The 56,458-nt window shown below is 62.8% G+C and carries 51 protein-coding genes, 2 tRNA genes and 1 other RNA gene (1 of these 54 cut by a window edge); 16 read left to right on the top strand and 38 right to left on the bottom strand.

Annotated elements, in window-relative coordinates; translation table 11 throughout:
• Positions 1-101 precede the first annotated feature (101 nt).
• The 3 genes from E8F06_RS02880 to E8F06_RS02890 form a co-directional block, all read right to left on the bottom strand.
• Positions 102-177: transfer RNA gene (locus tag E8F06_RS02880), tRNA-Ala, on the bottom strand.
• A 146-nt stretch (positions 178-323) separates the two neighbouring features.
• A complete protein-coding gene (gltX, locus tag E8F06_RS02885; RefSeq protein WP_280364010.1) occupies positions 324-1,805 on the bottom strand; it encodes a glutamate--tRNA ligase in 1,482 nt (493 codons plus the stop codon).
• A gap of 26 nt (positions 1,806-1,831) precedes the next feature.
• Positions 1,832-2,752, bottom strand: a complete 921-nt coding sequence (locus E8F06_RS02890) for a LysR family transcriptional regulator (RefSeq protein ID WP_190828647.1) — start codon at positions 2,750-2,752, stop codon at positions 1,832-1,834.
• A 108-nt stretch (positions 2,753-2,860) separates the two neighbouring features.
• Between E8F06_RS02890 and E8F06_RS02895 the strand changes: the two genes are divergently transcribed.
• From E8F06_RS02895 to E8F06_RS02905, 3 genes are read left to right on the top strand one after another with little or no spacing between them, the layout of a single operon-like run.
• Entirely contained in the window at positions 2,861-3,907 is a 1,047-nt protein-coding gene (locus E8F06_RS02895; protein ID WP_280364014.1) for an HlyD family secretion protein, read from the top strand.
• Between the two features lie 49 nt (positions 3,908-3,956).
• On the top strand, positions 3,957-5,456 hold the full coding sequence (locus tag E8F06_RS02900) for an MDR family MFS transporter (protein ID WP_280364176.1): 1,500 nt from the start codon (positions 3,957-3,959) through the stop codon (positions 5,454-5,456).
• 41 nt (positions 5,457-5,497) lie between these two features.
• On the top strand, positions 5,498-6,397 hold the full coding sequence (locus E8F06_RS02905) for an EamA family transporter (protein WP_280364017.1): 900 nt from the start codon (positions 5,498-5,500) through the stop codon (positions 6,395-6,397).
• A 36-nt stretch (positions 6,398-6,433) separates the two neighbouring features.
• Here E8F06_RS02905 and uvrB read toward each other — a convergent pair whose 3' ends face one another.
• A complete protein-coding gene (gene uvrB, locus E8F06_RS02910) occupies positions 6,434-8,449 on the bottom strand; it encodes an excinuclease ABC subunit UvrB (RefSeq protein ID WP_280364019.1) in 2,016 nt (671 codons plus the stop codon).
• Between the two features lie 183 nt (positions 8,450-8,632).
• Here uvrB and E8F06_RS02915 point away from each other — a divergent pair, with 183 nt between their 5' ends.
• Together E8F06_RS02915 and E8F06_RS02920 are read left to right on the top strand one after the other, a co-directional pair.
• Positions 8,633-9,829 carry an amino acid aminotransferase gene (locus E8F06_RS02915; RefSeq protein WP_280364021.1) on the top strand — a complete coding sequence of 399 codons (1,197 nt, stop codon included), beginning with the start codon at positions 8,633-8,635 and terminating at the stop codon, positions 9,827-9,829.
• A 70-nt stretch (positions 9,830-9,899) separates the two neighbouring features.
• Positions 9,900-9,975: transfer RNA gene (locus E8F06_RS02920), tRNA-Asn, on the top strand.
• A 305-nt stretch (positions 9,976-10,280) separates the two neighbouring features.
• Here E8F06_RS02920 and E8F06_RS02925 read toward each other — a convergent pair.
• The 9 genes from E8F06_RS02925 to E8F06_RS02965 all read right to left on the bottom strand — a co-directional run bounded on the left by E8F06_RS02925 (position 10,281) and on the right by E8F06_RS02965 (position 18,505).
• Positions 10,281-10,607 (bottom strand): helix-hairpin-helix domain-containing protein, encoded by a 327-nt coding sequence (locus E8F06_RS02925; protein ID WP_280364022.1) that lies wholly within the window; start codon positions 10,605-10,607, stop codon positions 10,281-10,283.
• Between the two features lie 92 nt (positions 10,608-10,699).
• On the bottom strand, positions 10,700-10,873 hold the full coding sequence (locus E8F06_RS02930) for a hypothetical protein (protein WP_280364024.1): 174 nt from the start codon (positions 10,871-10,873) through the stop codon (positions 10,700-10,702).
• Positions 10,874-11,691: 818 nt separating this feature from the next.
• On the bottom strand, positions 11,692-11,970 hold the full coding sequence (gene ihfB / locus E8F06_RS02935) for an integration host factor subunit beta (protein ID WP_077525274.1): 279 nt from the start codon (positions 11,968-11,970) through the stop codon (positions 11,692-11,694).
• A 149-nt stretch (positions 11,971-12,119) separates the two neighbouring features.
• Complete coding sequence (gene rpsA / locus E8F06_RS02940; RefSeq protein WP_151132766.1) at positions 12,120-13,799, bottom strand: 30S ribosomal protein S1; 1,680 nt, start codon at positions 13,797-13,799, stop codon at positions 12,120-12,122.
• Positions 13,800-14,078: 279 nt separating this feature from the next.
• Complete coding sequence (argE, locus tag E8F06_RS02945; protein ID WP_280364027.1) at positions 14,079-15,251, bottom strand: acetylornithine deacetylase; 1,173 nt, start codon at positions 15,249-15,251, stop codon at positions 14,079-14,081.
• Positions 15,244-15,921, bottom strand: a complete 678-nt coding sequence (locus E8F06_RS02950; protein WP_280364029.1) for a DUF1028 domain-containing protein — start codon at positions 15,919-15,921, stop codon at positions 15,244-15,246. The genes argE and E8F06_RS02950 overlap by 8 nt, the downstream gene beginning before the upstream one ends.
• Positions 15,922-15,932: 11 nt before the next feature.
• The gene (locus E8F06_RS02955) at positions 15,933-16,364 is read right to left on the bottom strand and encodes a RidA family protein (RefSeq protein WP_280364031.1); all 432 of its coding nucleotides are present in this window, start codon (positions 16,362-16,364) and stop codon (positions 15,933-15,935) included.
• Between the two features lie 69 nt (positions 16,365-16,433).
• Entirely contained in the window at positions 16,434-17,753 is a 1,320-nt protein-coding gene (locus E8F06_RS02960) for an NAD(P)/FAD-dependent oxidoreductase (protein WP_280364033.1), read from the bottom strand.
• A 257-nt stretch (positions 17,754-18,010) separates the two neighbouring features.
• Positions 18,011-18,505: a DMT family transporter gene (locus E8F06_RS02965; protein WP_280364035.1), complete on the bottom strand. Its 495-nt coding sequence runs from the start codon at positions 18,503-18,505 to the stop codon at positions 18,011-18,013.
• A 79-nt stretch (positions 18,506-18,584) separates the two neighbouring features.
• Between E8F06_RS02965 and E8F06_RS02970 the strand changes: the two genes are divergently transcribed.
• The 3 genes from E8F06_RS02970 to E8F06_RS02980 all read left to right on the top strand — a co-directional run bounded on the left by E8F06_RS02970 (position 18,585) and on the right by E8F06_RS02980 (position 23,458).
• Entirely contained in the window at positions 18,585-19,487 is a 903-nt protein-coding gene (locus E8F06_RS02970; protein ID WP_280364037.1) for a LysR family transcriptional regulator, read from the top strand.
• An 87-nt stretch (positions 19,488-19,574) separates the two neighbouring features.
• Positions 19,575-21,206: a VRR-NUC domain-containing protein gene (locus E8F06_RS02975; RefSeq protein WP_280364039.1), complete on the top strand. Its 1,632-nt coding sequence runs from the start codon at positions 19,575-19,577 to the stop codon at positions 21,204-21,206.
• A 2-nt stretch (positions 21,207-21,208) separates the two neighbouring features.
• Entirely contained in the window at positions 21,209-23,458 is a 2,250-nt protein-coding gene (locus E8F06_RS02980) for an ATP-dependent DNA helicase (protein ID WP_280364042.1), read from the top strand.
• Between the two features lie 115 nt (positions 23,459-23,573).
• On the opposite strand, the gene E8F06_RS02985 is transcribed toward E8F06_RS02980, so the two are convergent.
• On the bottom strand, positions 23,574-24,266 hold the full coding sequence (locus E8F06_RS02985) for an endonuclease I family protein (protein ID WP_280364178.1): 693 nt from the start codon (positions 24,264-24,266) through the stop codon (positions 23,574-23,576).
• Between the two features lie 127 nt (positions 24,267-24,393).
• On the opposite strand from E8F06_RS02985, the gene E8F06_RS02990 reads away from it, so the two are divergent.
• On the top strand, positions 24,394-24,534 hold the full coding sequence (locus tag E8F06_RS02990; RefSeq protein ID WP_280364043.1) for a hypothetical protein: 141 nt from the start codon (positions 24,394-24,396) through the stop codon (positions 24,532-24,534).
• 20 nt (positions 24,535-24,554) lie between these two features.
• Positions 24,555-24,866, top strand: coding sequence for a transcriptional regulator (locus E8F06_RS02995; protein ID WP_151135230.1), 312 nt, complete (start codon positions 24,555-24,557; stop codon positions 24,864-24,866).
• Here E8F06_RS02995 and E8F06_RS03000 read toward each other — a convergent pair.
• Positions 24,863-25,744 (bottom strand): DMT family transporter, encoded by an 882-nt coding sequence (locus E8F06_RS03000; protein WP_280364046.1) that lies wholly within the window; start codon positions 25,742-25,744, stop codon positions 24,863-24,865. The genes E8F06_RS02995 and E8F06_RS03000 overlap by 4 nt on opposite strands.
• A 537-nt stretch (positions 25,745-26,281) precedes the next feature.
• On the opposite strand from E8F06_RS03000, the gene E8F06_RS03005 reads away from it, so the two are divergent.
• The 3 genes from E8F06_RS03005 to putA all read left to right on the top strand — a co-directional run bounded on the left by E8F06_RS03005 (position 26,282) and on the right by putA (position 32,372).
• Positions 26,282-27,412 (top strand): thiolase family protein, encoded by a 1,131-nt coding sequence (locus tag E8F06_RS03005; RefSeq protein ID WP_280364048.1) that lies wholly within the window; start codon positions 26,282-26,284, stop codon positions 27,410-27,412.
• 103 nt (positions 27,413-27,515) lie between these two features.
• A complete protein-coding gene (locus E8F06_RS03010; RefSeq protein WP_280364050.1) occupies positions 27,516-28,085 on the top strand; it encodes a TetR/AcrR family transcriptional regulator in 570 nt (189 codons plus the stop codon).
• Between the two features lie 309 nt (positions 28,086-28,394).
• Positions 28,395-32,372 (top strand): trifunctional transcriptional regulator/proline dehydrogenase/L-glutamate gamma-semialdehyde dehydrogenase, encoded by a 3,978-nt coding sequence (gene putA / locus E8F06_RS03015; RefSeq protein WP_280364052.1) that lies wholly within the window; start codon positions 28,395-28,397, stop codon positions 32,370-32,372.
• A 237-nt stretch (positions 32,373-32,609) separates the two neighbouring features.
• Here putA and E8F06_RS03020 read toward each other — a convergent pair whose 3' ends face one another.
• From E8F06_RS03020 to dnaX, 6 genes are all read right to left on the bottom strand, one after another.
• A complete protein-coding gene (locus E8F06_RS03020; RefSeq protein ID WP_280364055.1) occupies positions 32,610-33,440 on the bottom strand; it encodes a formyl transferase in 831 nt (276 codons plus the stop codon).
• Positions 33,441-33,546: 106 nt separating this feature from the next.
• Positions 33,547-34,080, bottom strand: a complete 534-nt coding sequence (locus E8F06_RS03025) for a PaaI family thioesterase (protein ID WP_280364057.1) — start codon at positions 34,078-34,080, stop codon at positions 33,547-33,549.
• A 98-nt stretch (positions 34,081-34,178) separates the two neighbouring features.
• Positions 34,179-35,327 (bottom strand): acyl-CoA dehydrogenase family protein, encoded by a 1,149-nt coding sequence (locus tag E8F06_RS03030; RefSeq protein ID WP_280364059.1) that lies wholly within the window; start codon positions 35,325-35,327, stop codon positions 34,179-34,181.
• Positions 35,328-35,433: 106 nt separating this feature from the next.
• Complete coding sequence (gene recR, locus E8F06_RS03035; protein WP_280364060.1) at positions 35,434-36,033, bottom strand: recombination mediator RecR; 600 nt, start codon at positions 36,031-36,033, stop codon at positions 35,434-35,436.
• Between the two features lie 184 nt (positions 36,034-36,217).
• The gene (locus E8F06_RS03040) at positions 36,218-36,544 is read right to left on the bottom strand and encodes a YbaB/EbfC family nucleoid-associated protein (RefSeq protein ID WP_009619439.1); all 327 of its coding nucleotides are present in this window, start codon (positions 36,542-36,544) and stop codon (positions 36,218-36,220) included.
• Between the two features lie 11 nt (positions 36,545-36,555).
• The gene (gene dnaX, locus E8F06_RS03045; RefSeq protein ID WP_280364062.1) at positions 36,556-38,682 is read right to left on the bottom strand and encodes a DNA polymerase III subunit gamma/tau; all 2,127 of its coding nucleotides are present in this window, start codon (positions 38,680-38,682) and stop codon (positions 36,556-36,558) included.
• A 143-nt stretch (positions 38,683-38,825) separates the two neighbouring features.
• Here dnaX and E8F06_RS03050 point away from each other — a divergent pair, with 143 nt between their 5' ends.
• Positions 38,826-39,554 (top strand): transporter substrate-binding domain-containing protein, encoded by a 729-nt coding sequence (locus E8F06_RS03050; protein WP_280364064.1) that lies wholly within the window; start codon positions 38,826-38,828, stop codon positions 39,552-39,554.
• Positions 39,555-39,584: 30 nt separating this feature from the next.
• On the opposite strand, the gene E8F06_RS03055 is transcribed toward E8F06_RS03050, so the two are convergent.
• The 3 genes from E8F06_RS03055 to E8F06_RS03065 all read right to left on the bottom strand — a co-directional run bounded on the left by E8F06_RS03055 (position 39,585) and on the right by E8F06_RS03065 (position 42,023).
• A complete protein-coding gene (locus tag E8F06_RS03055) occupies positions 39,585-39,821 on the bottom strand; it encodes a hypothetical protein (RefSeq protein WP_280364067.1) in 237 nt (78 codons plus the stop codon).
• 366 nt (positions 39,822-40,187) lie between these two features.
• An RNA gene (gene ffs, locus E8F06_RS03060) (signal recognition particle sRNA small type) lies at positions 40,188-40,284 on the bottom strand.
• A 104-nt stretch (positions 40,285-40,388) separates the two neighbouring features.
• Positions 40,389-42,023: a methyl-accepting chemotaxis protein gene (locus E8F06_RS03065; protein ID WP_280364069.1), complete on the bottom strand. Its 1,635-nt coding sequence runs from the start codon at positions 42,021-42,023 to the stop codon at positions 40,389-40,391.
• 282 nt (positions 42,024-42,305) lie between these two features.
• On the opposite strand from E8F06_RS03065, the gene E8F06_RS03070 reads away from it, so the two are divergent.
• Positions 42,306-42,647, top strand: coding sequence for an HU family DNA-binding protein (locus E8F06_RS03070; RefSeq protein WP_280364180.1), 342 nt, complete (start codon positions 42,306-42,308; stop codon positions 42,645-42,647).
• A 46-nt stretch (positions 42,648-42,693) separates the two neighbouring features.
• On the opposite strand, the gene E8F06_RS03075 is transcribed toward E8F06_RS03070, so the two are convergent.
• The 14 genes from E8F06_RS03075 to E8F06_RS03140 are packed head-to-tail and all read right to left on the bottom strand — an operon-like array spanning position 42,694 to position 55,497.
• Positions 42,694-43,740 (bottom strand): tetratricopeptide repeat protein, encoded by a 1,047-nt coding sequence (locus tag E8F06_RS03075; RefSeq protein WP_280364070.1) that lies wholly within the window; start codon positions 43,738-43,740, stop codon positions 42,694-42,696.
• A gap of 1 nt (position 43,741) precedes the next feature.
• Positions 43,742-44,710 (bottom strand): type II secretion system F family protein, encoded by a 969-nt coding sequence (locus E8F06_RS03080; protein WP_280364072.1) that lies wholly within the window; start codon positions 44,708-44,710, stop codon positions 43,742-43,744.
• 28 nt (positions 44,711-44,738) lie between these two features.
• On the bottom strand, positions 44,739-45,725 hold the full coding sequence (locus E8F06_RS03085; protein ID WP_280364075.1) for a type II secretion system F family protein: 987 nt from the start codon (positions 45,723-45,725) through the stop codon (positions 44,739-44,741).
• Positions 45,726-45,729: 4 nt separating this feature from the next.
• The gene (locus E8F06_RS03090; protein ID WP_280364078.1) at positions 45,730-47,160 is read right to left on the bottom strand and encodes a CpaF family protein; all 1,431 of its coding nucleotides are present in this window, start codon (positions 47,158-47,160) and stop codon (positions 45,730-45,732) included.
• Between the two features lie 3 nt (positions 47,161-47,163).
• Complete coding sequence (locus E8F06_RS03095; protein ID WP_280364080.1) at positions 47,164-48,381, bottom strand: AAA family ATPase; 1,218 nt, start codon at positions 48,379-48,381, stop codon at positions 47,164-47,166.
• Complete coding sequence (locus tag E8F06_RS03100) at positions 48,375-48,878, bottom strand: pilus assembly protein (protein ID WP_280364082.1); 504 nt, start codon at positions 48,876-48,878, stop codon at positions 48,375-48,377. The genes E8F06_RS03095 and E8F06_RS03100 overlap by 7 nt, the downstream gene beginning before the upstream one ends.
• Positions 48,878-49,354 (bottom strand): TadE/TadG family type IV pilus assembly protein, encoded by a 477-nt coding sequence (locus E8F06_RS03105; protein ID WP_280364084.1) that lies wholly within the window; start codon positions 49,352-49,354, stop codon positions 48,878-48,880. Before E8F06_RS03105 ends, E8F06_RS03100 begins: the two co-directional genes overlap by 1 nt.
• Positions 49,355-49,362: 8 nt before the next feature.
• Complete coding sequence (locus E8F06_RS03110; RefSeq protein WP_280364087.1) at positions 49,363-50,709, bottom strand: Tad domain-containing protein; 1,347 nt, start codon at positions 50,707-50,709, stop codon at positions 49,363-49,365.
• Between the two features lie 44 nt (positions 50,710-50,753).
• The gene (locus E8F06_RS03115) at positions 50,754-51,029 is read right to left on the bottom strand and encodes a hypothetical protein (RefSeq protein WP_280364089.1); all 276 of its coding nucleotides are present in this window, start codon (positions 51,027-51,029) and stop codon (positions 50,754-50,756) included.
• Between the two features lie 15 nt (positions 51,030-51,044).
• Positions 51,045-52,547, bottom strand: a complete 1,503-nt coding sequence (locus E8F06_RS03120; RefSeq protein ID WP_280364091.1) for a type II and III secretion system protein family protein — start codon at positions 52,545-52,547, stop codon at positions 51,045-51,047.
• A gap of 51 nt (positions 52,548-52,598) precedes the next feature.
• Positions 52,599-53,408 carry a Flp pilus assembly protein CpaB gene (cpaB, locus tag E8F06_RS03125; RefSeq protein WP_280364092.1) on the bottom strand — a complete coding sequence of 270 codons (810 nt, stop codon included), beginning with the start codon at positions 53,406-53,408 and terminating at the stop codon, positions 52,599-52,601.
• A 12-nt stretch (positions 53,409-53,420) separates the two neighbouring features.
• Positions 53,421-54,743 (bottom strand): AAA family ATPase, encoded by a 1,323-nt coding sequence (locus tag E8F06_RS03130; RefSeq protein ID WP_280364094.1) that lies wholly within the window; start codon positions 54,741-54,743, stop codon positions 53,421-53,423.
• Between the two features lie 15 nt (positions 54,744-54,758).
• Positions 54,759-55,277 (bottom strand): prepilin peptidase, encoded by a 519-nt coding sequence (locus E8F06_RS03135; RefSeq protein ID WP_280364097.1) that lies wholly within the window; start codon positions 55,275-55,277, stop codon positions 54,759-54,761.
• 25 nt (positions 55,278-55,302) lie between these two features.
• Positions 55,303-55,497 (bottom strand): Flp family type IVb pilin, encoded by a 195-nt coding sequence (locus E8F06_RS03140; RefSeq protein WP_280364099.1) that lies wholly within the window; start codon positions 55,495-55,497, stop codon positions 55,303-55,305.
• A gap of 372 nt (positions 55,498-55,869) precedes the next feature.
• On the opposite strand from E8F06_RS03140, the gene E8F06_RS03145 reads away from it, so the two are divergent.
• Positions 55,870-56,458, top strand: partial view of an AraC family transcriptional regulator gene (locus E8F06_RS03145; RefSeq protein WP_280364101.1) — the 5' portion only. 269 nt of this gene lie beyond the right edge of the window; only the first 589 of its 858 coding nucleotides appear in the window; the start codon lies at positions 55,870-55,872; its stop codon lies off the right edge, out of view.

The raw sequence follows: 56,458 nt of genomic DNA on the forward strand, positions 1-56,458 counted from the left end.
GGACTCGAACCCCTGTTACCGCCGTGAAAGGGCGGTGTCCTAGGCCACTAGACGAAGGGGACGAAACCTTCATGCCTTTTCGCGACCCACTCTTGAAGGAGTGGTGGAGCTAGACGGGATCGAACCGTCGACCTCTTGCATGCCATGCAAGCGCTCTCCCAGCTGAGCTATAGCCCCGTCGCGAGGACGGGGCGCATATTAGGGGCGCCCCCTCCCGCTGTCAACAACATTTTTTCTACGAACCGAACTTTTTTATCTGGAAGAACAAACACTTACCCGACCTCGGTTGGTGCGGGCCCTTCCCCGCACCGACCGAAGGGCCATCAGGCGATGGCCGCCAGCAGTTTCTCCCACTCCTTGGTTTCCTTCTTCGACACGCCACCGAGCAGCTCGATGGCCTGGCGCAGCCGGAAGCGGCTGAGGTCGGCACCAAGGATTTCCATCGCATCCAGCACGGAGACCGAGCTGGCCTGACCGGTGATGGCCGGGAACATCAGCGGCATGACATCGCGCAGCTTGAGTTCCAGGCTCTCGGCCACCGCCTGAATGCAGCCGGTGATGCGGTCCTTCTCCCACTGACGCAGGGACTCCAGCTTCCACAGCACGAGCTGCATGACCTGGCGAACCTGGTCCGGATTCAGCTTCTTGTGCTCGAACAGCTTGGCATCCAGCGGCACGGCGCCGGAGAAGAAGAAGCCCGCCAGCGGAGCGATCTGGCTGAAGGTTTCCACCCTGCCCTGCACGTGCGGCGCGATGCGCATCAGGTATTCGGGGTTGAGCGCCCACTTCTGCACTTCGGCGGCAAAGCGCTCGACCGGCAGTTCGCGAATCCACTGGCCGTTCAGCCAGGACAGCTTCTCCAGATCGAAGATCGGACCACCCAGCGAGATACGCGACAGGTCGAAGTGCTCGACCATCTCCGCCAGGGAGAACTTCTCGCGCTCGTCCGGCATGGACCAGCCCATGCGGCCCAGGTAGTTGAGCATTGCCTCGGGGAGGAAGCCCATGCGCTCGTAGAAAGTGATGGAAGTGGGGTTCTTGCGCTTGGACAACTTGCTCTTGTCCGGATTGCGCAGCAGCGGCATGTAGCAGAGCTTGGGCTGCTCCCAGCCGAAGTATTCGTAGAGCTTGATCAGCTTGGGCGCCGAGGGTAGCCACTCTTCGCCGCGCAGCACGTGGGTGATGCCCATCAGGTGGTCGTCCACCACGTTGGCGAGGAAGTAGGTGGGCAGGCCATCAGTCTTCATCAGGACCTGCATGTCCATGCGGTCCCATGGGATTTCGACATCGCCACGGAGCATGTCCGGGACAACGCAGACGCCTTCGCTCGGCACCTTCATGCGCACGACATGGGGCTCACCGGCGGCGATGCGCTTGTCTGCCTCATCCTTGGCCAGATGCATGCAGTGGCCATCGTAGCGCGGGGTTTCCTTGCGCTCGGTCTGCTCAGCGCGCAGCTTGTCGAGGCGCTCAGCGGTGCAGAAACAGGGGAACGCATGCCCCTTGTCCACCAGCTCCTGGGAGTACTTCTTGTAGATCTCGCCACGCTCGCTCTGGCGATAGGGGCCGTGCGGGCCGCCGACATCCGGGCCTTCGTCCCACTCGATGCCGAGCCAGCGCAGGGCGTCGAAGATCTGCTGCTCGGACTCGCGGGTGGAGCGCAGCTGGTCGGTGTCTTCGATGCGCAGGATGAACTGACCGCCGTGCTGGCGCGCGAAACACAGGTTGAACAGGGCGATGTAGGCGGTGCCCACGTGCGGGTCGCCGGTGGGCGACGGCGCGATACGGGTACGGACGGTGGTCATGGGTTGTTCTCGAAACAGAGGGACGATCAAAGGCGCGATCTTATCAGGCTGGCCGCCGCGGGCTCCAGCAAGTGACCTTCCTGCACCGGCAAGCTGCGCATCAGGAAGTCGAGGAAGGCCTTGACCTTCATCGCCTGGAAGCGCCTCGACGGGTAGACAGCATAGATCTCGCCACTGGGCAGACGCGCCTCGGGCAGGAGCTCGATCAGCTCGCCACGCTGCACGGCCGGCTCAGTGAACATCAAGGGCAGCGCAGCGATGCCGGCGCCAGCCAGCACCGCCTCACGGGCAAAGGTGATGTTGTTGCAATAGAGCACGCGCTGGCAGGGCACGCTTTCCCCCTGCAGCATCCAGTAGCGCTGGGAATCCTGCGGCAGCAGCACTGCACGATGGCCAGCCAGCGCCTCAACCGTGCGCGGTGTGCCGTGTGCCGCCAGATAGGCCGGACTGGCGCACAGGCGCCGGGCGCTCTCGAAGAGCTTGCGGGCGATCAGGGTGGAATCCTGGGGCTGGCCGATCATGATGGCGATATCCACGCCCTCTTCCAACGGATCGACGTTGCGCGAGGTGATCTCCACCTCAGCAGTGATCTGCGGATACTGGCGCATGAAACTGCCCAGCACCTTGCCGAGGAACAATTGGCCGAACTCGATGGGCGCCGTCACTCGCAGCAGGCCGGACGGTTCCTGCTGCAATTGCATCACAGCCTGCTCGGCCTCGGCGAAGTCCAGCATGATTTGCCGGCAACGCTCGTAGTAGGCCAGCCCCACTTCGGTCAGGCGCAATTTGCGAGTGGTGCGATTGAGCAGGCGGACGCCAAGCCGCTCTTCCAGCAGGGCTATGCGTCGGCTGACGGTGGACTTCTGCATCCCCAGGCTCTGCGCAGCCTGAGTGAAGCTGTGGCACTCGACCACGCGAGTGAAGATCAGCGCATCATCCAACCCCATGATTGTTCCCTATAAGCAACAAAGTTTCTGAATTGTACTGTCTATTTGCGAGGACGGAACACTGCTAGATTCGCAACATTCTGAAAAGACTCCGAGCCCGGTTTTCATATGCCTGCAAAATTGCAACGCCGCCTGTTCATCTTCATCGCCCTGGTGGCAATGGTCATCGCCGGCTTCTTCGCCCACTGGCTGCTGATCGGCCGCTTCGTCGAGTCCACCGACAACGCTTATGTCCAGGGCGAGATCACTCGCATTTCCAGCCAACTGGGCGCCCGAATCGACGAAGTCCTGGTCACCGACAACCAGCAAGTGAAGAAGGGCGACCTGCTGGTACGCCTGGAAGCCGACGACTTCAAACTGGCCTTGGAGCGCTCCCGCGCCCAGCTGGCGACCCGCGAGGCCGAACTGGCCCAGGCACAGAGCAAGCTGACCCAGCAATCCAGCCTGATAGCCGCTAGCCAGGCCGACGTGGCAGCCAGCCAGGCAACCCTTGGCCGCACCCAGATCGACCTGTCCCGCGCCCAGACCCTGCGCAAGCCCGGCTACATCTCGGAAGAGCGGGTCACCACTCTGTCCGCCGACTCCCGCGTGGCACGCTCGCAGGTCGCCAAGGCCGAGGCCGATCTCAAGGCCCAGCGCCAACAGATCGATGCCCTGAATGCCGAGGTCAAGCGCCTGGAAGCACAGATCGCTACAGCCCGCGCCGAAGTGGCCCAGGCCGAAATCAACCTCGGCCGCACCGAGATCCGCTCCCCCGTGGACGGCCGCGTCGGCCAGCGCGCCGCGCGCAACGGCCAGTACGTCCAGGTCGGCGCCCACCTGCTGTCCCTGGTGCCGGACAGCGACATCTGGGTCCAGGCCAACTTCAAGGAAACCCAGATCGAGCGCATGGTGCCCGGCCAGACCGCCGAACTGGTGTTCGACAGCTTCCCCGACACCCCGATCGAAGCCCGCGTGGACAGCCTGTTCGCCGCTTCCGGCGCACAGTTCAGCCTGCTGCCGCCGGACAACGCCACCGGCAACTTCACCAAGGTGGTGCAACGCATTCCGGTGAAGCTGACCTTCACCGCTGACAACCCGCTCAAGGGCCGTATCCGCCCCGGCATGTCCGTTCTGGTCAAGGTGCACCTGAAGGCCGAGAACCATGGTGGGTGATGCACTGGTTCGCCCTACCGGCGAACCTACCCGGCGCGACTGGATTGCCGTGATGAGCGCCATGCTCGGTGCGTTCATGGCAGTCCTCGACATCCAGATCACCAACTCCTCGCTCAAGGACATCCAGGGGGCGCTCTCCGCCACCCTGGAAGAGGGCTCGTGGATTTCCACCTCCTACCTGGTGGCGGAAATCATCATGATCCCCCTCACTGCCTGGCTGGTGCAGTTGCTCTCCGCGCGACGCCTGGCGGTCTGGGTCTCCATCGGCTTCCTGATTTCTTCCCTGCTCTGCTCCCTGGCCTGGAGCCTGGAGAGCATGATCGTGTTCCGCGCCATGCAGGGTTTCACCGGCGGCGCGCTGATCCCGCTGGCGTTCACCCTCACACTGATCAAGCTGCCGGAACACCACCGCGCCAAGGGCATGGCGTTGTTCGCCATCACCGCAACATTCGCCCCCTCCATCGGTCCGACCCTGGGCGGCTGGCTGACGGAGAATTTCGGCTGGGAATACATCTTCTACATCAACGTGCCACCGGGCCTGCTGATGATTGCCGGCCTGATGTACGGACTGGAAAAGAAAGCCCCGCACTGGGAGCTGCTGAAGCGCACCGACTACGCGGGTATCGTCACCCTCGGCCTCGGACTGGGCTGCCTGCAGGTATTCCTGGAGGAAGGTCATCGCAAGGACTGGCTGGAGTCCCAACTGATCGTCGGCCTGGGCAGCGTCGCCCTGGTGAGCCTGATCCTGTTTGTCATCCTCCAGGTCTCGCGCCCCAATCCGCTGATCAACCTGGGCATCCTGAAGAATCGCAACTTCGGCCTGTCGAGCATTTCCAGCGTCGGCCTCGGCATGGGCCTGTACGGCTCGATCTACGTGCTGCCGCTGTACCTGGCACAGATCCAGGGCTACAACGCGCTGCAGATCGGCGAAGTGATCATGTGGATGGGTGTTCCACAGCTGTTCCTGATTCCGCTGGTACCCAAGCTGATGAAGGTGATTCCGCCCAAGTTCCTCTGTGCGCTGGGCTTCGGCCTGTTCGGCTATGCCAGCTTCGCCTCCGGGATACTCAACCCTGATTTCGCCGGACCGCAGTTCAACCAGATCCAGATCATCCGCGCCCTCGGCCAGCCGCTGGTAATGGTGACGGTGTCACTGATCGCCACCGCCTACATCCAGCCCCAGGACGCAGGCTCGGCCTCCAGCCTGTTCAACATCCTGCGCAACCTCGGCGGCGCCATCGGCATCGCCCTGCTCGCCACCCTGCTGGACGCGCGCGCCAAGGTTTATTTCGACTACCTGCGCGAATCCCTGGTCCCGAGCAACCCGCAGGTGGCCGAGCGCCTGGCTCTGCTGACCGAAAAGCTTGGCAGTGAACAGGCTGCCCTTGGCAAGCTCAGCGAGATCGCCCACCAGCAGGCCAGCATCATGGCCTACAATGACGCCTTCCATTTCATCGGCATCGCCCTCGGCGTCAGCATGCTCGCCGTGCTGCTCACCCGCGCCCTGCCCGCCGGTTCCACCGGTGAAGCAAGCGCCGCCGCCCACTAATCCCGCGCCGGGCCACCGGCGCGATTCGCTTCAGGCTGTACATGTCTTCCCACGCTTCGACCCGCCGCACCCTTCTACTGATCGGTGCCTTCGCCATGATTTACATCGGCTGGGGCACCACCTACCTGGCTAACCACTTCCTTCTCCGAGAACTGCCGCCCTTCGCCATCGCCACCCTGCGCTTCCTGTTCGCCGGCGCCCTGGCCCTGGGCTGGGTGCTGGCCAGCGGCAAGGCCCAGGTCCAGCGCAGTGACCTGGGCGGCGCGCTGATCGGCGGCGTAATGCTGATCGCCGTTGGACAGGGAGCGCTGATCTACGCCAACCAGTTCCTGCCAACCGGCATGCTGGCGATGCTCTACACCACTCTCCCCCTCTGGAGCGTCGCCCTGGAATGGCTGCTGGATCGCCGCCCACCGTTGTGGGTCCTCTGCGGCCTGGCCCTGGCCAGCGGCGGCATTGTGATGCTGATGGGCAGTAGCCTTGGCAGCGACGCCGGCTTCGAACAGTGGTTCGCCGGCGGCCTGGTCGTACTGGCCACCCTGCTCTGGGCCATCGGCGCCTGGCTGCTGCGCCAGCGTCCGCCCTTCCGCTCCAGCTGGATGGGCCTCAGCCTACAGATGCTGACCGGCACAGTGATCCTGGCAATCTTCGGCCTCTGGCGAGGGGATTGGCACGGCGTTGAGCTGGCCAACGTGAGCCTGGACGCCTGGCTGTGGATGGCCTACCTGGTGATTCCGGTCAGCCTGGGGGTCTATCCCGCATACTTTTGGCTGCTGCGGGAAGTGAAGCCGAGCCTGGTGTCCACCTTCGCCTTTGTGAACCCCGTAGTGGCCCTGCTGCTGGGGTTCCTGATCCTCGGCGAGCGCCTGGAAGTCGCCGCCCTGGGGGCGTGCCTGGCGACCCTGATAGGGGTGGTCATGATCATCTTCGGCAGACGCTGAAGCCCCATGAAAAAGGCGCCCTCTGGCGCCTTTTTCTTAGAGATTTATCAGCCGCTCGCGCAGCTTCTGGATCTCGTCGCGCATCTGCGCCGCGGCTTCGAACTCCAGGTCGCGAGCCAGTTGGAACATCTTTTCTTCCATCTGACGAATGCGCTTGGTGATCTCGTTGGGCGAACGCAGCTCGGCCTCGTAGCGGGCACTCTCCTCGGCCGCCTTGGCCATGGCTTTGCGCTTGTTGCTGCGCGAGCCGGGCACGGTGGCGCCCTCGAGGATATCCTGGATGTCCTTCTTCACACCCTTCGGCACGATGCCATGGGCTTCGTTGAACTCCAGCTGCTTGTTCCGCCGCCGCTCGGTCTCACCCAAGGCACGCTGCATGGAGCCGGTTACGTTATCCGCGTAGAGGATCGCCTTGCCGTTCAGGTTACGCGCCGCACGGCCAATGGTCTGGATCAGCGAGCGCTCGGAGCGCAGGAAGCCTTCCTTGTCGGCGTCGAGAATGGCGACCAGCGACACTTCCGGCATGTCCAGGCCTTCGCGCAGCAGGTTGATGCCTACCAGCACGTCAAACGTGCCAATACGCAGGTCACGAATGATCTCCACGCGCTCCACGGTATCGATGTCCGAGTGCAGGTAACGCACCCTGACGTCGTGATCGGCCAGGTAGTCGGTGAGGTCCTCAGCCATGCGCTTGGTCAGGGTGGTGACCAGCACCCGCTCCTCGACCGCCACACGCTTGTGGATTTCCGAGAGCAGGTCATCGACCTGGGTAGTGGCCGGGCGCACTTCGACCTCCGGGTCCACCAGACCAGTGGGCCGCACCACCTGCTCGATCACCCGGCCAGCATGCTCACCTTCATAAGGGCCGGGCGTGGCCGACACGAAGATGGTCTGAGGGCTGATGGCCTCCCACTCGTCAAAACGCAACGGACGGTTATCCAGCGCCGACGGCAGACGGAAGCCGTATTCCACCAGGGTTTCCTTGCGCGAGCGGTCCCCCTTGAACATGGCGCCAACCTGGGGAACGGTGACGTGGGACTCGTCGATCACCAACAGGGCATTGGCCGGCAGGTAATCGTAGAGCGTCGGAGGTGCCTCGCCTGGCGCGCGACCGGACAGATAGCGGGAATAGTTCTCGATGCCGTTGCAGTAGCCCAGCTCGAGGATCATCTCCAGATCGAAACGGGTGCGCTGCTCAAGGCGCTGCGCCTCCACCAGCTTGTTGGCGGATCGCAGCTGCTCCAGGCGTTCCTTCAGCTCCTCCTTGATCTGGTCCACTGCACCCAGCAGCACCTCGCGGGGCGTCACGTAGTGACTCTTGGGGTAGAACGTGAAGCGCGGCAGCTTGCGAATCACTTCGCCGGTCAGCGGATCGAACGCCGCCAGGCTTTCCACCTCGTCATCGAACAGCTCGACGCGAATGGCCTCCAGGTCGGATTCCGCCGGGAAAATGTCGATGACATCGCCACGAACCCGGAAGGTGGCGCGGGCGAAGTCCATATCGTTACGGGTGTACTGCAGCTCAGCCAGGCGCCGCAGCAGGGTGCGCTGGTCGATGCGGTCACCGCGGTCGATGTGCAGCACCATCTTCAGGTAGGACGCGGGATCGCCCAGGCCGTAGATGGAGGAAACGGTGGCAACGATGATGGCATCGGGCCGTTCCAGCAGGGCCTTGGTCGCCGACAGGCGCATCTGTTCGATGTGGTCGTTGATCGAGGCGTCCTTCTCGATATAGGTGTCGGAGGACGGGACGTAGGCTTCCGGCTGGTAGTAGTCGTAATAGGAAACGAAATACTCGACGGAGTTGTTCGGGAAGAAGGCTCGGAACTCGCCGTAAAGCTGCGCAGCCAAAGTCTTGTTGGGCGCCAGGACCAGCGTTGGTCGCTGAACCTGGGAAATGACGTTGGCAATGCTGAAGGTCTTCCCCGACCCCGTCACGCCCAGCAGGGTCTGGTGCGAAAGGCCGGCTTCCAGCCCTTCCACCATCTGGCGAATGGCCTCCGGCTGGTCGCCGGCGGGCTTGAAGCGGGTGACAAGCTGGAACTCCGACATGCTGACCTCGACTTTGGATGTGACACCTGCGCAGAACGGGCGTCATACCTGGCGGAAAGCTTGCGAGCGATGTCGCGGCAAGCTGTCTGGGCCGCTATAATACCGGCCCGATTGCGCAACCCCTAGCGCACATCGTTCGGGGTTACGTCCCATCCTCACCTTCCTCCTCCGAGCTGCCGCATCATGAGTCTGTTTTCTGCCGTCGAAATGGCTCCGCGCGACCCCATCCTGGGTCTCAACGAAGCGTTCAACGCCGACACCCGTGCCAACAAGGTCAATCTGGGCGTGGGCGTTTACTACAACGAGCAAGGCCGTATCCCGCTCCTGCGCGCTGTAGCTGAAGCGGAAAAGGCCCGCATCGAAGCGCACGCCCCGCGCGGTTACCTGCCGATCGAAGGCATCGCCGCCTACGACCAGGCCGTGCAGAAGCTGCTGTTCGGTGCCGATTCCGAACTGCTGGCCCAGGGCCGTGTCGTCACCACCCAGGCCGTAGGTGGCACCGGCGCGCTGAAGACCGGCGCCGACTTCCTCAAGCGCCTGCTGCCCAATGCTGTAGTCGCCATCAGCGACCCGAGCTGGGAAAACCACCGCGCCCTGTTCGAATCCGCCGGCTTCCCGGTGCAGAACTACCGCTACTACGATGCCGCCACCAATGGCGTAAATCGTGCCGGTCTGCTGGAAGACCTCAAGGCGCTGCCCGCCCGCTCCATCGTGGTCCTGCACGCCTGCTGCCACAACCCCACCGGCGTGGACCTGGAACTGGAAGACTGGAAAGCCGTCCTGGAAGTCCTGCGCGAGCGCGAGCACGTGCCGTTCCTTGACATCGCCTACCAGGGCTTCGGCTCCGGCATTGATGAAGACGCCTTCGCAGTGCGCCTGTTCGCCCAGTCCGGCCTGCAGTTCTTCGTATCCAGCTCCTTCTCCAAGTCCTTCTCCCTGTACGGGGAGCGCGTTGGCGCCCTGTCTGTGGTGACCGACTCGAAGGAAGAAGCCGGCCGCGTGCTGTCCCAGGTCAAGCGCGTGATCCGCACCAACTACTCCAACCCGCCGACCCACGGCGCCACCGTGGTGGCTTCGGTGCTGAACAGCCCGGAACTGCGTGCGATGTGGGAAGCGGAACTGAGCGAGATGCGCACCCGCATCCACAGCATGCGCCTGGCCATGGTCGAGCAACTGGCCGCCCAGGGTGCCAAGCGCGACTTCAGCTTCGTAGCCCGTCAGCGTGGCATGTTCTCCTACTCCGGCCTCACCGCCGAGCAGGTGGAGCGCCTGAAGAACGAGTTCGGTATCTACGCTGTCAGCACCGGCCGCATCTGCGTTGCCGCGCTGAACAACAGCAACCTGGAAAGCGTGACCCGCGCCATCACCCAGGTCCTCTGAAGAGAATCGGGAGAAGTTCAGGCAAACGCTTGACTTCTCCTTTCTAATCAGTAAGATACGCCGCATCCGATCCGCGATAGCTCAGTCGGTAGAGCAAATGACTGTTAATCATTGGGTCCCTGGTTCGAGTCCAGGTCGCGGAGCCAAATTGAAAGCCCTCGGCATATGCCGGGGGCTTTTTCTTTGGGCGCCGAACTCTCACCAGGAACTTCGTCCCAGGTTATTCGGTCCTGCGTCCCTCACCCCTTCGGGGCCGCGCTGAAGCGCGTTCGGCGTTCGCCGTCGAGTCCAGGTCGCGGAGCCAAATTGAAAGCCCTCGGTATATGCCGGGGGCTTTTTCTTTGCGCCCAAGAAACCTCCCTCTCAAGCGTCGTAACGCCCCATCGCACCAACTACACAGCCACAAAAAAGCCGACCTTGATAGGCCGGCTTTCCTGATATCACTCGCTAGTCACTCCGCTGTTAGTTTGTCGCGACTCTTCTCCAGCGTCTTGACGCCGATGCCTTTGACTTCGAGCAGGTCGTCCACCGAGGAAAATGCTCCATTCTCCTCACGATACTGCACGATCGCCCGAGCCTTCGTCGCTCCAATACCGATCATCCGCTCCTGCAACGCGACCTCATCTGCCGTGTTGATGTTCAGTTTGCCGGAGTCAGAGGAAGCACTTGCAACTGCCGCAGTCGGCTCGCTCTTCGCTGCCACCGCAACTTGGGCGTAACCGAAACAAAGCGAACAGAGAACCAGAAGCAATGGGGCAAGTCGAACGCGAAACATCATGAACACTCCTTGTCATCAGTAAGAGGAAGGGCGGTACTCCATAAACCGCCCAACACAAACTAATGCCTGGAGTTAGCGGGCTCAATTCGACGCTACTGATGAATCCAGTCAACAATTTCCTCTTCGAAGGTGTAACCGTTGACGGTTTCGCGTAGGAACTGGCGCACACGGACGTAGTCATTGCTTCCCACCGCCGCGAACAACTCCGAAAACACCCGCCTGTAGATATTCCAGGATAAGTGCCTTCCATTGATCCACAGGATCATCCGGTGCTCGGTCGGACTAATGTTATCGCCAACGAGGAGCTCCTCATGACGACGCCACCATGGAGTTTCTGTCAGAGCGCAGCCAAGCCAGATAAGAGAATCATCCACCCCGCAGACAATGAGCCTGGATCGGTTGAATTTGGGAGATTAATAATCTTCCAACAATCAGAAAATGACCTAACCGTACGGACACTGTATTGCAGCATGCAATAGACAAAGCGAATCGCGCCGCAATTAATCTCAACGGCAGAACCTTCTACGCAGGAAGACCCTCAGATCAAAGATCTCGCACCAAAATAGCCAATTGAGCGCATTTGAGAAACTCAATAGAAATAGCTAGAACAACTTGAGCTTTCAGCGAAGCAGAAAATTCAACGATGAAACCGAATTCTCGACGACGATAAACCATCGAAACTTTCAGAAATCCAGAGAAAATGCGCAAACATCCACGCTCGTAGAACTTTGGCTTGCCCCCTTAGAAGGAGGCGATTCCCTTGCGAATAGAATACAAACTGCCAGCAAAAAAACCGATAGCCTGAACTAGTTTGAACCCAACAGAAAAATAACAAGAATAGCTGGGCGCCAAGTGACGCCGCTGAACGACCACCACTCAACCCACAACAACCACGCGACACAGAAAAAGATTTTTAAATGGAAATAAAAAACCATCCACCCCGCCATCCAGGGTGAATTGATTTATATCCAACTTATCAACTAACAGGAAGAAGCAGACTATTCCCGGAAAAACGCGAGACTGACTCGCAGACGGCTAGCAAGCGTCATCTAGACGCATCTGTCGCTCTCCATCCGAGTCGGAATCATTCATTGACCCGATCTCGCAACTCCTTGCCTGGCTTGAAATGCGGTACGAACTTGCCATCCAACCGCACGGACTCCCCTGTCTTGGGATTCCTACCGACGCGCGGCGCACGGAAATGAAGGGAAAAACTACCAAACCCACGAATCTCGATCCGGTCCCCAGTCGCCAGCGCCTGAGACATCTGTTCGAGCATAGTCTTGATGGCAAGCTCAACGTCCTTGGACGACAGCTGGCCCTGGTGGGTGACGATTCGTTCGATCAACTCCGACTTGGTCATGGTTTTCCCTTCTAATTCAAGCGGCTAGATCAGCTCACTGAGGTTTTAGCACGCCTGAGAGGCTTTGAACAGCCCAAGGGTAGGAAGGGAAATCGCAGACAGCAAAAAGGGCGGCCTAGGCCGCCCTTTTTGCTGATGGAGCAGGGTGATTAGCCCTGGTTCTCCATCTGAGCACGGATCAGGTCACCAATGGTGGTCGGGCCGGTGGACTCGACTTCCTGCTTGCGCAGTTCCTTCATGGCGTCCTTCTCGTCATCAACGTCCTTGGACTTGATGGAGAGGCTGATTACGCGGCTCTTACGGTCGATGCTGATGATCTTGGCTTCGACTTCTTCGCCTTCCTTCAGCACGTTGCGAGCGTCTTCAACGCGGTCACGGCTGATTTCGGAAGCCTTCAGAACACCTTCGATCTCGCCGCCGAGGCTGATTACAGCGCCCTTGGCGTCAACTTCTTTCACGGTGCCGCGAACGATGCTGCCCTTCTCGTGCATGGAGGCGTAGCTGGAGAACGGATCGTCTTCCAGTTGCTTGATGCCCAGGGAGATGCGCTCACGCTCCGGATCAACGGAGAGGATGACGGTTTCCAGCTCGTCGCCCTTCTTGAAGCGGCGTACGGCTTCTTCGCCAACTTCGTTCCAGGAGATGTCGGACAGGTGAACCAGACCGTCGATACCACCTTCCAGGCCGATGAAGATACCGAAATCGGTGATCGACTTGATGGTGCCGGAGATCTTGTCGCCCTTGTTGAAGCGGCTGGAGAAGTCTTCCCACGGGTTGGACTTGCACTGCTTGATGCCCAGGGAGATACGACGACGCTCTTCGTCGATGTCCAGAACCTGAACTTCCACTTCGTCGCCAACCTGAACGACTTTCGACGGGTGGATGTTCTTGTTGGTCCAGTCCATTTCGGAAACGTGTACCAGGCCTTCCACGCCCTCTTCCAGCTCGGCGAAGCAGCCGTAGTCGGTGAGGTTGGTTACACGGGCGGTCACGCGAGTGCCTTCCGGGTAACGAGCCTTGATGGCAACCCATGGGTCTTCGCCCAGTTGCTTCAGGCCCAGGGAAACGCGGTTGCGCTCGCGGTCGAACTTCAGGACCTTCACGTCGATCTCGTCACCAACGTTGACGATCTCGGACGGGTGCTTGATGCGCTTCCAAGCCATGTCGGTGATGTGCAGCAGGCCGTCTACGCCGCCCAGGTCAACGAACGCACCGTAGTCGGTGAGGTTCTTGACGATACCTTTGACTTGCTGGCCTTCCTGCAGGGATTCCAGCAGAGCTTCGCGCTCGGCGCTGTTCTCGGCTTCCAGGACGCTACGACGGGAAACGACAACGTTGTTGCGCTTCTGGTCCAGCTTGATGACCTTGAACTCGAGTTCCTTGCCTTCCAGGTGGGTGGTGTCGCGTACGGGACGCACGTCGACCAGGGAGCCCGGCAGGAACGCGCGGATGCCGCTGACGTCGACGGTGAAACCGCCCTTGACCTTGCCATTGATAACGCCCTTGACCACTTCTTCGGCGTTGAAGGCGGCTTCCAGAACCAGCCAGGACTCGGCACGCTTGGCTTTCTCGCGGGACAGCTTGGTTTCACCGAAGCCGTCTTCCACTGCGTCAAGCGCAACGTGGACCTCGTCACCCACCTTGATGGTCAGTTCGCCTTGTTCATTGAAGAACTGCTCGACCGGGATGACGCCCTCGGATTTCAGGCCAGCATGGACGGTGACCCAGTCACCATCGATGTCGACCACGATGCCGGTGATGATGGCACCCGGCTGCATGTCGAGGGATTTCAGGCTTTCTTCAAAAAGTTCTGCAAAGCTTTCGCTCATGTTCATACCTGTAGTCAAAGGCCAGGAAAGGCCCTATTCCGCACTCCAGCCAATGCGGTCAAGTCATCAATAGAAGCGACGAGGATCGAAGCTGGTATCCTGCGCCACCTCGGTTGCGCCACCTCCCACGAATGCGAAAAGCGACGCGAATCTCGGTGTTGACATTGGCATTTTCAACCTCCGGACGGAGGAATCGAGCCAACATAAGGGCTGGAATGGTAGCAATGGGGTAGACGCCCGTCAATCGCGCATCCTGCCCCATTCCAGAGGGTCGGCAGTCTACGCCAAACCGCCTTCATCCTGCAGATGAAGCGCCAGGCGGCGCAGCATCGCATCGCATCCGGCCAGTTGTTCGCAGCTGATGAATTCGTCTGGCTTGTGCCCCTGATCCATGCTTCCCGGACCACATACGACAGTGGGAATACCCGCTTGTTCGAACAATCCCCCCTCGGTACCGAAGGCCACCGTGCCGAACTCCGTCGACCCACTGAGCAGCGCCAGCAGCCGCGCCGCCTCGCTGTCCGGCGAAGTGGCCAGCCCTGGATAGGCACTCAGCGGCTTCAGGCTGATACCCGTTTCCGGCTGCACCGCGCGCATTCGCGGCGCCAATTCGGCCTCCGCGTAGGCTTGCAGTTCATCCACCACCTGCTGGGCATCGAAGTCCGGCAGTGCACGCACCTCGAAATCGAACTCGCACTCCGCTGGCACGATGTTCAGGGCACGCCCGCCCTTGATGGTCCCGGTCTGGACTGTCGAGAACGGAGGGTCGAAACGCTCGTCATGACGCTCGGGCCGCGCCAGCGCCGCACCGATATCCCCCAGCTTGCCGATCAGCCGCGCCGCGTACTCGATGGCATTGACGCCATAGGGCGCATAGGCGGAATGACAGGCGGCACCCTGGACCTGGCAGCGCATCGCCAGTTTGCCCTTGTGGCCCAGCACGGGCTTCAGTTCCGTAGGCTCGCCGATCAGGCACAGTCGTGGCTTGTGGGGGCGCCGTTCCAGTTCCGCCAGCATCGAGCGCACGCCGAGGCAACCCACCTCCTCGTCATAGGAGAAGGCCAGATGAACCGGCAGTTTCAGCGGCCTCTCCAGGAACACCGGCACCGCAGCCAGGACTGATGCGATAAAGCCCTTCATGTCCGCCGTACCGCGCCCGTAAAGCCGCCCTTCCCTCTCCGTCAGTCGGAAGGGCTCCACCGTCCAGGCCTGCCCATCCACCGGCACCACGTCCGTATGACCGGAAAGCACGACGCCACCCCGGTCGCGAGGACCGATGGTGGCGAACAGGTTGGCCTTGGTGCGTTCCGGGTTATGAAAGAGTTCGCACTCCACCCCCAACCCGGTCAGGTAGTCCCGGATGAACGCGATCAGCTCAAGGTTGGAGTCACGACTGACCGTGGCAAAGCCGACCAGCCGCTCGAGCAGATCGCGACTGGACAACTCACTCATCGCCCGGCACCCCATAGCTGGGCGCGGCTGTAGGATTCAGCGCCCGGGTCAGGTAGTCCTGCATCTGCGGCCGATATGCCTGCCAGAGGGCATCCAGCTGGCCGATAGGATTTTCGTCCGCCCAGTCCACGCGAAGGTCGATGATCGGCCAGGTGAGATCCCCCACCACCTTCAGCGCCGCCGAATGCACGGGACCGGCTTCACCACCGGCCGCCATCGCCGCATGCATGGCCGCCAGCAAGCGATCGGCCAGCACACCCGGCGTTGCTTCAAAGGCTTGCACCATGGCCTCGATCACCTGAGTGCCGGACAGCAGGTTCCCGGCAGCGACGCACTGCTCGCCGGCCACTGCGTTGTGCACCCCCAGCGCCTCGCTGCCGCTGAACAGCGCAGTTCGGCCCTGAGCGTCGATCACGGTCACCTGCCGGTACTGGCTCCAACCGTTGGTGCTGAGCGCCCGATCCAGAGCAGCCGCTGGTTCCAGTTGCTGCGAGTCGAGCAGGTCGAGGATCTGCGGCCCCAGGGCCGGGAGGGTGACGTTCTGGGTCGCGACCGCTCCGACCCCGGCCCGTACCCAAGGGCAACGGGCACCAACGGCAATGCTGGAAGAACTGATGGCGATGCCGAGCTGCCCGGTTTCAGGGCAGCGACCGATGATGGAGAACGTCATGATCCTGCTCCTTATACCTGCGCCGGCTGCCAGTCGTCCGGGATCACCGCGATGACGTCGATCTCCATCAGCCACTGGGGCTGACCCAGGGCCGACACCACCAGCCCGGTGGAGATGGGGAACACGCCCTTCAGCCACTTGCCGACTTCCTGGTAGACGGGTTCGCGATAGCGCGGATCGATCAGGTAGGTGGTGGTCTTGACGATGTGGGACAGGTCACTGCCCGCCTCTTCCAGCAGTTGCTTGACGTTTTTCATCGCCTGCTCGGTCTGGGCCTGCGGATCGCCAAGGCCCACCAGGCGCCCCTCGAAATCGGTACCGACCTGGCCGCGAACGTAGACGGTATTGCCGGCGCGCACGGCCTGGCACAGGTCGTTGTTCAGCGTCTGGTTCGGGTAGGTGTCTTTGGTGTTGAACATGCGGATGCGGGTATGGGTAGGCATCTACTGGCTTCCTTTGAATAGTGTGTTAAACGTGCGAATCGGAGCGCGCGTGCGGGACTGATCTTTCGATCAGTCCTCAGCCTGGCGCTGCGCAGCGTCGCGATAGTCGAGGTACTTGCGCTGTGTGGCGATGTGGTCGGCGATGTGCTTGGCGTCGTGCCAAACGCCCCAGATGAAGGTGGAGCCGCGACGCGACAACCAGGGCAGCCCGAGGAAATACACGCCAGGCTCGCTGGATACGCCACGTTGATGCTTCGGCTTGCCATTCGCGTCGAAGGCGTTGACCTGCAGCCAGCTGAAGTCGACCGAGTAGCCGGTGGCCCAGATGATCGAGGTGACGCCAGCCTCGGCCAGGTCGAGTTCGAGAATCGGATTGGATACGCATTCCGGTTCCGGGAAGGTCCTGCGAGCTTCGGGTTCTTCCGGAAGGTCGAGACCATTGCGAGCGATGTAGACATCCGCGGCATCGAGCAGCGACAGGTAGTTCTCATCGCCGCGAGCGAGGTTGTCCGCAAGATCGGTCTGGAAGGTCACCACACCATCATTAAAGGATTTCGTCAGGCCGACCAGCGTCATGCCCTGCTGGGCCAGTTCGCGGAAATCGACAGTCTTGCCACCACGGGCACCGCTCACCGCGATGGTGACGTGCTCCTTGCCCGGCCTGGCAGCCTCGGCATCCCACTCGCCAAGAACGCCCAACCACCAGCAGAAATCACGGTTGCGATAGGCGCGCGGGGGACGATCATGCGGCCCGACCGACAGATACACCTTCCGGCCGGAGCGCATCAGTTCATCCGCGATCTGCACCCCCGACGAACCCGCGCCGACCACCAGAATGGCGCCCTCAGGCATCTGCTCAGGGTTGCGGTACTGGGCGGAGTGAATCTGCAGGAGCCGATCATTCTTGGGCGCGATCGGTGGAATGACTGGACGCTGGAAGGGACCGGTCGCAGATACGACACGACGAGCCTGGATCACGCCCTCGGACGTTTCGATGGTGAATCCCGGGCGATCGGCATTACGCACCACACTCTTCACTTCCACCCCGGTGCGAATGGGGGCATCGAACTTCTTGGCATAAGCCTCGAAATACGCCGCAACCTGCTCCTTCGGGGCGAAGGCGTCAGGGTCGAGGCCTTCGAATTCCAGACCGGGGAAGCGGTCGTGCCATGCCGGGCCATTGGCGACCAGTGAATCCCAGCGCCCGGTGCGCCAGGCTTCGGCAATGCGATTGCGCTCGAGAACCAGGTGGGGCACTCCGAGCTTGCTCAGGTGTTCGCTTATGGCCACGCCGGCCTGACCGGCACCGACAACAAGCGTATCTATTTCCATTTGTTCAACCGTCACGCCCGTGTGCTTTTGAAAGGCGGCTTGGTTCAGGTCGGTCATGGCTTGCCTCCTCTGACTCTGATCTTTGTTGTTCTGCTGATGCGGCTATTTGTTGGGGTTGGCCGCATTCTGTTCAGAGGCAGGGATTCGCGAAATTATGATTTTTGTAGTCGCTGGCTAGGAAAAAGCTGCACGCACGGAAAACGCCAGGCCCCGCGCGGTACAAGGCTTCGAATATAGGTTTTTTAGCGTCAGGCACGACATATTTGATGGCCCAGCGTGCGCCTGGAAGCAGCTGGCTCGACTGGTTTTCTCAACTAGGCCCCGGTGCGCTGCACCACCGGTGCCGCCTCGGTGCTGAAGGCCTGCAACACGACCACGCCCGCCACCAGCAACAGCGCACCCAGCGCTTTGCCCGGATTCAGTGGCCGCTCCGTCAGCCCCATCAGGCCGAAGTGATCCAGGGCCAGGGACGCCAGCATCTGCCCTGCCACCGCTGCGGCGACGAAACCGCTCACCCCCAGCTTGGGCGCGAGGATCAACGCCAGGGAAATGAAGCAGACACCATAAATGCCGCCGCTCCACACCCAGATCGGCGCCTTGGCGGCAAAGGCGAACGTCGGCATCGGCACGCGCAGTGCCAGCAGCAGCGGCAGCAATACGGCGATGCTCACCAGCAAGGAGACCAGCGTCGCCCAGAGCGGATGCCCCAGACCCCGTCCTAACAGCGCATTGGCGCCGGCCTGAAGCGGCACCACGGCGCCGGCGCCCAGGGCCAGCAACAGCAGAAGAAGTGATTGGATCGATGGCATGACAGCTACTCCAGGAAACTTTCCCTGGACTCTAAGTAATCCATCGAACAGATTTAAATTCTGTTTTCATCTACAGAACATGCAGCAAATGAATGAACTTCGCCGCATCGACCTGAACCTGCTGGTCATTCTCGACGCCCTGCTGGCAGAACAGCACGTCACCCGTGCCGCCGAGCGCCTCCACCTCAGCCAACCGGCTGTCAGCCACGCCCTGGGACGCTTGCGTGACCTACTGAACGACCCCTTGCTGGTGCGCATTGGCGGCGGCCTGACACCCACTCCGCGCGCCCTGGAACTGCAGCGTCCACTGGCGGACGTCCTGGGAAGGGTCCAGGCGCTGCTGGCTCCCCAGGGCTTCGATCCCGGTACCGCCCAGCGCAGCTTCCGCCTGGCCATGTCCGATTATGGCGCTGCCAGCCTGCTGCCGGCCCTGACCCGCGCCCTGCGCGAGCAGGCGCCAGGTATCGACCTGGAAATCAGCCAGGGCAGCCGCGAGACCATGCTGGAACAACTGCAGAACGGCGAGATCGACCTGGCCGCCGGAGTTTTCCCGGAACTGCCCGATAACCTGCGCAACGCCAGCCTGTTCGAGGAAGGCTTCGCCTGCCTGGTGGACCGCAATAGCCTGCCCGCGGAGGGACTAGACCTCGCCAGCTACCTGGCGCGCCCCCATGTGCTGGTGGAGATGAGCGGCGGTGGCGCCGCCGAGATCGAGCGCGCACTGACCCGCATTCGCGAACGGCGCCGCATTGCCGTACGCCTGCCCCACTGGAGCGTGGCTCCGCAACTGATCGCCGGCACCGACCTCATCCTCACCGTTGCCAGTCGCGTCCTGCGCCGGATCGACACGGCCCATCTGGCCGTGGTGCCGCCACCGTTCGAGCTTCCGGGGATCACATTCGACCTGGTCTGGCACCAACGCACCCTTGGCGACCCGGCGCTGGACTGGCTGCGTGACCAGATGCAGATCGCGGCTGCATGACCCATTGATCGAAATCCGTTTGCCGCTGCCCGGCCGCGCCTGATATCTGTATAAATCCACAGTAAAAGCCCAAACCACCCTCCTCCCATGCCCGCCGCCCTCGAAGATCCCTTCTACTACCTGAACAATTTCCACACCCTGCTGGACTGGATTTGCCAACGCTACAGCGACCTGCTGGATGCCGAGGAGCAGGCATTCATCGAGGATTTCCGCACCCTGCCCCGCGCGTCCCAGGCGCTGCTGGTACGCATGGTGATGCGCAAGGGCACGCTGTTTCGCGCCAGCAAGCTGAACTACGCCGAAATCGGTGAAACCCGAGCTGCGGCAGCACCGCTGGTGGCGCTGGGTTGGGTGGAGGACGCGCCGGAACTCGAACTGCCACAGCTCTTCGGCCTGCTCACCCTGGGCGAAGTAGACGCCTGCTTCGGTAAGGCACCGGGACGCAAGGCGGAGCGTCTGGAGGCCCTGAAGAGCGAACACGGCGAACCCCGTGCCTTCGCCGCCTGGTACCCGGCCAACAGCGACTGCGTGTACGCCCTCGGCCAGATGGATGTCTGCGACCGCCTGCGCCTGATGTTCTTCGGCAACCTTTACCAGGACTGGTCCGAATTCGTCCTCGCCGACCTCGGCATCTACCAGTACGAAAAAGTGGAGATCGACGCCTCGGCACGGGGCTTCCGCGAGCGCGCCGACCTGGACTACTACCTGCAACTGCACCGCTGGCGGGAACGCTTCGAAGCCGGCGAAGCGCTGGACCAATTGCTCCCCGAACTGCCCCTGGAAACCCACGCGAATCCCTGGCTGGATGCGCGTCGGCGCAAGTTGCTGTTCCAGGTCGGCCAGCACTGCGAACGCAGCGAATTGCTGGAGGCCGCCCTGGGTTTGTACGGTCTGTGCGACTACCCGGGCGCACGGGTACGGCGCATCCGCGTTCTGGAGCGACTGGACGCCAATGCAGAGGCCTTCGACCTGGCACAGCACGCCTGCGCAGAGCCCGAGAGTGAAGAGGAAGAACAGCACCTCAGCCGCATCCTGCCGCGCCTGCGACGCAAGCTGGGCCTGCCCAAAGAGTCGCCAACCACCAAGGTCCCCGTGCAGCGCATCGACCTGGTACTGCCGCAGCCGCCGGAGCCGCTGTCGGTGGAGCACGCTGTGCTGCTGCATTTCCACGAAGACGACGCGCCTGTGCACTACGTGGAGAACACCCTGCTCAATTCGCTGTTCGGCCTGCTCTGCTGGGACGCCATCTTCGCTGCGCTGCCCGGTGCCTTCTTCCATCCGTTCCACAATGGCCCGGCGGACCTGCTCAACCCCGACTTCCATGCACGCCGCGCCGAGCTGTTCGACGCCTGCCTGGCGCAACTGGATGGCGACGCCTACCAGGCCAGTATCCGACGGACCTACGTCGCCAAACAGGGGCTGCTGTCGCCCTTCGTCTATTGGGGCAACCTGGACGAAAACCTGCTTGAGCAGGCCCTGACCTGCCTGCCGGCGGCACAGCTGAAAGCCTGCTTCCAGCGCATCCTCGCGGACATCAAGTCCAATCGCGCCGGCCTGCCGGACCTGATCCAGTTCTGGCCGGAAGAACGGCGCTATCGACTGATCGAAGTGAAGGGCCCCGGCGACCGCCTGCAGGACAACCAACTGCGCTGGCTGGAGTTCTGCGCCCAGCACGGGATTCCCGTGGAAGTCTGCTACGTGCAGTGGGCGGACGCCTGACCATGAACTACAGCGTCGCCGTGCGCGCGCTCTGCGAGTTCACCGCCAAGGGCGGCGACCTCGACCTGCGCTTCACCCCGGCCCCCACCGCACAGGAAGGCATCGCCGGCCATGCCCTGGTAGCCGCTCGTCGTGGCGAGGGCTACCAGACCGAAGTCGCACTGAGCGGCGAGTACGGGGCGCTGCGGGTGCGCGGCCGTGCCGACGGCTATGACCCGGCACTGAACCGCCTGGAAGAGGTGAAGACCTACCGTGGCGACCTCCAGCGCATGCCGGACAACCACCGACAGCTCCACTGGGCCCAGGTAAAAATCTATGGCTGGCTGCTCTGTCAGCAGAAGGAGCTGTCGGAGATCGAATTGGCGCTGGTGTATTTCGACATCGGCAGCCAGAAGGAAACTCTGCTCACCGATCGTCATCGCGCAGAAGACTTGCGCCGATTCTTCGAAGACCAGTGCCTGCGCTTCATCGCCTGGGCCGAGCAGCAACTCGCCCACGCGGGTGCACGCAATGCCGCCCTCGAAGCCCTCGGCTTCCCCCACGCGCAGTTCCGCCACGGCCAGCGCCAGCTTGCCGAAGCGGTGTACAAGGCCGTCAGCACCGGCTGCTGCCTGATGACCCAGGCGCCCACCGGCATCGGCAAGACCCTGGGCACGCTGTTCCCCCTGCTCAAGGCCGTGCCGCGCCAAGGGCTGGACAAGGTCTTCTTCCTCGCCGCGAAAACGCCCGGTCGGCAATTGGCCCTGGATGCTCTGGCGCAAACCAGGGCTGAGCCGCTGCGGGTGCTGGAACTGGTAGCCCGCGACAAGGCCTGCGAGCACCCGGAAAACGCCTGTCACGGTGAGTCCTGCCCGCTGGCCAGGGGCTTCTACGAACGCCTGCCAGACGCCCGCAAGGAGGCAGCGGAACGCCGCTGGCTGGACCGCGAAGCCATTCGCGACGTGGCCCTCGCCCATCAGGTCTGCCCGTATTACCTGGCCCAGGAAATGGCACGCTGGAGCGACGTGGTGGTGGGCGACTACAACTACTACTTCGACGCCAGCGCCCTGCTCCACGGCCTGACCAGCGCCAACCAGTGGCGCGTGGCGGTGCTGGTGGACGAAGCCCACAACCTGGTGGAACGGGCCCGTCGCATGTACTCGGCCGAACTCGACCAACTCAGCCTCAAGGCCCTGCGCAAGGCTGCGCCGAGCGTGCTGAAGAAGCCTCTGGAGCGGGTCAGTCGCGCCTGGAGCGAGCTGAACAAAGAGCAGGTCGAGGACTACCGCGCCTACGACGAACTGCCGCCGAAGCTATTGAACGCATTGCAGGGCGCGGTCGTGGCTATCACCGACTACCTCACCGACAACCCCACCGCCATGGACGCAGCACTGCAGGACTTCTACTTCGAGGCCATGCAGTTTGGTCGCATGGCCGAGCAGTTCGACAGGCATTCACTGTTCGACATAAGCAAACGAACCGGCAAGACGGGCAGCAGCCTGTCGCGCCTGTGCCTGCGCAACCTGGTGCCGGCCCCCTTCCTCGCCCCGCGCTTCGCCGCCAGCCGCTCCACCGTGCTGTTCTCCGCCACCCTCAGCCCGAGCCGTTACTACAGCGACCTGCTGGGCCTGGCGAACAACACGCCCTGGCTGGAAGTGGACTCGCCCTTTCACGCCGATCAGCTCCAGGTACGGGTCGCGGCCAATGTATCCACGCGCTATCAGCACCGCGGCGCCTCGCTCGGCCCCATCGCCGAACTGATGGCCCGGCAGTTCGCGGAACGCCCCGGCAACTACCTGGCCTTCTTCAGCAGTTACGACTACTTGCAGCAGGCAGCGGAGCGCTTCACCCGCGAACATCCGCAAGTGCCCATCTGGTTACAGGGACGACAGATGGACGAAGCCGAGCGCCAAGCCTTCATCCAGCGCTTCGAGGCCGGTGGCCGGGGAATCGGTTTCGCCGTGCTCGGCGGCGCCTTTGGCGAAGGTATAGACCTGCCCGGGGAGCGCCTTATCGGTGCCTTCGTCGCCACTCTCGGCCTGCCGCAGTTGAATGCGGTGAACGAGCAACTGAAGGTGCGCATGGGCGCGCTGTTCGGCGCCGGTTACGACTACACCTACCTCTATCCCGGGATGCAGAAAGTGGTGCAGGCCGCCGGCCGGGTCATCCGCACCACCGAAGATCGAGGCGTCGTGCACCTGATCGACGACCGCTTCGCGCGGCCGGAGGTGCAGCGTTTACTGCCAAGTTGGTGGGCTATCGATTCCCCGTAGGGTGGGCTTCAGCCCACCATCTCAGCGTGGGCTGAAGCCCACCCTACAAGGCTCCGCTCCCGACAGGTTTCACCCCAGGCCATACAAGCGAATTCATTCGCGAAAGCTGTTGGCACTATCGCTGGCAACCCCCCATATCCACCTTGCCCACGAACGGATTGCCGTAGCCCATCACGCAGGCAACACGCTGGTTGCGATTGCGCTCCCAGGCTTCCACCGGGTACTGGCGGTTCCAGGCGTTGTAGAGCTTGCGGTCCTGGCTGGAGATTTTCAGGCCATAACGATCGCTCATGTAGAAATAGGTGCGCGCGATCATTCCGCGAATCTGCTGGCGGGGCATCGCCTTGCGCGCCTTGAAGTCCACGACCATGGGACAGGCGCCGTACTGGCTGGGCTTCTGCGGAAGCCAGGCAAAGCTGTAGTTGCTGCGGTCGCCATTCACCTCGCCGATGCTCGGCACCAGGTTGTGCAGATCCGCCTCGGCGCGCTGATAGGTGGCGTCGTTCTCTGCGCAGTTCTTGCGCCCCCCTTTCTGCCAGCACTGGCGCTGATGGCCGATCACCCAGGCCGGCACGATGTGCTCCCACTCGATGCGCTTGGCTCGTTGCGGCGCCTTCCTCGGCACATAACCACAGCTCTTCAGGTCCACCCGGTTGCCCTGATAGCGGCAGCCGCAATAGAACTCCACTGGGTGCGTGGCATAGAGCTTCCAGGCGACCTTCTTCGCTTCATTGAACGTGCGTGGTGCGGCGGCTTCGGTAGCGGCGGAAAACAGCAGGCAAAACAGCAGGATAGAGCGAATCATCAGGCTTCTTGTTCCCGGGGTACTGCGTCAGGGGGAAATGACTGACAACAGATTTTTCCTTTGGTTTGGTTGCCATCAGACCGCGGCAACTGATATCTGTATAAATATACAGTAATTCAGGAAAAGTCCTATGCCTGTATCAGCCCCGATCCACTTGCCGATACCCGAACAACCTGTTCCGTCGAACATCCCCCTGCCCTATCAGCTGCCGCTGCCCTTCCCGCCCCGTGGCCAGGTGCAGCCCCTGCTCGCCAATCGGCAGCTGCACTGAATCCACCCGAGGACGCCCAGATGCTGGATGTGCGCCAGTTGAAGTACACCGTCAGCCGCATGGCTCCGGAAGAGGTCCGCGAAGCGGTGGAAGAACTACGCCTGGAAGGCTTGGTGACCGATGGCAAGACCCCCTTCGGCCGCCTGCATTTCAATACCTGCCTGGCCGAGATCGAGGCCCTGTTCCAGCGCGCCGGCTATCACCGCCAGCTGGATGTGGTGGGCTATCAGGGCCAGGCCTATGCCCTGTTCGACCCGGCCCGCTGGGAGCCGGTGCAGGTGCTCAGGTGGCTGAAGGACTACGTGGACTCGCGCCAGGTGGAGAGCGCCTAGCGCTTTTGCGCGTATGCCATGAACAGGCCGCTGCCGACGATGATGGCGATGCCGAGCAGGCCGATCTGGTCCGGCGCATGGTTGAACAGCAGCAGCCCGAGCAGACCGGCGAAAACGATCTGCCCGTAGCCGAAAGGCGCCAGCAGTGGCGGAGAGGCGTGGCGGAATGCCTGGGTCAACAGCATGTGCCCGCCCATGCCGCAGGTGCCCAGCGCCAGCATCAGCAGGCTGTGGCCGAGGGTATCCGGCAGGTGCCAGAAGAACGGCACCAGGGCGCTCATGATCAGCGTGTTGGTCAGGCCGGTGATGAAGTTGCTGGTGGCTGAGCTGTCGGTCCGGGCCAGGATGCGGGTCAGCAACTGGTAGAAGGCGAAGCAGACCGCAGCAGCCAAGGGATAGAGAATTGCCGGGGTGAACAACGCGCTCCCCGGCCTTACAACCAGCAGCACCCCGGCAAAGCCCACCAGCACCGCTCCCCACTGCCCACGGGACACCCGCTCTTTCAGCAGAGGCACCGAAAGCGTGGTGACCAGCAGCGGTGCCAGGAAGATCACTGAGGTCGCCTCGGCCAGCGGGATATGCCGCAGGCCCGTGGTGAACAGCAGGCTCACCCCGATCAGGCAAAGCGCCCGCGCCACCTGCAGCAACGGCCGCTTGGTGCGCAGCACCCGCGTGCCCTCACGCGGCAGCAGGAAGCCCGCCATCAGCAAGGTGTGCACCAGGTAACGCACCCAGACCACCATCACGATGGGATAGAAGGCCGAGAGGTACTTGGAAATCGCGTCGTGGCTGGAGAACAGGAAAGTAGCCAGGCAAACCAGAACGATGCCTTTCAGCGGCTGGTCCACGCGTTGCGACAGGGGGCTTTGGGAGCTCATCAGGGATCCGGGTCGTCTGCGGGGAAAGGGCTTGGTAGCAGACTAATGATTAGGCGACTCAAGATATCGGCTTAACCAGGGCGACTCAAGGGGCCGGGCCCTGGAGCACTGGGGACGATTGAGCGATCTAGTGAATCACTTCGCCCAGACATCGACGGGGCCCCGCCCCGCAGCAGAACCCGCTCGACTCGACTAGGCTGCTGTGGCAGCACCCCGCGAGACAGCATCGAAGCGATACAAACCACCAGGAGAAGAACAATGCAAAACGCCCTGATCGGTTTCCGAGCAATCCTCACCCGTGTGTTGGCCGACCTGGCCCTGTCATTGGCCTGAAAAGAGCCCCGGCCTTCGCGGGGGCTATATCTGCACGTGTAGCTCCTGCGCATCCTCACTCCTGCAAAAGCCGAACAATTCCGGACTGCAAGCTGACCCAAAAGGCTTATAGCGATTTTGTATGACGACCATCATGTACGGACAATTGAATTACGCATATCATTCAAAACATCGAGGCCAACCCCCTACGCCAAGGAGCCCTCCATGCAATCCATCGTTATCGCCGGTTACGCCCGCTCGCCCTTTCACTTCGCCAAGAAAGGCGGCCTGATCAACCTCCGCCCGGATGACCTCGCCGCCCAGGTAGTGAAGGGGCTGGTGAATCGCCTGGATATCGATCCCCGGCAGATCGAAGACCTGATCCTCGGTTGCGCCTACCCGGAAGCCGAGCAAGGCATGAACCTGGCGCGCATCACCGGGTTCCTCGCCGGCCTTCCGGAAACCGTCGCCGGTGCCACGGTAAACCGCTTCTGCGGCTCCTCCATGAGCGCCATCCACTTCGCGGCCGGTCAGATCCAGCTGGGCGCGGGCGAAGCCTTCATCTGCGGCGGCGTGGAATCCATGACCCGCGTGCCCATGGGCGGCTTCAATATTTCCCCCAATCCGAAGCTGGTGAACGGCTATCCGCAGGCCTACATGGCCATGGGACACACCGCCGAAGTAGTCGCCGGGCGCTATGACATTTCCCGCGCCGACCAGGAAACCATGGCTGTGGAATCCCACCGCAAGGCCACCGAGGCGCGGGCGCAGGGACTGCTGCGGGACGAAATCATTGCCGTGGACACCCCGGAAGGCCAGGTGAGCGAGGATGGCTGCATCCGCCCCGACACCAATGCGCAAGCCCTGGCACAGCTGAAGCCGGCCTTCGGCGGCAGCGTCACCGCGGGCACCGCCTCCCCTCTGACCGATGGCGCCGCCGCGGTGTTCGTTTGCACCGAAGACTTCGCCAAGCGCTGGGAGCTGGACATCCTGGCCCGGATCAAGTCCGTGGCCGTGGTCGGCTGCCCGCCAGAAATCATGGGTATGGGGCCGCTCTACGCCACCCGCAAGCTGCTGCAACGCGCCGGCCTGCAAGTCAATGACATCGACCTGTTCGAGATCAACGAAGCCTTCGCCAGCCAGGCCCTGGCCTGCATCCGCGAGCTGGATCTCGATCCGGCGAAGGTGAACCTGGATGGCGGCGGCATGGCCATCGGTCATCCATTGGGTGCTACCGGCGCGCGCATCACCGGCAAGGCCGCCAGCCTGCTCAAACGCACCGGCGGCCGTTACGCCATCGCCACCCAGTGCATTGGCGGTGGCCAGGGCGTGGCCACCCTGCTGGAACGCGCCTGACCGGACGGCCACGGCCCCTTCGGCGCCGTGGTCGATTCCCGCTCACGTAACAAGGGATGTGAATTACAATCGCCATATCAATCTTGCGAACGAGGCGACCGATATGCGCTACCCCGAAGACCACAAAGCCGAAACCCACAAACGCATCGTCGCCGAAGCGTCCCGCCGATTCCGTGCCGACGGCATCGATGCCACCGGCCTGCAACCGCTGATGAAGGCCCTGGGCCTGACCCACGGCGGTTTCTATGCACACTTCAAATCCAAGGATGCCCTGGTGGAAGAGGCTCTACAGGCTGCGGCGAACGACGCCAACGCCCAGTGGGTCAAGGCTTTCGCCAAGGAGCAGCCACTGGAGACCTTCTTCGAGCGCTACCTCTCTCCGCAGCACCGCGCCCATCCCGAGCAGGGTTGCCCGCTGCCCACCATGGCGGCCGAACTGGGCCAGCGCGGCAACGCCAGCCCCATCACGGACGGCGTGCTGAACAACCTGCTGGTATTGGTAGAGAAGGAGGTCGGCAGTTCCGATCAGGCCCTGACCATGCTTTCCACTCTGGTGGGCGCCCTGACCCTGGCCCGCAGCGTAGCCAGCGAAGAACTGTCTGACCGCATCCTCGACAGCGCCCGCCAAACCCTGCTCGCCCAGGTCGCCGCTGCAAAGGCCGCCAAGGCCTGACGCCCGCACCATTCGTCGCCGCCCCCGGCAGCTAGCGGGGGCCGCCTATGCTTTCCAGGTGGGTCCGAAGCCGGCTGCACCTGGGTTGCACCCTTCCCCTATCAATCGGCCATACCTTGCCTGGCGTCCATGAATCGGGGCGCCTGCACGAGCAAGGTGCAACCTTTCCATGCCATCCGGGCGACCTTTCATCCGGAGATTGCCGCCAGACCGACGACCTTTGGTTGCACCCGGTTGCACCCCTTGTAGGACATCGCTACTCTTTGCGCCGCTATTGCCGTGCGGACACGGCTGATAAGAGGACAAGAAATGGCTACGAGCACCACCCTTGGCGTGAAACTGGACGAAGCGACCCGCGATCGTCTCAAGGAAGCTGCGCGCAAGATCGAGCGCACCCCGCATTGGCTGATCAAGCAAGCGATCTTCAGCTACCTCGAGGCACTGGAAAGCGGCATGACCCTGCCGGAACTCCAGGGCATCGCCCAGCGCCTGGCCGAAGGTGACCACGACGCCCTCGAAGCCCTGCCTGAAGCCGCTCACCAGCCGTTCCTCGAATTCGCCGAGAGCATCCTGCCGCAGTCCGTGCTGCGCGCGGCCATCACCGCCGCTTACCGCCGCCCCGAGCAGGAAGCCGTACCCATGCTGCTGGAGCAGGCCCGCCTGCCCGCCGAGATGTCCGACGCCGCCTACAAGCTGGCCTACGGCATCGCCGAGAAGCTGCGCAACCAGAAGAGCGCCGGCGGTCGTGCCGGTATCGTCCAGGGCCTGCTGCAGGAGTTCTCCCTGTCCTCCCAGGAAGGCGTGGCGCTGATGTGCCTGGCCGAAGCCCTGCTGCGCATCCCGGACAAGGGCACCCGTGACGCCCTGATCCGCGACAAGATCAGCACCGGCAACTGGCAGCAGCACCTGGGTCAGAGCCCATCGATGTTCGTCAACGCCGCTTCCTGGGGCCTGCTGATCACCGGCAAGCTGGTGTCCACCCACAACGAAGCCGGCCTGTCGTCCTCGCTGAACCGCATCATCGGCAAGAGCGGCGAACCCGTGATCCGCAAGGGCGTGGACATGGCCATGCGCCTGATGGGCGAGCAGTTCGTAACCGGTGAAACCATCGCCGAAGCCCTGGCCAATGCCACCAGCTTCGAAGCCAAGGGCTTCCGCTACTCCTACGACATGCTCGGCGAAGCCGCGCTGACCGAGGAAGACGCCCAGCGCTACTACGCCTCGTACGAGCAGGCGATCCACGCCATCGGCAAGGCCTCCCACGGCCGTGGCATCTATGAAGGCCCGGGCATCTCCATCAAGCTCTCCGCCCTGCACCCGCGCTACAGCCGCGCCCAGTACGAGCGCATGATGGGCGAGCTGTACCCGCGCCTGCTGTCCCTGACCCTGCTGGCCAAGCAGTACGACATCGGCCTGAACATCGACGCCGAAGAAGCCGATCGCCTGGAAATCTCCCTCGACATGCTCGAACGCCTCTGCTTCGAGCCGTCCCTGAAGGGCTGGAACGGCGTTGGCTTCGTCATCCAGGCCTACCAGAAGCGCTGCCCATACGTCATCGACTACGTGATCGACCTCGCCCGCCGCAGCAACCACCGCCTGATGATCCGCCTGGTGAAAGGCGCCTACTGGGACAGCGAGATCAAGCGCGCCCAGGTTGACGGCCTGGAAGGCTTCCCGGTCTACAGCCGCAAGGTCTACACCGACATTTCCTACATCGCCTGCGCCCGCAAGCTGCTGGGCGTACCGGACGCGATCTACCCGCAGTTCGCCACCCACAACGCCCACACCCTGTCGGCCATCTACCAGATCGCCGGCCAGAACTACTACCCGGGCCAGTACGAGTTCCAGTGCCTGCACGGCATGGGCGAACCGCTGTACGAGCAGGTCGTAGGCAAGGTGGCCGACGGCAAGCTAAACCGTCCGTGCCGCATCTACGCACCGGTCGGCACCCACGAAACCCTGCTGGCCTACCTAGTTCGCCGCCTGCTGGAAAACGGCGCCAACACCAGCTTCGTCAACCGCATCGCCGACCACAGCATCTCCATCAAGGAACTGGTGGAAGACCCGGTCGCCAGCGCCGAAGCCATGGCCAGCGTCGAAGGCTCCCTGGGCCTTCCGCATCCGCGAATCCCGCAGCCCAAAGCCCTGTATGGCGATGCCCGCGTCAACTCCAGCGGCATCGACATGGCCAACGAACACCGCCTGGCTTCCCTGTCCAGTGCCCTGCTGAGCTCCGGCCATGCCGACTGGCGCGCCCAGCCGATGCTCGGCTGCCCGGCGAGCGAAGGCGCGGCTGAGCCCGTGCTGAACCCGGCGGACCACCGCGACGTGGTCGGCCATGTACAGAACGCGACTACCGCTGACGTCGGTAACGCCGTACTGGCCTCCATCACCGCCGCGCCGATCTGGCAATCCACCCCGCCAGTGGAGCGCGCCGCCGCCCTGGAGCGCGCCGCCGACCTGATGGAAGCCGAGATGCAGCCGCTGATGGGCATCCTTGTCCGCGAAGCCGGCAAGACCTTCAACAACGCCATCGCCGAAGTGCGCGAGGCCGTGGACTTCCTGCGCTACTACGCCGCCCAGGCCCGTCACGACTTCGCCAACGACACCCACCGCCCGCTGGGCCCGGTGGTGTGCATCAGCCCGTGGAACTTCCCCCTGGCGATCTTCGCCGGCCAGGTGGCCGCAGCCCTGGCCGCTGGCAACACCGTGCTGGCCAAGCCCGCCGAGCAGACTCCGCTGATCGCCGCCCAGGCCGTTCGCATCCTGCTCCAGGCCGGCGTTCCGGAAGGCGTCGTGCAGCTGCTGCCGGGCCTCGGCCACACCGTGGGCGCCGCCCTGGTGAGTGATGAGCGCGTGAAGGGCGTGATGTTCACCGGCTCCACTGAAGTGGCCGGCATCCTTGCCCGCAATGTCGCAGGTCGCCTGGACGCGCAAGGCCGCCCGATCCCGCTGATCGCCGAAACCGGCGGCCAGAACGCGATGATCGTCGACTCCTCCGCCCTCGCCGAGCAGGTGGTGACCGATGTGATCGCCTCCGCCTTCGACAGCGCCGGCCAGCGCTGCTCCGCCCTGCGCGTCCTGTGCGTACAGGAAGACGTGGCTGACCGCGTGGTGGAAATGCTCAAGGGCGCCATGGGCGAATGCCGCATCGGCAACCCCGAGCACCTGAACGTGGACATCGGCCCGGTGATCGACGCCGAAGCCAAGGCCAACATCGACAAGCACATCCAGGCCATGCGCAGCAAAGGCCGCAGCGTGTTCCAGATCGCCCGTACCGAGGGTGATGTGATGCAGCGTGGCACCTTCGTGATGCCGACCCTGATCGAACTGGACAGCCTGGCCGACCTGGAACGCGAGATCTTCGGCCCGGTCCTGCACCTGCTGCGCTACAAGCGCGAGGACATGGACGCGCTGCTCGACCAGATCAACGCTACCGGCTACGGCCTGACCCTGGGTGTGCACACCCGCATCGACGAAACCATCGCCAAGGTGGTGGACAAGGCCCACGCCGGCAACCTCTACGTCAACCGCAACATGGTTGGCGCCGTGGTCGGCGTGCAGCCCTTCGGTGGCGAAGGCCTGTCCGGCACTGGTCCGAAGGCCGGCGGCCCGCTGTATATGTACCGCCTGCTGGCCACCCGTCCGGTGGACGGCGTTGCCCGCACCTTCCAGCGCCTGGACGGTTCGATGGTTGCCGACACCCAGCAGCGCACCGCCCTGCAGGAACGCCAGGGCAAGCCGCTGGAAGCCCTCAAGGCCTGGGCGACCAAGAATGGCAAGGACAGCCTGGCCAGCCATTGCGACAGCTTTGCCGTGCAGTCCCAGAGTGGCCTGAGTCGCGTGCTCCCCGGCCCGACCGGCGAGCGCAACACCTACGTGCTGCTGCCGCGCGAAACCGTGCTCTGCCTGGCTGACGATGAAGCCGACCTGCTGACCCAACTGGCCGCCACCCTGGCCGTAGGCAGCAGCGCGCTCTGGGCTACCAGCGAGCTGACCGGCAAGCTGCGCGGCGCCCTGCCGAAGGCTGTCCAGGCGCGCATCCAGCTGGTGGCGGACTGGAACCAGTCCGACGTCGCCTTCGATGCCGTCCTGCACCATGGTGACTCCGACCAGCTGGGCGCTGTGTGCCAGCAGGTCGCCTCCCGCAAGGGGCCGATCATCGGCGTACAGGGCCTGTCCAAGGGCGAGACCGCGATCCCGCTGGAGCGCCTGCTGATCGAGCGCGCCATCAGCGTCAACACCGCCGCCGCCGGCGGCAACGCCAGCCTGATGACCATCGGCTGACACTTCGCCGCGCTTCCGGGCGCGGCATGGCTTCACCCGGCGCCCACCCACAAGGCGGGCGCCGGTCGCAACACCGGAGGCCCGACCTCCAGGCGAACCGCCCTACCGGGCGAATTCGTCCATCTCTTTGACGGTTGGCTGTCTGTTACTGACAGCAAAAGGGGGCACGCCACAAGCGTGCCCCCTTCTTTTTGCCCAAGCGAACTTCAGGCGTCGCCCGACCAAGCCCCGGGCAACTTACGACTTCAGGGCCGCACCCGGCTTGCATCCGTACGGTTCGAGAATCTCCCAAATGTCTCCCCGATCAAATAGACGCCACCCCTGTGCCGTGAATCGCTTCAGGTCGTCCTCCGATGGAAACGAGTAGTAGGCACCGGCCGTTTCATCCTGAGGTTCGCCCACCACGGGCTCACCATTTTCCAGGCGACGGATGGCACTCATGATCAAGTCCGCTCCCAAGGGGTAGAGCGAAAGGACGTGCCAGAACAAGGATCGATCCTTCACCACCGGCCTCCGCGCCCTGTCGATAACATCGCCCTTGTCGATGCTCGGACTATCGATCCAGTGGAGCGTGCAGCCAATCTCATCGTCGCCGTTCAGCAAAGCTCGGAAAGTAGCGAGCACGCCCCGGTACTGAGGCAACAACCCCGAGTGCAGATTCAGGATGCCGCGAGGAGGAATCCCCAGCACACGGGCATCGAGTATCAGACCGAAGCGAATCGAGATGAACAGGTCGGCTCGCGTGTCGAGCAGTTGCTGCAGCGCTGCCGGATCCTTCAGGGTCAAAAGCACCTGCAATGGAATACCGAAGCGCCGCGACAACTCATCGAATCCGGCATATCGCCCGTTGCCAGGACTGATCCGTTCGATGAGGGGGAAGACCAGCTCCCTGAACAGGTCCTGCTCGATAAAAGCCAACTGCCCCAGCATCTGCGCCCGCACCACGCAGCTCGTGCCAACCCGCTCGGAAAGGAAAATTCCGACGGTATGCCGATGGAGTTCGGGCAACAGCAGATTGAGGATGTAGTTGCTCTCGATGTCCCGGTTGACCAGAAAGACAATTCTCATGGTGGCACCACCATGCCGGCTTGAGCACGAGCAGTGATATCAAATGAGATTAGCAGCACCCAAGCGGCGATCTGGCCGGGCGAGCCGGCCATTCTCAATGCGGTGCCTACTTGCCCCCAAGAATCAGGCAGGTGGTGGACCCGGTCGCATACAGCTTGCCGTCCACATCGTAGATACGCCCCTCGGCCAGAGCCGTTGAGCGCCCCACATGGATGATCCGCCCCTCCGCACGCACCGGTCCGGTCTTGGTGGTCAGGGCGCGGATGTAGCTGATGCGCAGGTCGGTGGTCGTGTAGCCCTGCCCTTTCTCCAGGTTGGCGTGGATGGCGCACCCCATGCACGAATCCAGCAGCGTCGCGGCATAACCCCCATGCACCGACCCGATCGGGTTGTAGTGCTGCATCTGCGGTACACCCTGGAAGACAAAACGCTCCTTCGACCATTCGATCGGGACGAAGCCCATCAACTCGCCAATGGGCGGGGCCGGCAGCTCACCGCTACCGATGCCGTCGAAGAACTCCAGGGGATTGAGCATTGCCACCTCAGCAATGCTCATAGTGCCGGGCTTCAAGCGAGCACGAATTTCGGCCTCAGCCGCCAGCCAGACTTGCAGTTTTTCTTCGCGGGACAGATCGCTCATCGGGCTTTCTCCTGAATCACATAGCCGAGTTAAATGTTGGTCGTAATATATATCAATCAAGAAAAACCGGAACTCCCGTTCGGAAGTTCCGGCTCGGATCAGAGGTTCATCTGCTTGGCGATGATCTCGTTCATGATCTCCCGCGTGCCGCCACCAATGGAGAGGATGCGGTTGTCACGATATAGGCGCTCTACCAGGCTTTCACGCATGTAGCCCATGCCGCCGAGGATCTGCACAGCGTCGTAGGTGAGACGGTCGGCGATGTCGGTGGCGAAGTTCTTCGCCATGGAGATCTCCTTGATCACGCTCTTGCCCGCGGCCATCTTCGCCGCCTGGCGGTAGGTGAACTCGCGAGATACTTCGAGCTGCGTAGCCATTTCCGCCAGCCGGTGGCGCTGAACCTGGAAACGCCCGATGGGCTTGCCGAAGGCTTCCCGTTCGCACGCCCAGTTCAGAGACTCTTCCAGGGCCAGCTGCGCCGTCATGTTAGCCATGATGGCCAGCGCCAGGCGCTCGCTCTGAAAGTTGGCCATGATGCAAGCGAAGCCCATGTTCTCCATGCCGATCAGGTTCTCCACCGGCACCCTGCAGTCATCGAAGAACAGTTCGGCGGTATCCGAAGCCCACCAGCCCATCTTCTTCAGCTTGCGCCCCAGGGTGAAACCCGGCGTGCCTTTCTCCACCAGCAGCAGGCTCACCCCACCGAAGCCCTCGCCGCCGGTGCGCACCGCCACGGTGTAATAGTCCGCGCGCACACCGCTGGTGATGAAGGTCTTGCTACCGCTCACGCGATAGAAGTCGCCATCACGCACAGCTCGGGTCTTGAGGTTCGCCACATCCGAACCGCCAGACGGCTCGGTGACCGCCAGCGCCATGATTTTCTCGCCGGACAACACCTGCGGCACGACACGTTCGCGCAGCTCATTGCGCCCCCACTTGATAACCGGCGGCAGCCCGATATCCAGGGACCCGAGCCCAGCCACCAGGCCACCGGAACCACTGCGCATGAGCTCTTCGCTGGCAGCGACCTTGGCGAACAGGTCGCCCTCATGGCTACCGCCGAACTGCTCCGGATAACCGATCCCCAGGATGCCGGCGGCGCCAGCCTTGAGATAAAGCTCGCGGGGAAACTCTTCGGCCTCCTCCCATTCGGCGATGTAAGGCAGGATTTCCCGCTCGACGAAGCGCCGCACCGAATCACGGACCAACTGATGGGATTCGTCGAAGTATTCCTGGTAGGCAGACATGGCAAGACTCCCCGGTAAGATCGAATGAACTTACCGAGCGCTTGCTTGGTTTTCAAGGCGAGACTTTTGCCATCGACAAGGCCGTATCAGCCTTGCTGCCCTTCGCTCAAAGCCCGATGGGGCGACGTCCTGCCAATGCGTGGGCCAGGGTGCCGCCGTCCACCAGCTCCAGCTCGCCGCCCAGCGGCACGCCATGGGCGATGCGCGAGACGATGATGGTCCTGGACGCCAGCAATTGGGCGATGTAATGGGCGGTGGCTTCGCCTTCCACGGTCGGGTTCGTGGCGAGGATTACCTCGGCGAACTGACCAGCCTCGATACGCGCCATCAGTTCAGGGATACCGATTGCCTCCGGACCGAGGCCATCCAGGGGGGACAGATGCCCCTTGAGGACGAAGAAGCGGCCGCGATAGCCGGTCTGCTCCACAGCGAATACATCCAGCGGACCTTCCACCACGCAAAGCAGGGAGTCGTCGCGGCGCGGATCAGCACACTGCGGGCAGAGCGCTTCCTCGCTCAAGGTGCGACATTGCGTGCAATGTCCAACGCCCTCCATGGCCGCCGTCAGCGCCTGCGCCAGGCGCAGTCCGCCACTGCGATCACGCTCGAGCATCTGCAGCGCCATGCGCTGCGCAGTCTTCTGGCCCACACCGGGCAGAATGCGCAAAGCATCGATCAATTGGCGGATCAGCGGGCTGAAGCTCATGGGCGTCTCAAAGTGCGGATGGAATGGATGGACTCCAGTGCCTCTCGACAGCATCGACTGGGGCGACCAGACGGTATGCCGTACAAGGCGCGAGCGGCCACGGGCACCGGAGTTTACGTCTGTAAATGAGGATGCCCGGGGCCGCGCGCAACGCAGTAATGCGTGCCGGCTGGGCGTCACTCACTCAGAAGGGCATTTTGAAGCCGGGGGGCAACTGCATCCCGGCCGTCATGCCGGCCATCTTCTCCTGGTTGTTCTGCTCGATCTTGCGTACGGCGTCGTTCACCGCAGCAGCGATCAGGTCTTCCAGGATTTCCTTGTCTTCCTGCATCAGGCTGTCGTCCAGAGAGACACGCTTGACGTCATGACGACCGGTCATCACCACGCTCACCAGGCCAGCACCGGACTGGCCGGTAACTTCGGCATTGGCCAGCTCTTCCTGCATCTTCTGCATTTTTTCCTGCATCTGTTGGGCCTGCTTCATCAGGCCCGCCATGCCACCCTTCATCATGGTGATTGTCCTCAACGGTCAAGGGGTTCAATGGTGTCGGCACGCACCTGGGCGCCGAACATTTCGATCATTTTCAGCACCAGCGGATCGCTGGCAATGGCCTCTTCGGCCTGGCGCTGACGAGCGGCGCGTTTACGTGCGGCGGCCTGGGCGGGAGTCTCCTGCTCGGGACGACGCACTTCGACTTCGAGTTTAAGGTTACGCCCGTGGTACTGGTTCAGCGCATCGTTCAGACGACGCTGCTGGTTGGCGTTGAACAGAGCGCTCTGCGCCGGATCCAGGTGCAGGCGCCAGACATCGCCTTCCACGGCCACCAGGGTGCAGTTGGCGCCGATGTTGCCAGTCATCCCCGACAGCCCAAGGCGCGGGAACAGATCCAGCCACTCGGCGGCAAGACCGGTAGCCGGCTGCGCGGCCGGCAGGACTTCCGACACCGTGGCAGCGGGTTCTTCAGCAGGGCCGAAGTCATCCATGTAAGCGATGCTGTCGGCATCCGCCTCGTAATAGTCGTCGTAGTCGCCGGGCGGCGGCTCATCGTCGGATTCATCGGCGGCAGCAACCACTGCGGGCTGGGCAACAGGCTCGACCACAGCCGGCGCGGCTTCGGCCACGGGCTCCGGTTCTGGCTGCACTTCAGGCTCAGCCTGGACCGCCACAGGGGACTCGACCACCACCGGAGCGGCAGGCTCTTCCCAGGGCAGGTCGACCACTTCGGCAGGAGCCTCTGCCATTGGCGCGGGCTGTTCAGCCACGGGCTCGGCAGCAGGCGTTGGGGGAATGCTTTCTTCGACCGCGGCGACAACCGGAGCCTCTACCACCTGAGCGGGTACAAGCGCTTCTACGACAGGAGCCGGAGCCGGAGCCGTTACTGGCTGGCTGACCTCAGGGGCCGGAGCAACGACCGGAGCCGGAGTCTGTACGGGAGCGGGTTGCGGCGCAGCAACGGCAACCGAAGCCGACGGGGTGGCTCCGGCCACTGGGTTCGTCCGGGGATCAGTCGTGGCCTGACTGATCCCCGGGTCCTTTAGCTGGACCTTGGGCGCGCCATCGGCATCCGCCGGACGGAACGCCAACATACGCAGCAGCACCATCTCGAACCCACTGCGTGGATCCGGCGCCAGCGGCAGGTCACGACGGCCAATCAGGCCCATCTGGTAGTAGAACTGCACGTCTTCGCCGGGCAGGGCCTGCGCCAGCGCCAGTACGCGCTCGCGGTCACCCTGGCCATTGTCGACGGCATCCGGCAGCACCTGGGCGATAGCCACACGGTGCAGCACGTTGAGCATTTCGGAGAGCACGCCGTTCCAATCCGGGCCCTGCTCGGCCAGTTGGCGTACGGCATCCAGCAAGCCACGGGCATCACCCTGCAGCAGCGCGTGGAGTACGCCGTAGACCTGGCCATGATCGAGCGTGCCGAGCATGGCGCGGACGTCGGCGGCCAACACCTTGCCTTCACCGAAGGCAATCGCCTGGTCGGTGAGGCTCATGGCATCACGCATCGAGCCGTCGGCAGCCCGGCCCAGCAGCCACAGCGCGTCGGCCTCGAAGGGCACGTTCTCGGCGGTGAGCACATGGGTCAGGTGATCCACCACACGCTCCGGCGGCATGTTCTTCAGGGAGAACTGCAGGCAGCGCGAGAGGATGGTAACGGGCAGTTTCTGCGGGTCGGTGGTGGCCAGCAGGAACTTGACGTGGGGTGGCGGCTCTTCGAGGGTCTTCAGCAGCGCGTTGAACGAGTGCGTGGAGAGCATGTGCACTTCGTCGATCAGGTAGACCTTGTAGCGGCCGCGACTGGGGGCGTACTGCACGTTGTCGAGCAGTTCGCGGGTGTCTTCCACTTTGGTGCGGCTGGCGGCGTCCACTTCGATCAGGTCGACGAAACGACCTTCATCGATCTCCCGGCAGACCGAACACTGGCCGCAAGGGGTGGAGCTGATGCCGGTTTCGCAGTTCAGGCACTTGGCGAGAATACGCGCGATGGTGGTCTTGCCCACGCCCCGGGTACCGGTAAACAGATAGGCGTGGTGCAGGCGCTGGTTGTCCAGTGCATTGATCAAGGCTTTCAGCACATGGGTCTGGCCGACCATTTCGCGGAACGAGCGCGGACGCCATTTTCGTGCAAGAACCTGATAACTCATTGAAAACCATCGCGTCTGGGGAGCAGAAGGAGCTAATGCTAGCGGAGCGATGCGCAAATTGCATCCGATGCGAACGGCGCCCTGTTCAATCCGCTCGACAACGGGCATTGTGAGGCACCGCCCACTTGAGACGAGGGAGCCCGATGCGCTCATTTGTCCTCGCCCTTCTCCTCTGCTGGAGCACATTCGGCCATGCCGCGACTGCCGCCCTGCGCTTTTCCGCGGTGGACAGCTGGGCCATGCCGGTGGCCGAGTTCAGGGACAACCGCCTGGTCGGCGGCATCATCCACGACCTGATAGAACGCCTTGCACAACGACTCGACATGCCGGTGCAGGTGCATGTCCTGCCACGAAACCGCGTGGAACTTGCCCTGAAACAGAGCGAAATCGACGTACGGTGCTACATCAGCCCGAAATGGATCACCAACGGCAACGAATACCTCTGGAGCATCCCCTTCCTTTATCAGCGCGACCTGATTGTGGCGCGCAACGGCAGCGAGCAACTTTCCAGCCCGGACGCCATGTCCGGGGAGAGCGTGGGCACCGTCCTCGGTTACACCTATCCGCGCCTGCAGCAGCTCTTCGAGCGCGGCGCTGTACAGCGCGACGAGGCCCGCAACCAGGACCTGGTGTTACAGAAACTGCTGGCCGGACGCTACCGGTATGCCGTGAGTAACGAACTGGCGCTGGGCTGGTTCAATCGCAATCTGCCGGACGGGGACCACCTGGTGAGCGTCAGCACGCTGGAAGAGGAACCCGTGGGCTGCCTGGTACGCAACGACCCAGCGCTGCCGACGCAGCGCATCCTGCGCACACTGGTGCAGATGAAGGAATCAGGGGAAATCGAGGAGATTCTGGCGCGCTACCGTTGAAGGCCGGCCGCTGAACAAACGAATCCCGCCCTAGTAACGCAGATAGCCCTCAAGTGTCGTCCAACCCTTTTCCCGCGCCTTGGCAATTGCCTCCGTCGCGTTCTCCGCGGCCTTCATCAACGCCGCTGCCGTACAACCCTGATTGACCTGTATTTCCCCGCTTTCAAAGCTGGAGACAAACCTCCTGGCCTCAACCATGAGCCGTGCACACGAATCATCGGGCTTCAGTTTTGCCCTCCATTCGTTCTCCAGCTCCAAGGCACACATGCGTGTCCTCATTTCCAGGTCGAATGCGTAGCTGCAGCCCAAACCGTACGTCGCTGCCGGATAAAACAAGACTGGAAGTAGCGCCACGAACGCTCTTGAAACTCTCATATCGACCGCCCCGCTCGAGCAGGCCATACGTGAGTTTAGGTCAGCCAGGCAGTCGACAGACGCTGGTGCTGTAGTGAGGAACGCACGAAGTCAGCTGGTCGCTGAGGGAGAAAAGCCGAGGGATTGAACCGAATGCAGGACAAATGGATAGGGTCACTCGCGCGGCGCACCACTCTGGCGTACCACAACGCTGTCACACTCTTGGATTTTTTGGCGAGAAAAGTCTTTTAGAACTAAAGACTTAGAAATTGGAGGTGACCCCACCAGCCACACCCCGGCACACGATTTCACCGCTGCGGCTGCTCCCTTCCGGGCCTGACCGGGTTCACGGCTGATCGTTGCGGGGGGACCGGCAGGGCCACCATCACGCAGCTCGCCAGATCGGCGAGCCGCGCCATTGTACCGGCTCTTCGTCAACTTACAACCGGTAAAACCGTTTTCCTTACAAGCACTTGCGGGTCAGACCCGGAAGCGCCCCACCAGTTGGGCCAGGCCGCTGGACAGCTGGGAAAGGTGCTGGCTGGCCTGATTGCTCTGCTCCGAGGTCTGCGCGGCCTCGTTGGAGAGGTCGCGGATGTCGCTGATGTTGCGGGCGATCTCCTCGGTGACACTGCTCTGCTCTTCGCAGGCGGTGGCGATCTGGGCAGCCATGTCGTTGATCCGCTGCACCGAATCGCCGGTGTCGGTGAGCGCCTGATCGACACCCGCCGCGCGTTCCACGCTATCCCTTGCCTTCAGGCTGCCCGAACGCATGGCCTTGACCGCCTCCTGCACGCCGGCCTGAAGGCGTTCGATCATCAGTTGGATGTCCTTGGTGGAATCCTGGGTCCGCGCCGCCAGGGCGCGCACCTCATCGGCCACCACGGCGAACCCCCTGCCCTGCTCGCCAGCCCGTGCGGCTTCGATGGCGGCGTTCAGCGCCAGCAGGTTGGTCTGGTCGGCGATGCCCTTGATCACCGCCAGTACGGCGCCGATGTTGGCGGTCTCCTGCTCAAGGGTGCTGATGGTGGTGGATGCGCTTTCCACCTCTATCGCCAACTGACGAATGGCAGCGACGGTCGCCCCTACCACCTGGGCGCCCTCGCGGGACTGCTCTTCGGCGAAGCGCGCCGCGTCGGCCGCGTTCTGCGCATTGCGCGCCACCTCGTGCACGGCCGCACTCATTTCCGTGGCAGCAGTGCTCACCTGGTCCACGGCGGCGTGTTCGCTATTGATCAGACGATCATTGGCGGCCGCCAGCCCTGCCAGGCTGCGCGCCGAGTCGGCCACTTCCCCGGTCACCCGGCTGACCTCCCGGATCAGCGGCTGCAATTTGTCGAGAAAACGATTGAAGGCATGACTGAGCTTGCCCAGTTCGTCCTTCGACAATACTTCCAGGCGCACGCGCAGGTCCCCGTCGCCGTCGGCGATCTGCTCGATTCGTTCCAGCAGGTTCCGCAAGGGACGGGTCACCAGCGCAGGGAAGCCGATGACGAGTATGAGGCACAGGCCCAGACCAATGGCGATGGCCAACCCCTGCTGCCAGGCGCGTGCATCCCCGAAGGCGATAGCGCCCTGCCCTTCGGCGTTGGCGGCCAGGTCCTCCAGTTCGCCGAGCTTGTCGATGGCATCGCGCATCTCGCCGAACTGGCGTTCGCTGTCACCGAAGCTGAGGGTGCTGGCCGCTGCCGGGTCCTGGGCGGACAGGTCGACCACCCGCTGCGAGGTGGCCTTCCACTGGGCATAGCCACGGTCGAATTGAGCCACCAGTTGCTGGGCTTCAGCGCTGGCGTCCATGGCGGCGTATTTGTGCACGCGGTCGTAGGCCTGTTGCAGATTCTCCGCATGGTCCGCCTTGAGCGTCTGGACGTGCTCGCCGGCGGCCTCATCCAGCAGGCTGCGTTCAGCGATGAACGCCTGGTAGAGGTCACGGTCGGCGTTGAGCAGCAGGCTGATGGCGGGCAGATAGCGGTTGGTCAGTTGCTTGCTGGAGTCCCCGACCTGGGCGATCCCCTGCATGCCGAGGCCGCCCACCAGCACCATGAGAAACGCCAGCACCAGGATGGGCAAGGCGATCTTCCAGCGAAACCCCAAATCAGCAAAGGCACGTAGCATGGCGGCTCTCCTTAGCGCTTGGCATCACAAGGCCAAGCGTAGTCGGTCAAGGGAATTCAGGCCTTGCATGGGCAGCGACGGCCATCGGCATCTGTAGACGCCTTATTCCGGCACCGGGTGACGTCCTGTCGTCGACCGTCCTGGCCGACGACAGGTTGCGTCATATCGACGCAAAACCCGGCCGCCTACACAGGTTCGCCACACCTTTTGTGCTAGCGTCCCCAACCGGTTGCGGCCCGCTGCTACAACTTCCGCCGCACTTCCAGACGCGCCGCTTGTCACATCAGGGCCGGCGCGTCCGGCCAGGCCACAAGCCAGACATTCATTAAATGGAGCAACACCATGGCACTCACCAAAGACCAGCTGATCTCTGACATCGCAGAAGCCACCGACACCACCAAGGCCGCCGTGCGCGCCGTGCTCGAGCAGCTCAGCGAGATCGTCAGCGACTCCCTGGAGAACAGTGATGAGATCACCCTGCCGGGCATCGGCAAGCTGAAGGTCGGCGATCGTCCCGCCCGTACCGGCCGCAACCCGCAGACCGGCAAGACCATCGAGATCGCCGCGAAGAAGGTGGTCAAGTTCGTTCCGGCCAAGGCCCTGACCGACGCGGTCAACAAGTAATGCAAAAGGGGCAGGCCCAAGGCCTGCCCCTTTCCATCATCCCGGTCTACGGTAATGCGACCGGGCGTACCTCCGCTCCCGGAATCACTGCCACCGGTTCCCCCACCGATGTGGCGCCCCCCATGCCGCGCAGGCGGCGAATCTGCTGGACCCGATTGAGATTTTCCCAGGCTGTTTCGTAGTGCGCCGGCGACTGGTCGATGGCGCTGCGGAAGAATTGCTCCGCCTCATCCAGCTTGCCTTCCACCAGACAGATGTAGCCGACGTCGTTGCTCGCCTCGGCAGGCTTCTCCACCTGCTCGAACGCCGAAATCGCTTCCTCGTAACGCCCCATCCGCGCCAGCAGCAGGCCGTAGTTGCGCCACAACGGGTGGTAGGCAGGATCGAAGCTGATGCCCTGCTTGTACGTGCGTTCGGCCTGGTCCCAGTTGCCGGCCAGGTAATAGGAATAGCCGAGGCTGTTCTGCACCAGCGTCGAGCGGGGGTCGATCTTCATCGCGAGAAGGTAGTAAGCCTGGGAAATGGAGAAGTTCTCCTTCAGGTCCGCCAGCACACCCAGCCCGTTGTAGACCCGCAAGGGGGACTTGCTGTCCACCTTCAGCCTGGCCACATCACCCAGCGCCACCTTCGGAGTACCTCCCAGCCGGCGCTGATCTTCGCCAATTGCCTGGAGCAGGAACGCCTCGGCCTGGTCATGGCGGCGGATACCGAGGTTGAGCAGGCCCATCTCGGCCAGCGCGTCGATATTGTCCGGGTCGTTACCCAGCACATCGGTGAACGCCATTTCGGCCAACTGGGTGTTGCCCCGCTCCCGATGGATGCGCCCCACCCAAACCAGGGCGTCATAGCGATTGGGGTCGAGTTCGATGGCGCGCAGGTACTGGTACAGCGCCTGGTCCGTATCGCCAGCCTGGTAGGAATGGGCCGCCATTTGCATGGCCAGCTCGGGAGTGTTGATCTGGCTTTGCACCTGATAGAGCACGGAATTGTCGCCCCGGTAGACGGACTGGAAACCGCCGGCCTTTTCAGGCCCCATGTTCTGGCATCCCGACAGCACGGCCATCATGGCCAACAGCAGACTGGTTCTGTTCATGTCATCGCATCCCGAAGGCTCTGAGAACCCCAATTACTGCGGGGCCGATGGCCACCAGGAAAAAGCTTGGCCATAGGCAAAAGATTAGCGGGAACACCAGTTTGGTCCCGATCTTGGCGGCCCGCTCCTCCGCTGCCTGGGTACGCCGGTCGCGAAACTCATCGGCGTAGATGCGCAAGGTATCCGCCACACTGGTACCAAAGCGGATGCTCTGCGAAAGCAGACTCACAAGTCCGTGCAGATCCTCCAGCCCGGTGCGATCCGCCAGGTGCTTGAGGGCCTGCGCACTCGGGATGCCCGCACGTATCTCCGCATTGACCAGCGCCAGCTCTTCAGCCAGCTCCGACTGGCTCACCGCCATCTCATCGGCCACCCGTTCGATGGCCTGGGGCAGCGCCAACCCCGACTCCACACAGACCACCATCAGATCCAGGGCATCGGGAAAGGCCGTCCGCAGTCGACCTATGCGCGCTTCCTTGCGATGTTCCACCAGGATTGCCGGTATCAGCCAACCTAGCGCCACCGCCGACACCGCCACCAGCAGTACCAGGCTCACAGAGAGCTTGGGCAGCATCGGCAATACCATGACGGCCACCGCAAGGGTCAGCAGCGGCAACAGCAGGCGCACAGCCCAGTAGACCTGTACCGCCGATGCCGAACGGTAGCCGGCATGGGACAGCAACTGGCGGGTTGCGGAAGCCTTACGCTCCTCCCCTGGCATTAGGTGGCTCCCTACCTGCTCCAGTATCAGTTGCAGGTTGCTCACCGGGCGCTGCCCCGCAACGATGGCGTCGTGACCGCGCTTGATCAGCGCAAGTCGCCGCTGCACCGGACTCTGCAGGCCCATTGCAAGCATGCCGAATGTGATCACGGCCAGCATCGCGCTCAGTGCCACCGCCGCCAGGAACACCAGCCGCGCCATCTGCGGGTCGCCCACCAAACCATTGATCAATCCGAGCACGTAGTCCATGGAATGCGCCTCCTCGTCGACGACATCATCAGACCTGGATCCGAATGATCCGGCGAATCCAGAAAATGCCCACGATCATGGCGACGAAGGCATAAATGATCATCTGCTGTCCCAATGGGTCGTTAAGCAGAACCGGCATGTATTGCGGCGTTGTGAGCATGATTCCCGCCGCCAGTACAAAGGGCACTGCCACCAGCACCCACGCCGAGATCCGTCCTTCCGCCGACAGCGTCTTGACCTTGCGTTGGAAACGGAAGCGTCCCCGAATCAGGCGGCTCAAGCGCTCCAATACCTCGGTCAGGTTGCCACCGGACTCGCGGTGGATCAGGACAGAGGTCACCAGCATCATCACCGTCATGCTCGGCATCCTCTCCAGCAGGCCCAGCATGGCCCGGCGCACGTCATTGCCGTAGTTCATGTCGGCGAAGGTCAGACCGAACTCCTCGGCTACCGGGCCTTTGTGCTCTTCCGCCACCAGACGCAGGGTTTCGTTGAACGGGTGCCCAGCACGCAGCGCGCGACACATGGCATCCAGCGCATCGGGCAGACCGTCTTCGAAGGCAGCGAAGCGGGCATTACGGTCGCTGGCGATCTTCAGCAGCGGCATAAAGAACGCCAGCACGCCGAAAACCAACGCCAGCCACCAGAGTTTGAACAGTAGCCAGGCGCCAGCGCCCACAACCAGCGCGACGGTCAGGCAAATCCACGCTACCCGGTATGCCCGGTATTCATGTCCGGACTGCTCGATCATCTGCGCCAGTCGCTCCATCAACGGCAGTTGTTCCAGCCTGGCCTCCATAGGCGAGAGGCGCTTGAGGTACTTCTGCCTCAGCACCGTCTGCATGTTCGGCACGTTACTGGCGTGTTCCAGGATGTCGAGGCGTGCACGAATGCGACGACGTACCTTGCTGGCTTCGCCAAACACCGGCACCACTAGCCCCTGGCTGAGCAGGAACACGGCGACGAAAACCATTCCAAGGAAGGCGAGGATGAACTCGGCAGGTATTTGGTTCATGGTCTTAGGCCTCCATCCATTCCGGACGGAAGAGGTTCAGCGGCAACTCTATGCCTCGCTTGGCCAGCACATCGCGGAAGTTCGGGACCATGCCGCTGGGGCGGAACTCACCAAGCACCTCACCGTGTTCACTAATACCCCGGCGGTCGAAGGCGAAGATTTCGGTCATGGTGATGATCTCGCCCTCCATGCCATTTATTTCCTGCACGCTGACCAGCCGACGCTTGCCGTCTTCCTGTCGCTCCAACTGGATGACGACATCGATGGCCGAAGCAATCTGCTGACGCAGGGCTTTGATCGGGAAAGTGGCGCCGGTCATAGACACCATGTTCTCGATTCGACCAAGGGCGTCACGCGCCGTGTTGGCGTGGATGGTGGTGAGCGAACCGTCGTGGCCGGTATTCATTGCTGTCAGCATGTCCAGCGCCTCGGCGCCACGGACTTCGCCGATGACGATACGGTCCGGGCGCATGCGCAAGCTGTTACGCACCAGTTCACGCTGGTTCACCTCTCCGCGCCCTTCGATGTTCGCCGGTCGGGTTTCCAGACGGACCACATGCGGCTGCTGCAGTTGCAACTCGGCGGAGTCTTCGATCGTAACGATGCGTTCGTTGTGGGGGATGAAGCTGGACAGCACGTTGAGCATGGTGGTCTTACCGGTGCCGGTGCCGCCGGAAACCAGCACGTTGAGACGGCCGCGCACGATGGCTTTCAGTACTAGCGCGATGGCCGGGGTCAGGGTACCCATCTGGACCAGGCTTTCGGTGTTCAGCAGATCCACGGCGAAGCGGCGTATCGACAGGCTTGGCCCGTCGATGGCCAGGGGCGGGATGATGGCGTTGACCCGCGAGCCATCTTTCAGGCGAGCGTCCACCAGGGGTGAGGATTCGTCGATGCGCCGGCCCAGGCTGGACACGATACGGTCGATGATGTTCAGCAGATGCTGGTCATCGCGAAAACGCACGTCTGTGCGCTGCAGCTTGCCGTGGCGCTCCACGTACACCGAGCCGTGGCCATTGACCAGGATGTCGGACACGCTATGGTCCGCCAGCAAAGGCTCCAGGGGTCCTAGGCCGAGGACTTCATCAGTGATCTGCTTGATGATCAATTGACGGCAGCCCGAACTTACCGGCGCTTGGTGCTCATCCAGCAGGCGCGAACAAATTTCACGGATCTGCCGCGCAGCCTCGGTCGGCTCAAGGGCGTCCAGTAGGGATAGATCCATCACCTTGAGCAATTGCTCATAGGTACGCTCGCGCCAGTCGGCTTCCACCGAGCTCAGGTGAGTACGAGTTTCATAGGGTTGGTCCGGCGCACAGATCTCCCAGGCCATCAGGTTGGCGCCCTCTTCGTCTTCCTCTCCCCCTTGAGGCTGATTGGCGCTGGATTTTTTGGCTGAGGGCTGGCGCAGCCTGCTGCGGAAATCGCTGAACATGATCTACCCCCTGAAGAGTCGGCCGAAGGTACGTTTCAACAGACCCTGGCTGGCACTCTCCGCCCCCGCCAAGTCCTCGCACAGAGCGTTCAACGCCAAGGTCACTGGCGCTCGCGGCGAGTGCAGCGCCAGAGGCACTCCGGTGTTCTGGCTTTCACTGACAACGGCGTAGTCGTTGGGCAGTTTCTGCACGTCCGAACAGCGCAAGGTTTCGGCGATATCCTTGAGGGTCACCGGCGAAGCCTTGTTGTAGCGGTTGACCACCACCTGCAGGCGATTGCCCTGCAGGCCAAGATCGTCTCGCAGGATGCGCACCAGGCGATTGGCGTCTTTGAGGTGACTGAGGCTCTGCTGCACAACGATCAGCACCCGGTCCGCTTGCTCCAAAGTGACGCCGGTGAGGTGATCAATTTGCCGCGGCAAGTCCACCACCACCCAGTCGTAGGTGCTGCGGGACAGCCGCAGCAACGCCTCCAACTGTTCCAGCCGCACGTCCTGGGCCAGGCAAAGCTCATCGGATCGGCCACCAAGCACATGGAGAGTCGGACTGAAATGGCTGCAGAAACCGCGCAGGGCCATGCCATCCAGTTCCTCTACCTGCTGCAGCACGTCCAAGTGACTGTGCCCGGGGTGGACATCCAGGTAATGTGCAGCGCTACCGAATTGAAGGTCCAGGTCCAGCAGCAAAGTACCTGCACCACGACTGCTGAGCTGGTGCGCCAGATTGCAAGCCAACAGGGTGGCGCCGGAGCCCCCCTTGGCGTTGATCACCGCCAGCACCTGGCCACCGCCGGTTGGTCCGGCGCTGGACTCCTGGACCAGTCGGCAGAGCGCTGCGCGCAGGTCTTCCTCAGTGACCGGCTCGGGCAGGAAGTCGCGGGCGCCGGCCTGCATCGCCAGACGCATACCCTCGCGTTCATCCAAGGGGCCGCAAACCAGCAATGGCGGACGGTCGTGAACCGGCCGCTGGAGCAGCGCCGCCAATTCCTCGCGCCACAGGTGGCTAACCCGCAGCAGCAGAAGGTCGGGCTTTTGCTCCAGGCCGTAAAGCGGGTCCGTATGGCCGTTGGTGACCAATCGGGTACTCACCACTAGCCCCGACAGGCGCTGGCAATATCCCTGCAGGTGGCGCAGCGCCGCAGCGTCGCGACTGCTGATGAGCAGGCGCTGACCCGACTTTCCATTGCCCTGGACGGGCGCAGTTTCTCTGGTCTTCAGCATGGTGTAATCCCCGGGGCGACGCCAACCTCGGCATGGCGGCCAAGGCTTTCGCGCGGCATGGTCGACCTGAACACCGGTAGCGTGAAGCTGCCGCCGAAACCAGGGATCAGGAAGTCGAAATTGAAGTTCTGCACGCGCAGCTCTACGTAGCGGATAGCCCGGAAGCCATTGGCCCCGACGAGATCGTTGGGACTGGCGACGGTTGCACCGTTCTGGTCCAGATAGACGAGGCTGAGATCCGCCGTATCCAGGCTATTGATCAGGCTGCTGGCACCGCTGTCGGTTGCCGCGTTGAAGATGGCCCGGCGCAAGACCACCGGATCGCTGATATCACACACTGCGGCCAGGCGAGCGCCACGCCGCACGGTCTCATTCAAGGCATTCACGGTGAACAGCAGGCGCCCCATTTCCAGCACAGAGAAAAGTACGAAGAAAAGTACTAGCCCAACTAGAGCGAACTCCACCGTGTAGAGCCCGCGCATCCGCCTGGCGTTCATCACAGAGCCCTCATCACAGTGGTGGATACCAGCGGGAAGTCCAACCTGATCGCACGCCCGACCAAGAGCGGAAGACCACTACCAATCAGGGGCTGGAAGGTGTAGCTGATGCTCACCTGTACATGGTTGGTGGTGCCGGCCACAGCGGTAACCTGCACATTGGCGGCACTCAGCCCAGGCACCACCGGCTGCATCCCCGAACGCACCACCGGCGAGCCGTAGACGACCAGGTTCTGGGTCTCCGTACGCAGGGCAGAGGTGACATCCACCCGCCCCAGGGTGTGGTTGTAGGAATTGGCTGCGACGTAGCGCACGGCATCGCGGTTGGCCTGCAGCAGGCTGTTGTACTGGAACAGCATGCGGCCAAACTCGGCAACGGCGAACAGCAGCAACAGCAGCAGTGGCACGGCAACGGCGAACTCCACCATGGCTGCACCGCACTGGCCACGCGCCCCTCTGCAAGCATGAAGTCCCATGGCGCCTCCTACGAGTCGCTGCTCGGCGTGCGGCTGTCGTCGGTATAGGTCTTGTACAGTTGGATGATCTGCGGGCCGAATTCAGTGGCCGGAGTGGGCCCCGGCAGGTCGTCGCCCTCGCACTCGCGAACGAACTGGCCAAGCAACCAGGCACTGCCGCCCTGCTGATCCATGGGCTGGAGCACGAAGAAGCAAGCGAAGCCCAGCACGGGTACCGACGCGGTCCCGCCATCGGTGCCGCTACAGCGGCCGATCACGATTTTCAGCATGCGGCGCTCGAACACACCACCGCTCCGGCAACCCGAAGCCGAGGGATTGCCGATGCAGGCTGCGGTGCGGGTCCGCCAATCGTTGTAATCGAATAGTGCGGTACCACCAGCAGTCGTGAGGTTGCCGCTGGTATCGTTGCTAACCAACCCACCACCGCTACCGAGGTAGTTAACCTCACCGGTGTCCAGGTTGGGTTCCAGGGCACCCTTGCCATTGCCGAGCTTCTCGTAGTCGACCACCAGGTCCGGCGGATAGCTGCTCTCGGAAAGTCCACCACCTTGGTACTCGCCGAAACGGGTGTTAAGCCCTTGCACAGAGGGCCCCACGGTATTTCCAGGCTTGGTGGCGACGTTCTCGCCGATGTTCGGGCAGACGGTACCGCCACCGGCCAGCAAGTCCCGCACCGTATTGCCGCCATTGCCGAAGTCCAATAGCTGGAAGTTGCCCGGGCCAATGCCTGAGGTGTTGTTCTTGGCGGTTTTCAGCACCTCCAGATCGCCTAGGCGATATCCCCAGTAGAGTCCGTTCGCCGGGTCATGCTGGCCAGCACCTGTGTCGCCGCAGACCATCAATGGCGCCAGGTCACAGGGGCTGGTGGGACTTGGTCCCGCCGTGGCGATAGCGGCTACTGCCTTACCTGTTCCGACGCCACCAATGAACTCTAGGGCTCCCCAGAGAATGCCGGTCAGCGGGTATCGGGGAACTGATACCCGCACATACCGCGGACTGCTTCCCACTGGACCGGCGACGGTAAAGGGACCATAGACGCTGGCCGACTGGGTAACCACGACGAAACCAGTGTTGGCGGATAGTGCCGTGGCCAGTTCACGATTGCCCGCAGCAGCGGCATTGAGCGCCAGGGTCTGCAGCGCCGCCTCCCGCGCTAGCCTTGCGGCGTCCGGCGATCCCTGAACCTGACTGAGGGTCTTGGCGCCGCTGAGGGCGGCGGCATCCACCGCATTTTGTAGGCGGGTCTTGTTCACCAGCAGGTGGCCACCGTCCAGCGCCAGGGCGGCTATGGCCACCAGGGCGAGCATCGCGACCGCCAACAGCGCCATGACCGAACCCCGTTCGCGCCGGGGCATGGCGCATGGTCTTCCAGGGACTCTCGGGCTCATGGCTGCCGGCCTCACTCGTTTCCGATGTTGATCTCGATGGGCTGGCCGACCTGCGAGGCATTGCCCTTGGTGCCGCGATAACCGTCCATGACCTGTTCGGTCAGGGCACCATCCATGCCGGCAGGCGACACCCCGGTGCCGGGATTGGCAGCGCGCTGCTTGTCGGCAATCTGCTGGTAGCTGGTCTGGTAGACGCTGTACCCGAGGGTGCCGACGCGACCTTCTTCATAGTCCATGACGCAACCGCCACAGAGCGCCAGCATGCAGACGGGAATGATCGTTTTCATGTGCAAAGTCTCCGGCTACTTGAGGTCATGGCCGAAACGGCCTTCGCTGACGCCAAGGCTGACGGGCACCGGCCGGCCGGCCTCGCGCCCCTTGGTCTTGCCGAGCAGATAGAAATCCTGGTCGCTGGGCTCGACGAACTTCTCGGTAGGCAGGCGCACGGTCCTGGCATCCACCGGCTTGGCCAGGTGCGGCGTAACCAGGATCACCAATTCGGTTTCGCCGTTGATGAACTGCTGGCTGCGGAACAGGTGCCCAAGTACCGGAACATCGCCCAGGCCCGGGAAGCGGCTGACGAAGTCGCGGGTGTTCTCGCTGATCAAGCCGGCGATGGCGATGGTCTGGCCGTTACCGAGTTCCACGGTGGATTGCGCGCTGCGCTTGGTCAGCGAAGGGATGACCTGGGCGACGCCGTCACCCAGCACACTGTCCAAGCCGGTATCCAGCACCAGGGAGTTAGCGTTGGAAATCTCGCTCACCGAGACATTGAGATTCAGGTTGATGCGCCCTTCATCCAGTACCACCGGAAGGAATTTCACCCCGACACCGAACTCCTTGAATTCGATGGTGATGCCCTCGTCCTCGGTGATCGGAACCGGGAACTCACCGCCCGAGATGAACTCAGCCTGCTGCCCGCTCAGCGTGGTCAGGGTGGGTTCGGCCAGCACTTTGGCCGAACCATTATCCTTGGCAGCTTCGAGGACGACGTTAAAGAGGAAGTCATCCGACAGGAACTGGCCGAAAAAGCCCTTGCCATTGCCAAGCAAGGAAGTCGGGTTGACCAAGCCGTCCGCGTCGAATCCCAGCCGCTGGCCGTTGTTGAAGCCCCCCGTGGTCCAGTTGCCGTTCCTGCTCAAGGCATTGAAACGGACGTCCAGGCTCTTGAGCAGGTTGCGTTGCATCTCGGCCACCTTGACCTCCAGCATCACCTGCTGGGTTCCGCCAACGGTGAGCAGGTTGATCACCTCCAGCGATTGCGCCGGGGCCTGCTTCGCCTGCTCGCCCTCCCCCTGCACGATGCTGGAAGTCTGGGCGGAGTAGGACTTGGCTACCTTCACCGCTGTATCCATCACTGAGGCGTTGCTGACCTGGCCACGCAGCACCAGCGAACCCTGGGCGCTGAATACCTCGATGCGCTCATTGGGCATCAGTTGGTGCAGCTTTTCCTTGAGGCCGGCAAGATCGTGCACCACATCCAGTTCGAGGCTGTCGATCAGGCGATTGTTGTTGTCCCACAAGAGCACGTTGGTGCTGCCCAGGGAGCGACCGAGCAGGTAGAGCTGGTTGGGCGTTGTCATGAGGATGTCGGCGATCTCCGGGTTGCCCACCGAGATGCGCTTGACCGCCGCGCGGGTGGTCAGGACGCGCGCCTTGTAGATGGGAACCTGGATGTGGCCGTTGTTTTGCGCGGACATCCCCACCACCGCTCCCGAGGGCTGCGCCGCAGGCACGGGAGCCGGCTGTACCGTCCAGGCCAGCAGCAGTACTGCCAGGGCCCCTAGTTTGCGAATGCCTTGCATATCCCTCTCCTCCTCTGACTGGCCGCAACTGCACCGGCCCGCTGGGCTCGGCTAGAACTGCGCCTTCGCCACTTTCACTTCAGTGCCACGGATGATGATCACGCCGCTGGGACCTTCCATCCGGCGCACCACGGGACGAGGTGCGACCGGTACAGCCGGTTTGGCCGGCGCGGGTTTGGCCGCTGCAACGGCCTCGGTCTTCTTGCGATCGTCCAGGGGGTTGCGCAGGGCAAGCTGCAGGCGACCTTCGCTCATGGCCTTGACCAGCACTTCGGCCTCCTTGGGCGTCATTTCCAGGGTCACGGCGCGCACCACCACGGGCTGGGTCTTGTCGGTGCTGGCGGTCTGATCCACGGCCAGCACCCTCAGGTCCTGAAGGATGGTCTTGGACTCGCTGTCGTTGCTGGAACCACCTACCTGTCGGGTGGCCAGTACGTCGACACGGTTACCCGGCAGCAGGAAACCACCGACACCCACCACGTCATCGACCCGTACCGATATCGCGCGCTTGTCCGCCTCGATCAGCGAAGCGAGGGTACTGCCGCCCAAGTGTTCGGCCACCCGCGCACTGCGCAGGATGTCGCCACGCAGCATGGGGAAGGTGGCGATCTTGCCCACCGCCTTGTCGGTCGCGTCCAGGGCGTCGTCGGGTACGGTGCCCTTGGGCATGCGTACCAGGGTCACCTGCTGAGCCTCGATCATCTGCCCGAAGGGAATTTCCACCGTGGCCACCACCACCGCCTGGAGGTTGTCTTCCGGACTGGCGTTGAGCTTGGCGCTCAGCCAGTTGTTGGCCATCCAGGCAGCCCCCAGCCCCAGCAGCAGGGACAGGGCAATCAGGGAGAAGGTGCGTGCGCTCATGTCGGTTTCTCCTCAGCCAAGGAAATCCAGCTGGACGAAGTAGTTGTGCCAGGCCCATTCCAGGTCCTGCGGCGACAGGGGGCCCGAGCCGTCGAGGTAACGCTGGCGGTCCAGCGCCATGCCCAGCAGGTCCCGTGGGTGGCAGGGCACCAGCGGCATGCCCTGGCGCTCGTAGAGCCCCTGAAGCACGTAGCGCAGCAGAATGGGATCGAAGGGAATACCCAGCCGCTCGGTCTCCTGGCGCCAGATGCGTTCGAACTCCTGGGGCTGCAGGTAGTTGAAGTGCAGCTTGTAGCCAATGCGCCGGAGGAAGGCTTCGTCGGCCAGCTCCAGCGGATTGAGGTTGGTGGAGAACACCAGGATCAGGTCGAAGGGCAGCTCGCAGTGGCGCCCACCGCCCAGGTTGAGGAAGTCGCGTTTCTCTTCCATGGGCACGATCCAGCGATTCAGCAGCTCGGCCGGCGCCATGCGCTGGCGGCCCATATCGTCAATGATGAACAGGCCGTTGCTAGCCTTCAGTTGAAGCGGTGCCTGATACAGCCGGCTGAAAGCGTCGTAGCGGATGTCCAGCTGCTCCATGCTCAGCTCGCCACCGGTGATCAGGATCGGTCGCTTGCAGCAGAGCAGACGACGGTCGATGCCTTCGTCCAGCAGCAGCCGGTTGGGCTGCTCGCCATCGTCCAGGCGCTGGTGCACCTGAGGGTCGTAGATCTCTACCACCGCCTCGTTGATGGCGATGGCGTACGGTACCCAGATGGCCTCGTCAAACAACCGGATCAGGCGACTGCTGATGTAGGTCTTACCGGTGCCGGCCGGGCCGTAGATCATGATGGCGCGGCCGGAGTTCATTGCCACGCCGAGCTGGTCCAGCATGTCGTCGGCTAGCACTACGCCCTGAAAGGCGCTGCGCATGTCACGCACGGTGATACGGCCATGGTGGATGGTCTGGAGCTTGAGCAGCGAACGGTAGGTGCCCACCGGGAAAGGCGCGGCGCCAATGTAGCCGCTGCGCGCCAGGGCATCCCGGGCGGCGCTGCGGCCTCGCTCGGTGAGGCCATAGCGCAGGGCTTGGCCACCCGACTGGCCCAGCACTTCTATACGACCGTCCCTGCGCAGGAATGTGAGGACTTCCTCCAACACCGCGCCGGTCAGTGCCAGACGCTCCACCAGGTGCGGCAGGTCCAGGACACCTGCGTCGTGAAGATGTTTGCAGACCAGGTCGCCGAGGAAGTTCTCCGCCAGGCCGGTCTCACGGATATTGCGCGGCGGCGGCGCGAGTCGCTGCACCGACTCGCGTTCGCTGGGGTAAGCTCCACTTTCGCTGACGGCGTACATTATCGAACTCCCGTTCTACTGGCCGAACGGCTGCCAAAAAACACTGGCCAGCGTTCCGAACAACACGGCAATCGCGAAGGGGAATGGCTTGCCGGCCACCTCGCCGGCATCCGGCGCGACGTAGGTCTGCAACCGGAACATCAGCCAGTAACGGCCCAGGGTCTTCGGCAGTTGGCCACGCACCAGCACCAGCGTCAGACCACAGAGCCCCCCCGCCATAAGGCTGAAAGCGGCAGCCCAGGTCGTATCCAGGGGAGACAGGAAGGTACCAGCCATGGCCATCAGCTTGACGTCACCTGCTGCCATGCCGCCCAGGGCATACAACGGGAGAAAGGCCGCCAGGCCAATCATCATGCCCAGGACGCTAAGTCCAAGGCCGAGCGCCCCCTGGGAATAGATCTGTCCGGTGATACCCAGTCCGATCCCCAACAGCACCAGGAGATTGGGGATGCGGTGACGGGCCAGGTCGACCATCACCGCAAGGCCCAGAAGCCCCAGCAACAAGGGAATGGAGGCGAGATGCTCGATGGCCATTTCCAGCCTTCCTGCTCCGGGCGAACTAGCAGTTAGCGCCGCCGCCGACGGCGTTGCACACCGCATTCATCCTGGTTTCCACATTGGTGCCAAGAGCTGTGAAGGTTGCGGCCACCACGGCCGTGATCAGCCCACCGGCTACGGCGTACTCGACGATGGTCAGGCCGTCTTCGTCTTTCAGGAACTTCATCACCGAAGTCTTGATCGCTTCAAAAGTCATTTCGCCCACCTCACTCTCAGTTGTTTCCACAAGTCCGGCGACGCTCTTCGCCCCGCCTGAGTCCACCCTAGATTTCCCCAAAAGTGGGGGGTTAGGAGTTTTTTGCGGATCCCTAGGACTTTCTTGCGCGCCGTCGACAAGCAACGGGCAAATCGCTCAAGCCCAGCAAGGGCGCGGCTTACAGAGGGGTGACTGGTCGGGTGACGAACGGTAGGGACGGCTTGGAAGCCGCGAAAAATGGGGCACCCACTTTTGGGTAGAACGGTGTTGTTGGACGTTGCGGGGGCTTATAGGGATTGGTTCTTTGAGGTAATGGCACACTGACAATACTGCACCTCGGGGAACCACAATAATTTGGCGCAGGGTTAGAACATGCAGTCGAACTCCGCCGTAGAACCCGTTCTGCTCTGGCTCGACCTGACGCGTGACAGGTCGACGGGCAAGCTCATGGAGCAATTCCGGGGGCGGTGTGAATGCCGGTTGGCCAGCGGCCGGGACGCGCCGGGAAGGGAGCATCTGCGCCAGATCGACATGATCTGCATCCATTTCGACCGCCCCGATGTAGGCGGACTCAACCTGCTGCTGGATATCAAGCGCAGCTACCCGTCCATCCCCATCAGCATGTTCACCATCCAGCACTCCGAGGAACTGGCGATCTGGGCAATGCGCGCACGGGTCTGGGAGTTCGTGGTACTGCCCCTGGATACCGAGGAGCAAAGTCGCTACCTGGACAGCCTGCAACGGCTCAGCGAAGTACGCCGCGCCGTCACCAGCCTGGGCCGCAAGCCACTGCTGGACCGCAATCCACCTATGCCGGACAGCATCCGCCTGACCGCTGGCCACCAGAAGCACAAGGCGATCTGCAAGGTGATGCCCTACATCGAGCAGCATTTCTGCGACAGCGTGGACCAGAAGGAACTGGCCCAGCAGTGCGGCATGACCCCCTTCCGCTTCAGCCGCC

The sequence above is a fragment of the Pseudomonas sp. BN411 genome, from assembly GCF_029871235.1.
Taxonomy (GTDB): Bacteria; Pseudomonadota; Gammaproteobacteria; order Pseudomonadales; family Pseudomonadaceae; genus Metapseudomonas.

What these genes read in the sequence shown, in the direction of transcription:
- gltX (WP_280364010.1), bottom strand. Translation starts at nt 1,805, where the DNA reads ATGACCACCGTCCGTACCCGTATCGCGCCGTCGCCCACCGGCGACCCG.
- E8F06_RS02890 (WP_190828647.1), bottom strand. Translation starts at nt 2,752, where the DNA reads ATGGGGTTGGATGATGCGCTGATCTTCACTCGCGTGGTCGAGTGCCAC.
- E8F06_RS02895 (WP_280364014.1), top strand. Translation starts at nt 2,861, where the DNA reads ATGCCTGCAAAATTGCAACGCCGCCTGTTCATCTTCATCGCCCTGGTG.
- E8F06_RS02905 (WP_280364017.1), top strand. Translation starts at nt 5,498, where the DNA reads ATGTCTTCCCACGCTTCGACCCGCCGCACCCTTCTACTGATCGGTGCC.
- uvrB (WP_280364019.1), bottom strand. Translation starts at nt 8,449, where the DNA reads ATGTCGGAGTTCCAGCTTGTCACCCGCTTCAAGCCCGCCGGCGACCAG.
- E8F06_RS02915 (WP_280364021.1), top strand. Translation starts at nt 8,633, where the DNA reads ATGAGTCTGTTTTCTGCCGTCGAAATGGCTCCGCGCGACCCCATCCTG.
- E8F06_RS02925 (WP_280364022.1), bottom strand. Translation starts at nt 10,607, where the DNA reads ATGATGTTTCGCGTTCGACTTGCCCCATTGCTTCTGGTTCTCTGTTCG.
- E8F06_RS02930 (WP_280364024.1), bottom strand. Translation starts at nt 10,873, where the DNA reads ATGATCCTGTGGATCAATGGAAGGCACTTATCCTGGAATATCTACAGG.
- ihfB (WP_077525274.1), bottom strand. Translation starts at nt 11,970, where the DNA reads ATGACCAAGTCGGAGTTGATCGAACGAATCGTCACCCACCAGGGCCAG.
- rpsA (WP_151132766.1), bottom strand. Translation starts at nt 13,799, where the DNA reads ATGAGCGAAAGCTTTGCAGAACTTTTTGAAGAAAGCCTGAAATCCCTC.
- argE (WP_280364027.1), bottom strand. Translation starts at nt 15,251, where the DNA reads ATGAGTGAGTTGTCCAGTCGCGATCTGCTCGAGCGGCTGGTCGGCTTT.
- E8F06_RS02950 (WP_280364029.1), bottom strand. Translation starts at nt 15,921, where the DNA reads ATGACGTTCTCCATCATCGGTCGCTGCCCTGAAACCGGGCAGCTCGGC.
- E8F06_RS02955 (WP_280364031.1), bottom strand. Translation starts at nt 16,364, where the DNA reads ATGCCTACCCATACCCGCATCCGCATGTTCAACACCAAAGACACCTAC.
- E8F06_RS02960 (WP_280364033.1), bottom strand. Translation starts at nt 17,753, where the DNA reads ATGACCGACCTGAACCAAGCCGCCTTTCAAAAGCACACGGGCGTGACG.
- E8F06_RS02965 (WP_280364035.1), bottom strand. Translation starts at nt 18,505, where the DNA reads ATGCCATCGATCCAATCACTTCTTCTGCTGTTGCTGGCCCTGGGCGCC.
- E8F06_RS02970 (WP_280364037.1), top strand. Translation starts at nt 18,585, where the DNA reads ATGCAGCAAATGAATGAACTTCGCCGCATCGACCTGAACCTGCTGGTC.
- E8F06_RS02975 (WP_280364039.1), top strand. Translation starts at nt 19,575, where the DNA reads ATGCCCGCCGCCCTCGAAGATCCCTTCTACTACCTGAACAATTTCCAC.
- E8F06_RS02980 (WP_280364042.1), top strand. Translation starts at nt 21,209, where the DNA reads ATGAACTACAGCGTCGCCGTGCGCGCGCTCTGCGAGTTCACCGCCAAG.
- E8F06_RS02990 (WP_280364043.1), top strand. Translation starts at nt 24,394, where the DNA reads ATGCCTGTATCAGCCCCGATCCACTTGCCGATACCCGAACAACCTGTT.
- E8F06_RS02995 (WP_151135230.1), top strand. Translation starts at nt 24,555, where the DNA reads ATGCTGGATGTGCGCCAGTTGAAGTACACCGTCAGCCGCATGGCTCCG.
- E8F06_RS03000 (WP_280364046.1), bottom strand. Translation starts at nt 25,744, where the DNA reads ATGAGCTCCCAAAGCCCCCTGTCGCAACGCGTGGACCAGCCGCTGAAA.
- E8F06_RS03005 (WP_280364048.1), top strand. Translation starts at nt 26,282, where the DNA reads ATGCAATCCATCGTTATCGCCGGTTACGCCCGCTCGCCCTTTCACTTC.
- E8F06_RS03010 (WP_280364050.1), top strand. Translation starts at nt 27,516, where the DNA reads ATGCGCTACCCCGAAGACCACAAAGCCGAAACCCACAAACGCATCGTC.
- putA (WP_280364052.1), top strand. Translation starts at nt 28,395, where the DNA reads ATGGCTACGAGCACCACCCTTGGCGTGAAACTGGACGAAGCGACCCGC.
- E8F06_RS03020 (WP_280364055.1), bottom strand. Translation starts at nt 33,440, where the DNA reads ATGAGAATTGTCTTTCTGGTCAACCGGGACATCGAGAGCAACTACATC.
- E8F06_RS03025 (WP_280364057.1), bottom strand. Translation starts at nt 34,080, where the DNA reads ATGAGCGATCTGTCCCGCGAAGAAAAACTGCAAGTCTGGCTGGCGGCT.
- E8F06_RS03030 (WP_280364059.1), bottom strand. Translation starts at nt 35,327, where the DNA reads ATGTCTGCCTACCAGGAATACTTCGACGAATCCCATCAGTTGGTCCGT.
- recR (WP_280364060.1), bottom strand. Translation starts at nt 36,033, where the DNA reads ATGAGCTTCAGCCCGCTGATCCGCCAATTGATCGATGCTTTGCGCATT.
- E8F06_RS03040 (WP_009619439.1), bottom strand. Translation starts at nt 36,544, where the DNA reads ATGATGAAGGGTGGCATGGCGGGCCTGATGAAGCAGGCCCAACAGATG.
- dnaX (WP_280364062.1), bottom strand. Translation starts at nt 38,682, where the DNA reads ATGAGTTATCAGGTTCTTGCACGAAAATGGCGTCCGCGCTCGTTCCGC.
- E8F06_RS03050 (WP_280364064.1), top strand. Translation starts at nt 38,826, where the DNA reads ATGCGCTCATTTGTCCTCGCCCTTCTCCTCTGCTGGAGCACATTCGGC.
- E8F06_RS03055 (WP_280364067.1), bottom strand. Translation starts at nt 39,821, where the DNA reads ATGTGTGCCTTGGAGCTGGAGAACGAATGGAGGGCAAAACTGAAGCCC.
- E8F06_RS03065 (WP_280364069.1), bottom strand. Translation starts at nt 42,023, where the DNA reads ATGCTACGTGCCTTTGCTGATTTGGGGTTTCGCTGGAAGATCGCCTTG.
- E8F06_RS03075 (WP_280364070.1), bottom strand. Translation starts at nt 43,740, where the DNA reads ATGAACAGAACCAGTCTGCTGTTGGCCATGATGGCCGTGCTGTCGGGA.
- E8F06_RS03080 (WP_280364072.1), bottom strand. Translation starts at nt 44,710, where the DNA reads ATGGACTACGTGCTCGGATTGATCAATGGTTTGGTGGGCGACCCGCAG.
- E8F06_RS03085 (WP_280364075.1), bottom strand. Translation starts at nt 45,725, where the DNA reads ATGAACCAAATACCTGCCGAGTTCATCCTCGCCTTCCTTGGAATGGTT.
- E8F06_RS03090 (WP_280364078.1), bottom strand. Translation starts at nt 47,160, where the DNA reads ATGTTCAGCGATTTCCGCAGCAGGCTGCGCCAGCCCTCAGCCAAAAAA.
- E8F06_RS03095 (WP_280364080.1), bottom strand. Translation starts at nt 48,381, where the DNA reads ATGCTGAAGACCAGAGAAACTGCGCCCGTCCAGGGCAATGGAAAGTCG.
- E8F06_RS03100 (WP_280364082.1), bottom strand. Translation starts at nt 48,878, where the DNA reads ATGAACGCCAGGCGGATGCGCGGGCTCTACACGGTGGAGTTCGCTCTA.
- E8F06_RS03105 (WP_280364084.1), bottom strand. Translation starts at nt 49,354, where the DNA reads ATGGGACTTCATGCTTGCAGAGGGGCGCGTGGCCAGTGCGGTGCAGCC.
- E8F06_RS03110 (WP_280364087.1), bottom strand. Translation starts at nt 50,709, where the DNA reads ATGCCCCGGCGCGAACGGGGTTCGGTCATGGCGCTGTTGGCGGTCGCG.
- E8F06_RS03115 (WP_280364089.1), bottom strand. Translation starts at nt 51,029, where the DNA reads ATGAAAACGATCATTCCCGTCTGCATGCTGGCGCTCTGTGGCGGTTGC.
- E8F06_RS03120 (WP_280364091.1), bottom strand. Translation starts at nt 52,547, where the DNA reads ATGCAAGGCATTCGCAAACTAGGGGCCCTGGCAGTACTGCTGCTGGCC.
- cpaB (WP_280364092.1), bottom strand. Translation starts at nt 53,408, where the DNA reads ATGAGCGCACGCACCTTCTCCCTGATTGCCCTGTCCCTGCTGCTGGGG.
- E8F06_RS03130 (WP_280364094.1), bottom strand. Translation starts at nt 54,743, where the DNA reads ATGTACGCCGTCAGCGAAAGTGGAGCTTACCCCAGCGAACGCGAGTCG.
- E8F06_RS03135 (WP_280364097.1), bottom strand. Translation starts at nt 55,277, where the DNA reads ATGGCCATCGAGCATCTCGCCTCCATTCCCTTGTTGCTGGGGCTTCTG.
- E8F06_RS03140 (WP_280364099.1), bottom strand. Translation starts at nt 55,497, where the DNA reads ATGACTTTTGAAGCGATCAAGACTTCGGTGATGAAGTTCCTGAAAGAC.